At 39.5% G+C, this 57,671-nt stretch carries 56 protein-coding genes (2 of these 56 cut by a window edge); 41 read left to right on the top strand and 15 right to left on the bottom strand.

The genetic code is table 11. The features are described 5' to 3' along the window. From D8991_RS08825 to D8991_RS08790, 8 genes are all read left to right on the top strand, one after another. Positions 1-40, top strand: the 3' end of a protein-coding gene (locus tag D8991_RS08825) for a glycosyltransferase family 4 protein (RefSeq protein ID WP_120489849.1). The gene continues 1,070 nt to the left of window position 1, outside the view; 40 of the gene's 1,110 nt are visible here — the last part of the coding sequence; its start codon lies off the left edge, out of view; the stop codon is at positions 38-40. Positions 41-77: 37 nt separating this feature from the next. Continuing rightward, the gene (locus D8991_RS08820) at positions 78-923 is read left to right on the top strand and encodes a polysaccharide biosynthesis/export family protein (RefSeq protein ID WP_120489848.1); all 846 of its coding nucleotides are present in this window, start codon (positions 78-80) and stop codon (positions 921-923) included. Positions 924-929: 6 nt separating this feature from the next. Beyond that, complete coding sequence (locus tag D8991_RS08815) at positions 930-3,422, top strand: exopolysaccharide transport family protein (protein ID WP_120489847.1); 2,493 nt, start codon at positions 930-932, stop codon at positions 3,420-3,422. A 157-nt stretch (positions 3,423-3,579) separates the two neighbouring features. Continuing rightward, a complete protein-coding gene (gene porG / locus D8991_RS08810; RefSeq protein WP_245957223.1) occupies positions 3,580-4,485 on the top strand; it encodes a type IX secretion system protein PorG in 906 nt (301 codons plus the stop codon). Positions 4,486-4,512: 27 nt separating this feature from the next. After that, positions 4,513-5,265 carry an isoprenyl transferase gene (locus D8991_RS08805; protein ID WP_120489846.1) on the top strand — a complete coding sequence of 251 codons (753 nt, stop codon included), beginning with the start codon at positions 4,513-4,515 and terminating at the stop codon, positions 5,263-5,265. Between the two features lie 81 nt (positions 5,266-5,346). Next, positions 5,347-7,908 carry a BamA/OMP85 family outer membrane protein gene (locus tag D8991_RS08800; RefSeq protein ID WP_120489845.1) on the top strand — a complete coding sequence of 854 codons (2,562 nt, stop codon included), beginning with the start codon at positions 5,347-5,349 and terminating at the stop codon, positions 7,906-7,908. A 15-nt stretch (positions 7,909-7,923) separates the two neighbouring features. Next, positions 7,924-8,490 carry an OmpH family outer membrane protein gene (locus tag D8991_RS08795; protein WP_120489844.1) on the top strand — a complete coding sequence of 189 codons (567 nt, stop codon included), beginning with the start codon at positions 7,924-7,926 and terminating at the stop codon, positions 8,488-8,490. Positions 8,491-8,521: 31 nt separating this feature from the next. Next, positions 8,522-9,022 (top strand): OmpH family outer membrane protein, encoded by a 501-nt coding sequence (locus tag D8991_RS08790; RefSeq protein ID WP_120489843.1) that lies wholly within the window; start codon positions 8,522-8,524, stop codon positions 9,020-9,022. A gap of 101 nt (positions 9,023-9,123) precedes the next feature. Here D8991_RS08790 and uvrB read toward each other — a convergent pair whose 3' ends face one another. Beyond that, positions 9,124-11,121, bottom strand: a complete 1,998-nt coding sequence (gene uvrB, locus D8991_RS08785; protein WP_120489842.1) for an excinuclease ABC subunit UvrB — start codon at positions 11,119-11,121, stop codon at positions 9,124-9,126. A gap of 66 nt (positions 11,122-11,187) precedes the next feature. On the opposite strand from uvrB, the gene D8991_RS08780 reads away from it, so the two are divergent. After that, positions 11,188-11,502 carry a thioredoxin family protein gene (locus tag D8991_RS08780; RefSeq protein ID WP_120489859.1) on the top strand — a complete coding sequence of 105 codons (315 nt, stop codon included), beginning with the start codon at positions 11,188-11,190 and terminating at the stop codon, positions 11,500-11,502. A 215-nt stretch (positions 11,503-11,717) separates the two neighbouring features. Beyond that, positions 11,718-12,404, top strand: coding sequence for a C40 family peptidase (locus D8991_RS08775; protein WP_120489841.1), 687 nt, complete (start codon positions 11,718-11,720; stop codon positions 12,402-12,404). Positions 12,405-12,459: 55 nt separating this feature from the next. Here the strand turns inward: D8991_RS08775 and D8991_RS08770 are convergent, their stop codons facing one another. The 5 genes from D8991_RS08770 to D8991_RS08750 all read right to left on the bottom strand — a co-directional run bounded on the left by D8991_RS08770 (position 12,460) and on the right by D8991_RS08750 (position 16,230). Then, positions 12,460-13,212 (bottom strand): amidohydrolase, encoded by a 753-nt coding sequence (locus tag D8991_RS08770; RefSeq protein ID WP_120489840.1) that lies wholly within the window; start codon positions 13,210-13,212, stop codon positions 12,460-12,462. A 122-nt stretch (positions 13,213-13,334) separates the two neighbouring features. Then, entirely contained in the window at positions 13,335-13,802 is a 468-nt protein-coding gene (locus D8991_RS08765; RefSeq protein ID WP_120489839.1) for a DinB family protein, read from the bottom strand. 249 nt (positions 13,803-14,051) lie between these two features. Further along, positions 14,052-14,681 (bottom strand): outer membrane beta-barrel protein, encoded by a 630-nt coding sequence (locus D8991_RS08760; RefSeq protein ID WP_120489838.1) that lies wholly within the window; start codon positions 14,679-14,681, stop codon positions 14,052-14,054. Continuing rightward, entirely contained in the window at positions 14,665-15,474 is an 810-nt protein-coding gene (locus D8991_RS08755; protein ID WP_120489837.1) for an ABC transporter ATP-binding protein, read from the bottom strand. The genes D8991_RS08760 and D8991_RS08755 overlap by 17 nt, the downstream gene beginning before the upstream one ends. 3 nt (positions 15,475-15,477) lie before the next feature. Beyond that, positions 15,478-16,230 (bottom strand): MlaE family ABC transporter permease, encoded by a 753-nt coding sequence (locus D8991_RS08750; RefSeq protein ID WP_120489836.1) that lies wholly within the window; start codon positions 16,228-16,230, stop codon positions 15,478-15,480. 123 nt (positions 16,231-16,353) lie between these two features. On the opposite strand from D8991_RS08750, the gene D8991_RS08745 reads away from it, so the two are divergent. The 6 genes from D8991_RS08745 to D8991_RS08720 all read left to right on the top strand — a co-directional run bounded on the left by D8991_RS08745 (position 16,354) and on the right by D8991_RS08720 (position 23,617). Further along, complete coding sequence (locus tag D8991_RS08745; protein WP_120489835.1) at positions 16,354-16,956, top strand: DUF502 domain-containing protein; 603 nt, start codon at positions 16,354-16,356, stop codon at positions 16,954-16,956. Positions 16,957-17,001: 45 nt separating this feature from the next. Continuing rightward, positions 17,002-17,484, top strand: coding sequence for an acetyl-CoA carboxylase biotin carboxyl carrier protein (gene accB, locus D8991_RS08740; RefSeq protein ID WP_120489834.1), 483 nt, complete (start codon positions 17,002-17,004; stop codon positions 17,482-17,484). 77 nt (positions 17,485-17,561) lie between these two features. Then, positions 17,562-18,917 (top strand): acetyl-CoA carboxylase biotin carboxylase subunit, encoded by a 1,356-nt coding sequence (gene accC / locus D8991_RS08735; protein ID WP_120489833.1) that lies wholly within the window; start codon positions 17,562-17,564, stop codon positions 18,915-18,917. Positions 18,918-18,934: 17 nt separating this feature from the next. Then, the gene (rocD, locus tag D8991_RS08730; RefSeq protein WP_120489832.1) at positions 18,935-20,173 is read left to right on the top strand and encodes an ornithine--oxo-acid transaminase; all 1,239 of its coding nucleotides are present in this window, start codon (positions 18,935-18,937) and stop codon (positions 20,171-20,173) included. Between the two features lie 77 nt (positions 20,174-20,250). Continuing rightward, entirely contained in the window at positions 20,251-21,501 is a 1,251-nt protein-coding gene (locus tag D8991_RS08725) for a BaiN/RdsA family NAD(P)/FAD-dependent oxidoreductase (RefSeq protein WP_120489831.1), read from the top strand. Positions 21,502-22,018: 517 nt separating this feature from the next. Then, positions 22,019-23,617 carry a leucine-rich repeat protein gene (locus D8991_RS08720; protein WP_120489830.1) on the top strand — a complete coding sequence of 533 codons (1,599 nt, stop codon included), beginning with the start codon at positions 22,019-22,021 and terminating at the stop codon, positions 23,615-23,617. A gap of 81 nt (positions 23,618-23,698) precedes the next feature. On the opposite strand, the gene tsf is transcribed toward D8991_RS08720, so the two are convergent. Then, positions 23,699-24,661, bottom strand: a complete 963-nt coding sequence (tsf, locus tag D8991_RS08715; protein ID WP_120489829.1) for a translation elongation factor Ts — start codon at positions 24,659-24,661, stop codon at positions 23,699-23,701. A gap of 212 nt (positions 24,662-24,873) precedes the next feature. On the opposite strand from tsf, the gene D8991_RS08710 reads away from it, so the two are divergent. Both D8991_RS08710 and tsaB read left to right on the top strand, forming a co-directional pair. Beyond that, positions 24,874-25,380, top strand: a complete 507-nt coding sequence (locus tag D8991_RS08710) for a DUF6759 domain-containing protein (protein ID WP_120489828.1) — start codon at positions 24,874-24,876, stop codon at positions 25,378-25,380. A gap of 12 nt (positions 25,381-25,392) precedes the next feature. Beyond that, a complete protein-coding gene (gene tsaB, locus D8991_RS08705) occupies positions 25,393-26,076 on the top strand; it encodes a tRNA (adenosine(37)-N6)-threonylcarbamoyltransferase complex dimerization subunit type 1 TsaB (RefSeq protein WP_120489827.1) in 684 nt (227 codons plus the stop codon). Here the strand turns inward: tsaB and D8991_RS08700 are convergent. Further along, complete coding sequence (locus D8991_RS08700) at positions 26,073-26,510, bottom strand: exosortase F system-associated membrane protein (protein ID WP_120489826.1); 438 nt, start codon at positions 26,508-26,510, stop codon at positions 26,073-26,075. The genes tsaB and D8991_RS08700 overlap by 4 nt on opposite strands. Then, entirely contained in the window at positions 26,497-27,033 is a 537-nt protein-coding gene (gene xrtF / locus D8991_RS08695) for an exosortase family protein XrtF (RefSeq protein ID WP_120489825.1), read from the bottom strand. The genes D8991_RS08700 and xrtF overlap by 14 nt, the downstream gene beginning before the upstream one ends. Before the next feature lie 441 nt (positions 27,034-27,474). Here xrtF and D8991_RS08690 point away from each other — a divergent pair, with 441 nt between their 5' ends. The 14 genes from D8991_RS08690 (at position 27,475) to gdhA (ending at position 40,130) form a co-directional block, all read left to right on the top strand. Next, a complete protein-coding gene (locus D8991_RS08690) occupies positions 27,475-29,532 on the top strand; it encodes a S9 family peptidase (RefSeq protein ID WP_120489824.1) in 2,058 nt (685 codons plus the stop codon). Between the two features lie 15 nt (positions 29,533-29,547). Further along, a complete protein-coding gene (locus tag D8991_RS08685; RefSeq protein WP_120489858.1) occupies positions 29,548-29,928 on the top strand; it encodes a hypothetical protein in 381 nt (126 codons plus the stop codon). Positions 29,929-30,003: 75 nt separating this feature from the next. Next, complete coding sequence (locus tag D8991_RS08680) at positions 30,004-31,680, top strand: LysM peptidoglycan-binding domain-containing protein (RefSeq protein WP_120489823.1); 1,677 nt, start codon at positions 30,004-30,006, stop codon at positions 31,678-31,680. A gap of 41 nt (positions 31,681-31,721) precedes the next feature. Then, on the top strand, positions 31,722-32,597 hold the full coding sequence (gene fabD, locus D8991_RS08675) for an ACP S-malonyltransferase (RefSeq protein WP_120489822.1): 876 nt from the start codon (positions 31,722-31,724) through the stop codon (positions 32,595-32,597). Beyond that, positions 32,597-33,505, top strand: a complete 909-nt coding sequence (locus tag D8991_RS08670; protein WP_120489821.1) for a GYDIA family GHMP kinase — start codon at positions 32,597-32,599, stop codon at positions 33,503-33,505. Before fabD ends, D8991_RS08670 begins: the two co-directional genes overlap by 1 nt. A 165-nt stretch (positions 33,506-33,670) precedes the next feature. Beyond that, on the top strand, positions 33,671-33,997 hold the full coding sequence (locus tag D8991_RS08665) for a hypothetical protein (RefSeq protein ID WP_120489820.1): 327 nt from the start codon (positions 33,671-33,673) through the stop codon (positions 33,995-33,997). Positions 33,998-34,008: 11 nt separating this feature from the next. Beyond that, a complete protein-coding gene (locus D8991_RS08660) occupies positions 34,009-34,209 on the top strand; it encodes a hypothetical protein (RefSeq protein WP_162926767.1) in 201 nt (66 codons plus the stop codon). Between the two features lie 296 nt (positions 34,210-34,505). After that, positions 34,506-34,847 (top strand): hypothetical protein, encoded by a 342-nt coding sequence (locus tag D8991_RS08655; protein ID WP_162926766.1) that lies wholly within the window; start codon positions 34,506-34,508, stop codon positions 34,845-34,847. Between the two features lie 109 nt (positions 34,848-34,956). Further along, on the top strand, positions 34,957-35,325 hold the full coding sequence (locus D8991_RS08650) for a hypothetical protein (protein WP_120489817.1): 369 nt from the start codon (positions 34,957-34,959) through the stop codon (positions 35,323-35,325). A gap of 9 nt (positions 35,326-35,334) precedes the next feature. Further along, positions 35,335-36,321, top strand: a complete 987-nt coding sequence (locus tag D8991_RS08645) for an aminoglycoside phosphotransferase family protein (protein ID WP_120489816.1) — start codon at positions 35,335-35,337, stop codon at positions 36,319-36,321. Positions 36,322-36,323: 2 nt separating this feature from the next. After that, on the top strand, positions 36,324-36,728 hold the full coding sequence (locus tag D8991_RS08640; protein WP_120489815.1) for a RapZ C-terminal domain-containing protein: 405 nt from the start codon (positions 36,324-36,326) through the stop codon (positions 36,726-36,728). An 11-nt stretch (positions 36,729-36,739) separates the two neighbouring features. After that, positions 36,740-37,453: a nucleotidyltransferase family protein gene (locus tag D8991_RS08635; RefSeq protein WP_120489814.1), complete on the top strand. Its 714-nt coding sequence runs from the start codon at positions 36,740-36,742 to the stop codon at positions 37,451-37,453. Positions 37,454-37,466: 13 nt separating this feature from the next. Further along, a complete protein-coding gene (dprA, locus tag D8991_RS08630) occupies positions 37,467-38,582 on the top strand; it encodes a DNA-processing protein DprA (protein WP_120489813.1) in 1,116 nt (371 codons plus the stop codon). 189 nt (positions 38,583-38,771) lie between these two features. Continuing rightward, positions 38,772-40,130: an NADP-specific glutamate dehydrogenase gene (gene gdhA, locus D8991_RS08625; RefSeq protein ID WP_120489812.1), complete on the top strand. Its 1,359-nt coding sequence runs from the start codon at positions 38,772-38,774 to the stop codon at positions 40,128-40,130. A 170-nt stretch (positions 40,131-40,300) separates the two neighbouring features. On the opposite strand, the gene D8991_RS08620 is transcribed toward gdhA, so the two are convergent. Further along, on the bottom strand, positions 40,301-42,442 hold the full coding sequence (locus D8991_RS08620; RefSeq protein WP_120489811.1) for a S46 family peptidase: 2,142 nt from the start codon (positions 42,440-42,442) through the stop codon (positions 40,301-40,303). Between the two features lie 154 nt (positions 42,443-42,596). Here D8991_RS08620 and D8991_RS08615 point away from each other — a divergent pair, with 154 nt between their 5' ends. Then, positions 42,597-42,731, top strand: a complete 135-nt coding sequence (locus D8991_RS08615; RefSeq protein ID WP_120489810.1) for a DUF4469 domain-containing protein — start codon at positions 42,597-42,599, stop codon at positions 42,729-42,731. Positions 42,732-42,984: 253 nt separating this feature from the next. Here D8991_RS08615 and D8991_RS08610 read toward each other — a convergent pair whose 3' ends face one another. Continuing rightward, positions 42,985-45,186 carry a glutamine synthetase III family protein gene (locus D8991_RS08610; RefSeq protein WP_120489809.1) on the bottom strand — a complete coding sequence of 734 codons (2,202 nt, stop codon included), beginning with the start codon at positions 45,184-45,186 and terminating at the stop codon, positions 42,985-42,987. A gap of 166 nt (positions 45,187-45,352) precedes the next feature. Here D8991_RS08610 and D8991_RS08605 point away from each other — a divergent pair, with 166 nt between their 5' ends. The 3 genes from D8991_RS08605 to D8991_RS08595 are packed head-to-tail and all read left to right on the top strand — an operon-like array spanning position 45,353 to position 47,336. Then, positions 45,353-46,033 carry a LysE family translocator gene (locus D8991_RS08605; protein ID WP_120489808.1) on the top strand — a complete coding sequence of 227 codons (681 nt, stop codon included), beginning with the start codon at positions 45,353-45,355 and terminating at the stop codon, positions 46,031-46,033. A gap of 10 nt (positions 46,034-46,043) precedes the next feature. Beyond that, positions 46,044-46,952: a S66 peptidase family protein gene (locus tag D8991_RS08600; RefSeq protein ID WP_120489807.1), complete on the top strand. Its 909-nt coding sequence runs from the start codon at positions 46,044-46,046 to the stop codon at positions 46,950-46,952. Between the two features lie 15 nt (positions 46,953-46,967). Next, positions 46,968-47,336 carry a YraN family protein gene (locus D8991_RS08595; RefSeq protein ID WP_120489806.1) on the top strand — a complete coding sequence of 123 codons (369 nt, stop codon included), beginning with the start codon at positions 46,968-46,970 and terminating at the stop codon, positions 47,334-47,336. 2 nt (positions 47,337-47,338) lie between these two features. Here D8991_RS08595 and D8991_RS08590 read toward each other — a convergent pair whose 3' ends face one another. Further along, the gene (locus tag D8991_RS08590; protein ID WP_120489805.1) at positions 47,339-48,034 is read right to left on the bottom strand and encodes a CDP-alcohol phosphatidyltransferase family protein; all 696 of its coding nucleotides are present in this window, start codon (positions 48,032-48,034) and stop codon (positions 47,339-47,341) included. Between the two features lie 130 nt (positions 48,035-48,164). On the opposite strand from D8991_RS08590, the gene D8991_RS08585 reads away from it, so the two are divergent. Then, entirely contained in the window at positions 48,165-50,096 is a 1,932-nt protein-coding gene (locus D8991_RS08585) for an LTA synthase family protein (protein WP_120489804.1), read from the top strand. 122 nt (positions 50,097-50,218) lie between these two features. Then, on the top strand, positions 50,219-52,012 hold the full coding sequence (locus D8991_RS08580) for a DUF885 domain-containing protein (protein WP_120489803.1): 1,794 nt from the start codon (positions 50,219-50,221) through the stop codon (positions 52,010-52,012). 47 nt (positions 52,013-52,059) lie between these two features. On the opposite strand, the gene D8991_RS08575 is transcribed toward D8991_RS08580, so the two are convergent. Next, the gene (locus tag D8991_RS08575) at positions 52,060-52,446 is read right to left on the bottom strand and encodes a CCC motif membrane protein (protein ID WP_221407582.1); all 387 of its coding nucleotides are present in this window, start codon (positions 52,444-52,446) and stop codon (positions 52,060-52,062) included. A gap of 29 nt (positions 52,447-52,475) precedes the next feature. After that, a complete protein-coding gene (locus D8991_RS08570; RefSeq protein ID WP_120489802.1) occupies positions 52,476-52,754 on the bottom strand; it encodes a DUF2752 domain-containing protein in 279 nt (92 codons plus the stop codon). A gap of 207 nt (positions 52,755-52,961) precedes the next feature. On the opposite strand from D8991_RS08570, the gene D8991_RS08565 reads away from it, so the two are divergent. Together D8991_RS08565 and D8991_RS08560 are read left to right on the top strand one after the other, a co-directional pair. Continuing rightward, positions 52,962-53,378: a CBS domain-containing protein gene (locus D8991_RS08565; RefSeq protein ID WP_120489801.1), complete on the top strand. Its 417-nt coding sequence runs from the start codon at positions 52,962-52,964 to the stop codon at positions 53,376-53,378. 93 nt (positions 53,379-53,471) lie between these two features. After that, positions 53,472-54,077: a fumarylacetoacetate hydrolase family protein gene (locus tag D8991_RS08560; RefSeq protein ID WP_120489800.1), complete on the top strand. Its 606-nt coding sequence runs from the start codon at positions 53,472-53,474 to the stop codon at positions 54,075-54,077. Positions 54,078-54,153: 76 nt separating this feature from the next. Here D8991_RS08560 and D8991_RS08555 read toward each other — a convergent pair whose 3' ends face one another. Further along, the gene (locus D8991_RS08555; RefSeq protein ID WP_162926765.1) at positions 54,154-54,855 is read right to left on the bottom strand and encodes a DUF6261 family protein; all 702 of its coding nucleotides are present in this window, start codon (positions 54,853-54,855) and stop codon (positions 54,154-54,156) included. 719 nt (positions 54,856-55,574) lie between these two features. Here D8991_RS08555 and D8991_RS08550 point away from each other — a divergent pair. Continuing rightward, a protein-coding gene (locus D8991_RS08550; RefSeq protein WP_120489798.1) for an outer membrane beta-barrel family protein crosses the window boundary here: on the top strand, positions 55,575-57,671 show its 5' portion. Its footprint extends 261 nt past the window's final position; the window shows 2,097 of its 2,358 coding nt (coding positions 1-2,097); its start codon is at positions 55,575-55,577; its stop codon lies beyond the right edge, outside the window.

Raw genomic sequence — 57,671 nt, 5'->3', positions numbered from 1 at the left:
GGCTTATATACCTGTATGGCTTTTGAAATTAAAGAAATGATAAAATAATTATATTTTTGCAAAATAAATTTTAACTGATGAATATAAAACATCTACTATTTTACACTTTTATACTCACTGTACTTACTTCTTGTATAACGACTAAGGATATAAAATATCTTCAGCCTAATGAAAATTTGGTAATCAATGAAGAAGGTCTTGTTCCGTACAATATACAGGAGTATAGAGTTACTAAAAATGATATTTTTAATCTCAATATTGTCACCACCTCAAAGGGAGATGCAGCACAGTTTTATTCTATGTTTAATACTTCGGGAGGGATAAATTCTGGGAATAGTGTAAATCAGGTTTATAACAATAATAACGCAAATGATAATGTTAGATTTTACTTTAATGGGATAAAAGTAGATTCTAATGGTGAGATTTATATACTTGGTATAGGCTATTTAAAGGCTGAAGGAAGAACCATTGAAGATATTAGAAATGAAATTCAGCAAAAGGTAAATGAAAACTTTTTAAAAGATAAGACGGATGTTCGTTTAAATCTTGATGGGATAACTTATTATGTATTAGGAGATATTGAGACAGTAGGTGTTTCAGGTAAAAAGACAGCTTATACACAAACACTTAGTATTACAGAAGCGCTTTCTCTTGATGGAGGGCTTAATAGAACGGTGGATAAAAAGGATGTCATTATCCATAGAAGGTATCCTGAAGGAATTAAAATTGTTAAACTGGATCTTACACGAGAGGATGTTATGAACTCTCCATACTACTGGATTCAAAATGGAGATATGATATATCTCAATACTCGTAAGAAAAGCCTTAATGGCTTTGGTAAAGACCCTCTTAATACTTTGACGACTGGTGTTACTTTGCTTACTACAGCATTATCTGTTTATTTATTAATTTCCAGACTTTAAGATTGTATGATTCCTAATAAAGAAACGAATAAGAAAGGAAATAATGAAAATGCCAGCCAGGAGAGTATAGCTTCTTTTTCCTTATTTGATGCTGGTCTTTTCATTCAGAAACTTATTAGAAATTGGTATTGGTTTGTTTTTATGTTTGGGGTAGGTTATGTTATTGCCTATGTATATAGCCGATACTTTACTCAGAGGATATATGAGTCTAATCTATCGCTGAGTATGTCCAGTAATGCAACCAGCTATTTTACACCAAATCAGTCTATCAACTTTATTTGGGATCAGCGCTCAAATAGTGATGGCTTGTTCTTAAAGAAGATGATTCTTTCCCGCTCACACAATGAGTATTTGGTAAAGAAATTAGATTTGTTTGTTAATTATTCTACCAAAGGGGTGATTAAGGAAACCTATTTAGACAAGTATGATTCTCCTGTCTTTATAGAAATTGATAGAGACTATCCTCAGCAGCTTGATTATCCAATTACTCTTTTGCCAAAGGGGAATGATCAGTATGAAGTAACTTTTCCAGAGGAAGGCTTTAGCAATTATCTCTATAATTATAAGAATGAGACTTTTGTTTCTGTACCAGAATATCCTGTTCCCCAAAATAAATTAATCAAAGTAGGTCAGTGGTATACAGCTCCGAACTTTAAGTTTAAGTTGGTAAAGAATCCTGTAACACCAGCCATCGGTGTAGATAATATCATTATTAAGCTAAGCTCGGTTAATGCAGCGGTACAATCTATCATTGCGACTACTTCTGTAAAGTTTGATGAAGAGCTAAACAGTGTTGTTATTATTTCAAAGAGAGGATATAATTTAAATGGGACAGTTCAGTTTCTCAATACTACAGTAGAAGAGCTTATAAAGAAGAGGCTGGAAGATAGAAATACGGTAGACCAAAATACCGTAAAGTATCTTACAGTGAATTTAGAGCGTGTTAAGAAACAATTAGACTCTGCGGCTACTAAACTCAATGATATTAGACTGAAAGAAGGTATTTTTAATCTTGAAGAAGGAGATACAAGAATTTGGGGTAGCATTACAGACCTTGAAAAGAAAAAAGTAGATATTCAGGATAAAATAAAAACACTTAATAATATTAAGAGAACCTTGATGTCTTCTAGTCTTGATAATCTGATAAGCCTTAGGTCTGCGGGAATAGATGATAGTTCGTTTTCTACCACAGTAAGTGAGCTAAAACTCCTCTACATTAAAAAGAGGGAGATGGAGTCTATATATACTCCACAATCTGAGGCTATGAAAGAGATTAATCGCCAGATTAATGATATAAAGCTCGGTTCTCAGGCTAATCTCCAAAGTTATTACGATGATTTTTATAAGGAGCTGAATGAAATTAATCAGAAAATAAGTCAGGCAGAAAATTCTTTGGTCAATCTTCCAGAAGGGCAGAGGCGCTATTTTGATGTTAAAAGGGGATATGATATTATAGAAAATACTTATAGTCTTCTCCTTACAAAGCAGGCAGAGAGCAAGATGAGAGTAGCTACAAATCGTTCAGATTTAAATATAATAGACCCAGCTAAAAACCTGGATCAAGGTCCAGTAGCTCCTAATATTTCCAATATCAAGAATATCATTATTGGGGTATTGCTCCTTATTCCTCTTCTTATCATTGTACTTAGAACATTGTTAGACAATAGAGTTATTAATATAAAAGAAGTGCTCAGAGTTACCAAAATTCCATTGCTTGGTGTTATTGGTAAGAGTTCTCACGAGAATAATCTTACGGTATTGGAACAGCCTAAATCTTCTGTTTCCGAGGCATTCCGAGGACTAAGAGCCAATTTAAGATTCCTTGTAGGTGAAGATGGCAGAGCTAAAGTAATATTGGTAACATCTTCTATTAGCGGAGAGGGTAAGACTTATACGGCTATTAATATAGCATCTGTACTGGGGCTTAGTGGAAAAAAGACTATTTTGCTCGGTATGGATTTAAGGAAGCCGAAAATATTTGGTGATTTTAAGATCGATAATCGCTATGGGCTTTCCAATTACCTCACGGGAGAAGTGGGTATGGGAGATATTATCAATAAAACTGAGATTTCGTCTTTAGATGTTATTACTTCTGGACCTATTCCGCCCAATCCTTCCGAGCTATTGATGAGCCAGAAGAATATTGATTTCATTCAAGGATTAAGGGAGCATTATGATTTTATTATTATAGACTCTCCACCTGTTGGTCTTGTGGCAGATTCATTCGAATTAATGAAATATACCGATGCTAATATCTATGTTGTTCGTCACGAATATACAGAGAAGTATATGCTCAAAATGATTACTGAAAAGTATGCGAAACACGAAATACAACATCTTGGTTTGGTATATAATGATTACCAAGTGAAGCAGGGCTATGGGTATGGTTACGGCTATGGGTATGGTTACGGCTATGGCTATTTTGATGAAGATGCAAATTATAAAGAGCCTACTCTTATTAGGCTGAGAAATAAGATAAAATCAATACTACGGAAGTAGATTGTAAAAAAGTCCTTTAAAATTTCTAAAGGACTTTTTTATTAAACAGTATTTCTATTATTAGTTGAGAGAAATAGAACTCGGTTTTAGAATAAAAATCAGCAAAAGGCGTTTAGATTTAAATTTATGGGTTTTTATTGGCTTTTAACTAAGTATTATGAATTTCACTAAGGTAAAAATGTTTTATATTTGCACAAACTTTGGAAAAGTGTCTATCAGACCGATGTTTAGTAAAATAGTACTTGTTGTAATGGCAACTTTTTTTAGCTTTCTCTCTTTCGGGCAGCGCCACGAAATCGGTTTGAAATTGGGGCTAAGTACTGTGGTAGGAGATATTGGGCAGGATAATTATCAGTTAAATGCACCTGTATTCAGTAAAATTTCCAGTTATGGAGTCCCTTTCCATATAGAAGCAATGTATAGGATGAACTTTAACCCTTATCAAACACTAAGAATAGATGCAGGGTATTTTCAGGTTCAGTTTGATGATGAATATGCAGATGAAGCCTACCGAAACAAACGCAGAAAAGGCAATTCTAATAATGGAGGAAATCTTGATGTGGTTTTTGAATACAACTTTTTCCCGGTAAATAATGAGCAAAGCTCTATGCTGAGCCCTTATATCTTTGGTGGTATAGGAGGGCTTGTTACCAATACTCCTTATCTTAGGATTAAGGATAAATCTCAAGGAGCAGCAGCAGCTTCGCCAGATTTTGAAATCTATGAAACCAGAAAAGGAAAATTCATAATGTCTATACCTTTTGGTGTAGGGATTAAATATAAGTTTCACTATAACTGGGCTGCTTCTGCAGAAGTGAAATTCCGACCAACTTTCTCAGATGGAATAGATTATAGTACTTTAAGCAGAAAAGATGTAGGCACAGTTTTTAATAATGAACTGAGAAAAAAAAATCCTAAGGTTTATGATGAAGCTATTGATAAGGAAGTAGAAAAATATATGAAAGACAGAAATATAGGAAATACAAATTCTAATGACTGGTTAAATAGCGTAATGATAGGGCTTAGCTACTCCTTTGGCAGACCGCCGTGCTATTGTGATTAATGGATAATGTTTCAATGAAGTACAGGAATGAAATCATATAAAGAAATTATAAACCCTGAAAAACTCCCACAGCATGTTGCTATTATTATGGATGGTAATGGCCGATGGGCAAAGTCCCGTGGCGAAGAGCGTACTTATGGTCATCGCAATGCGATAGATGCTGTGAGGAATGCTATTAATGCTTGTAATGAAGTTAATATCCCTTATCTTACACTCTATACTTTTTCATCCGAAAACTGGAATCGTCCAGATGATGAGGTCAGTACTTTGATGAGCCTTCTCTCAGAGACCCTTCTTACCGAGGCAGATGAAATTTTTACAAAAGGGCTTAGAATGCATATGATAGGAGATATTTCCCGGCTTCCAGAATTAGTGAGAGAGCAGCTTTTAAATGTGATAGACCTTACTAAGAATAATACAAAAGGCAATCTTATTCTCGCGCTTAACTATGGCTCCCAAAGGGAAATTTTAAAAGCAGTAAAAGAGATTTCGCAGGAAGTAAAAGACGGTCAGCTACAAATAGAAGATATAACAGAAGCCGTTTTTGAGAAGCATCTTTATACAAAAGATTTTCCACCAGTAGATTTAATGATACGAACCAGTGGAGAAGTTAGGATAAGTAATTTCTTGCTTTGGCAGTTGGCTTATGCAGAACTTCAATTTTTGGATGTCTTATGGCCAGATTTTTCCAAAGAAGATTTTTTTAAATGTATTGTAGACTACCAGAAAACAGAGAGACGATACGGAAAAACAAGTGAGCAGATAGCTCTTAGTAATTAATATTTAAATTGATAGAAAATTTATAATTTAAAGAGAAAGCTGAAAAGTCTAAGACCAACAGCAGACAGCAAATAATAAATAATGAAACTGAAATTCATACCGATTGTAATGTTTGTAGCTACCGCTCATTTCTATGGGCAGGTTACTCAGCAGCAAAAAGATACTCAAACAGCAGAGACCTCTGCATATACTGATAATCAGAGAGAGGTTTATTACCTGAAAGATATTGTAATTGATGGAGTGAAAAAGTATTCTCCAGCTCAAATCTTGCGTTTTACAGGTCTTAACAAAAACGAACAGATAGAAATTCCTGGGTTAAAAATCAGCAATGCAATAAAAAAACTTTGGGATACAGATAATTTCTCAGAGGTAGAGGTTTATGTTCTCAGTGTAGAAGGCGATCAGGTTATTCTTCGTTTCAATCTTCAGGATTTAAAAGAGCTGGGAGAGGTAGATGTTATAGGGAAAGGTATTGGTAAATCCAAAAAGGAGAAAATTATTAAGGATAATGATTTAAAGCCAGGAAAGAAAGTTACCAATAACTTGATTTCAACCCTTAAAACAAAAATTCCACAGGAATATATTAATAAAGGCTTTGCCGATGCAAGCGTAAGGATTACAGACAAACCTAATGCTGCTAATGAAAGTATGGTAGATTGGACGATAGAAGTAGATAAAGGCAAGCGTATAAAAGTAGCTAAAATAACTTTTGAAGGTAATCAAGCGATTTCTTCTAAAAAATTGAGAAAAAAGGGCTTTAAAAATACCAAACAAAAGAGATTCGGTATTGGTGGAATCTTCAAACCATCCAAGTTTATAAAAGATAAGTACGAGGAAGATAAAAAGTCTTTAATCTCCTATTATCAGTCTCTTGGGTATAGAGATGCGAGGATTATTTCAGACTCTGTATGGAGAATGCCAAAGAAAGATTATCAAATCAATATCAAACTTAATGAAGGTAAGAAGTACTATATCGGAGATATCAGCTTCTTAGGAAATACAACCTATTCTACTGAGGTTCTTCAAAAGATTTTAGGTTATAAAAAAGGAGATATATACGATGCTGTAGGCTTTAATAAAAAAGTAGGTGAAGATGGCGGTAAGGAAGACGACTCTGATTTAAAGTCGCTTTATCTTAATAATGGTTTTCTTTTCTCAAATGTAACTCCAGTCGAGAAATCCGTTTCTGGAGATTCCATCAATTTAGAAATAAGAATTAATGAAGGTGAAAAAGCCAGTTGGAATAAAGTCTCCTGGTCAGGAAATACCGTTACTCACGACCATGTAGTGCTCCGCTCTCTTTATACTCGTCCAGGGGATTTATTCTCAAAGTCTGATATTAAAAGAACCTATTATACTTTGGCTGGTAGTCAGTTCTTCGACCCTCAGCAGCTCAATCAGCAAGTAACCCCTAATCCGCAAAGCAATACTGTGGATATTCACTGGACGCTTGCAGAGAAAGCCTCTTCACAGATTCAGCTTCAGGCGGGCTATGGTGGCAGCACCTTTATTGGAACTTTGGGGCTTACCTTTAATAACTTCTCACTGAGAAATTTCTTGAGATTAAAGAAATTTAATCCCGTTCCTCAAGGTGATGGTCAGGTATTCTCTGTTACAGCTCAGGTAGGGCAGTTCTTCCAGAATTATGCGATTTCTTTTGTAGAGCCTTGGCTCTTTGGTAAGCGCCCTTCGGCTTTATCGTTTGGTACCAACTATTCCCGTGTAAAGGCTTATGTGGATAATTATGGTACCGTAGGAAATCTTAATATATTCTCTGCAAGTACAGGGCTTAATAGACAGCTCAACTGGCCAGACAACTGGTTCTCTCTCTATACGGGCATCCAGTATCAGAGGTATCAGTTTGATAACTACCCTTTCCAGTTTGGTTCTACTACCGAGAATTATGGCTCTGCTAATAACTTCTCATTCAATATTGGGCTCAGTAGAAATTCCGCAGGACTTGACCCTATATTCCCTACCCAGGGTTCTAATATAGAGGCGAGTGTTAAATTCACCCCACCATATTCTTTGTTTAGCAATAAAGATTATGATAAGATGACGCCTACCGAGAAATACAACTGGATGGAGTTCTATAAAGTAAAATTAAAAGCAGAAACATATAATACCGTAGTAGGAAAACTCGTTTTAAGAAGTACTGCTGAAATGGGCTTTATGGATGGATATACAAAAAAACTCGGTGCTCCACCATTTGAGAGATTCTATATGGGAGGTACAGGGCTTTTCAATGGACGATATGACGGCCGCGAGCTCATCCCGCTTAGAGGTTATGAAAACGCTTCTACTACAGGCTATGCGATGGGTACCAGAGGTTCTACCGATATCACTCCTTATGGTGGGGGTACTATCTATAATAGATTTGCTCTGGAGCTCCGCTACCCTATCTCTCTTAACCAAACGGCAAAAATATATGCGCTTTCCTTCTTAGAAGGAGGTAATGTATGGAATACTTGGGGGCAGTATAACCCTTTCCAATTAAAGCGTTCCGTAGGCTTTGGTATTCGCGTATATATGGGCATATTTGGGCTTATCGGTTTTGATTTTGCTTATGGTTTTGATAAACCCCTCGGAGGTACTCAGCCAGCAGGATGGCAAACCCACTTCCTAATGGGACAAACATTGTAATTAAATAAATTATATATGAAAAATTTGAGATTCTTATTAATTTTTGCTTTTTTTGCATCTACATTGGCTTTCGGGCAGAAGATAGGCGTCGTAGATACTAACTATATCTTGAGCAAAATGCCACAGTATAAGGAAGCAGAAGGGCGTCTGAACAGCTTAATTCAGTCTTGGGAAAATGAGCTTCAAACCTTACAGAAGGAATATGATGACAAGAAAGCGGCTTTTGAAAATGAAAAAATATTACTCGTAGGAGAGCATCTAAAAGAACGAGAGAAAGAAGTTCAAGAGCTTGAAAGTAAAGTAAAAGATTTTATAAAAACAAGATTTGGAACCAATGGCGAAATGAGCAGTATGCGCTCTAAATTTACTCAACCTTTCCAGGATCAGATTTGGAATGCCATAAAGATGGTGGTAGAGAAAAACAATTTAGGCGTGGTTTTGGATAAGAGTAATAACATCAGTGTTCTTTATCTTGACAAGAGGTATGATTATACCGATAAAGTTTTGGATGTCCTCTTGAAGAGAAATGCAAAGCCTGAGAAAGCAAAAAAGGAAACAAAAACAACGATTAAGAAAAAGTAATTAATTTAAAATTTTAATACATTATTATATTATGAAACAACTAAGCGTATTATTCTCTGCAGTAGCTCTATTCATCGCTTCATCTGCAGTAAAAGCCCAGAAAGTAGCACATCTCGATGTAAATGCTGTTCTTAGCCTGATGCCAGAAAAGAAAAAAGCAGATGAGAAATTAGAGGCTTTTTCTAAAGCTAAAGGTGCAGAAATCGAAAAGCAAGCTCAGGCTTGGCAGGCAGAAGTTGCGAAATATCAGCAAGGGGCTGCTAAGCTGACCGAAGCTCAGAGAAAAGCAAAAGAAGAAGAGCTTACGAAAAAGCAACAAAACATCCAAGGGATGCAACAAGCTGCTCAAAAGGATTTAGCTGAAAAATCAGAAGCAGAATATGCTCCGATTGAAAAGAAATTCCAAGAAGCAGTAAACAAAGTTGCAAAAGCAAACGGATGGGATTATATTCTCGATGGAAACTCTTCTCTTTTCATCTATAAAGCAGGACCAGATGCTACTGCGGCAGTGAAAAAGGAACTTGGACTTTAATTCATTTTGAAAATATATTTAATTAAGTACCACTATCGGAAGATAGTGGTTTTTTTATGAATGGGAGATTTATCTTTTTTTGTGTTGAGAAAGGAGATTTATTAAACCGACTGCCTAAGAGCTTCTATCTCGTCGCGGATTTGTGCAGCAGTGATGAAGTCAAGATTTTTAGCTGCGGTTTCCATTTCTTTTTGCTTTTTAGCTATGATTTTTTCTACTTCCTCTGGGCTGAAATTATTTTTAGTTTCAATTGCTTTTTTCAGAATTTGTTTTTGGGTATAGGCTTCGCTTGGGAAATCTTTGGTACGCCCTACGAGTGCTTCCGAAATCTTTTTGTTGAGCTGCTTTGGCACTATATTGTGCTCTTCGTTATATTTCTGTTGTTTTTCTCTGCGGTAGTTGGTTTCATCTATAGTAATGCGCATAGAGTCTGTGATCCTGTCTGCATACATAATCGCTTTACCATGAATATTTCTCGCAGCACGCCCTACGGTTTGTATCATTGAGCGGCGAGAGCGGAGGAACCCTTCTTTATCGGCATCCAATATGGCGACGAGGGATACTTCAGGGAGGTCAAGTCCTTCGCGGAGGAGGTTTACCCCCACTAAAACATCAAAGAGCCCAAGTCTGAGATCTTGCATAATTTGTATCCGCTCCAGAGTTTCCACATCAGAGTGAATGTATCTAGTTCTAATGCCTACTTTGGTGAAGTATTTCGTGAGTTCCTCTGCCATTTTCTTAGTAAGTGTAGTTACCAGCACCCGCTCATCTTCTTCGGCTCTTTTCTGTATTTCTTCTATGAGGTCATCTATTTGATTATGGGTAGGCCTTACTTCTATAACTGGGTCTAGCAAGCCTGTGGGGCGGATGATTTGCTCAATATACTCACCCTCTGTTTTGTTGAGCTCATAGTCAGCAGGAGTGGCAGAAACATAAACCACCTGATTTTGCATAGCTTCAAACTCATCAAATTTTAATGGGCGATTATCCAGTGCGGCGGGCAATCGGAAACCATATTCTACAAGAGATTCTTTTCTGCTTCTGTCTCCTCCATACATTGCGTGTACTTGGGGTATGGTTACATGGCTTTCGTCGATGACCATCAGATAATCATCAGGGAAATAATCAAGCAGACAGAAGGGACGGGAGTTGGGCTCGCGGCGGTCAAAGTATCGGGAGTAGTTTTCTATACCTGAGCAGTATCCTAGTTCTTTGATCATCTCTAAGTCGAGCTCGGTTCGCTCTTTCAGCCTCTTGGCTTCTAAGGGTTTTTCTATACTGCTGAAGAAATCTACTTGTTTTACGAGGTCATCTTGAATATTTCTGACCGCCTCAGCTATGGTTTCCTTTGATGATACGAATAGATTGGCGGGATAGATTCTGATTTGATCAAAATGAGAAGTTACATTCCCCGATGCAGGGTCAAAGGTTTGGATTTTCTCTATTTCATCTCCGAAGAACTGTACCCTTACAGCATTGTCTGCATAGGCAGGGAAGATATCTACCACATCTCCCTTTATACGAAAGGTACCTCTTTGAAATTCATTTACTGATCTTGAATAAAGAGCATCAACAAGTCGATGTAAAAGATGAGTTCGCGTAATTTTATCTCCGAGGGATATTTCTACCAGTGACTTATGAAATTCTGTAGGGTTCCCAATGCCATAAATACAAGATACAGATGCCACGATGAGAACATCTCTTCTACCAGAGAGGAGGCTTGCCGTAGCGGAGAGTCTTAGTTTCTCTACTTCTTCATTTATACTTAAGTCTTTCTCTATATAGGTGCCTGTGGAAGCGATATACGCCTCTGGCTGATAATAATCATAATAGGAAACGAAGTATTCCACTGCATTCTCAGGGAAAAACTCCTTAAACTCCATAAAGAGCTGTGCTGCGAGGGTTTTATTATGAGCCAGAACAAGGGTAGGCTTTTGTATGTTCTGAACCAGATTGGCGATGGTAAAGGTTTTCCCAGAGCCCGTAACTCCGAGTAGGGTTTGGTATTTCTCGCCTCTTTCTATGCCTTCGGTGAGTTTTTTTATGGCTTGAGGCTGGTCGCCCGTTGGTTGATATTCGGATTTTAAATGGAATTTCATAGCTGCAAAATTAGTCTTTTTTATGCTGAGAAATCCTTTTTTATCTTTGTGAAAAGTTTTAGGAAAATGTCTCAGAAATTTCAAGAATTAATAGAATCTGACCGCCCAGTACTTATAGATTTCTTTGCTAGTTGGTGCCAGCCGTGCAAGGTGCAGTCGTCCGTCCTCAATTCTGTAAAAGAACTCGTAGGTGCAGCAGCGAGGATTGTAAAGATAGATATTGACCAGTATCCTAATATCGCTAATGAAAACGGTGTGCGTTCTGTGCCTACGCTTATGCTCTATAAGAAAGGCGAGCTCCTGTGGAGAGGCAGCGGAGTATATGATGTAAATACCCTAACTAATCTTATACATCAATATTCTGATGATGATAATGAATAGCAAGAGCTGTTAAAAAATATTAAAGGATTTTAATTATTTGTATCGCTATATAGGGGATTATAAGGGTGATTTTTTTAACAACCTCAGTGTTCGCGTTAAAATTTGTTAAAAATCCTTTGTCGGAAACCAATATTTCTATGTCTGAGAGGTGCTTTGGCTAAATTTGTCCCATTATTTAATTAAAAAAGCACTCAAAACCCAAAATAAAAATTAGAATGAAAAAGAGTTTTTTAGTATATATAGTAGCATTGGTATCTGTATTAACTTTGGAGTCGTGTGTATCTAATTATGTAGTATCTACTCCTATCCCTTACAAACAAAACACTAAACTTGCTACTATCCCTAACAAGAGTTTAAATTTTGCTAAACAATCTCTTAATAACAGAAACTCCCTTGATGCTGTTCTTGCAGGTATTGATAAGGTAGAAAAATCCTTTGAAGAATCTAAACTTCAGGAATACAATACTAAAATAAACGCTCTCTTAGCCGAAGCAGAATCTTACCTTGGTACGCCTTACAGATTTGGAGGGATGAGCAGAAGAGGAATAGACTGCTCTGGTTTCGTTCTTTCTGTTTTTGGTGCTGCTATGGGAATTCACCTTCCGAGAATCGCCGCTTCACAGGCGGGAGAGGGAGAGAGTGTAAACAAAGACGAACTCAAAAAAGGAGACCTCGTGTTCTTCTCTCAAGGAAGAAGGATTTCACATGTAGGTATCGTTCATAATGTATCTGAAGAGGGGGTGGTAACTTTCATCCACGCATCTTCATCCAAAGGAGTGTCTTATGCTACCCTAAGCGATAAGTATTGGAGCCCAAGATTCAGATTTGCAAAGAGGATAGTAGATGAGAACAATGTTTTTGATATTACTCATCCTGCAACTGATACCTATGCACAGAATTAATCAATTGCTTTCATATAGTTTTTAAGATCTGCTTCCTTAGGAGGCAGATTTTTATTTATATGAGAATCTGGAAATCATCAGCATCATTTAGAAAACCGTACTTTTCTCTAAATGCTTTGAGCTTTTGCAGGTCAATTTCAGCGATGACTTGGCTTCCTTCTTTCCGAGACACAATACTCCCATCGGCAAAGAAACAGTTTGAGCTCTCTTCGTAGTAGAGGTTGTTACCATCGGTTCCAATTCTATTGAGCCCAAAGACATACGAAAGGTTTTCTATTGCTCGTGCTTTTAGAAGGGAGTGCCACGCATTTATTCTTGCCTGTGGCCAGTTGGCTACATAGAGGATTACATCATAGTCTCCCTTATTTCGCGAGAATACAGGAAATCTCAAATCATAGCACACCAAGAGCAGAAATCTCACACCGAGATATTCTACAATCATTCTGTCTTTCCCTTTAGAGTAGATTTTATCCTCACCCGAATAGCTGAATAAATGCCTCTTATCATAGAACGAATACTCCCCATTAGGATAGATGAAATAAAATCGGTTATAAAACAGTCCTCTTTCAGCTACTGAAACACTCCCTGCTATGGCGATATTTCGTGCTTTGGCAAGGGATTGCATCCAGTGGAGGGTTTCGTTTTTATTATCAGCTATATCTTCTACCTGCATACAAAAGCCTGTGGAGAACATCTCGGGGAGCAGGACTAAATCTGTCTCAATACCCTTAAGTTCTCTCTCTATCTTTCGGAAATTTGCCTCTGGCTCTTTCCAGATAATATCCATAGTAAGCCCTGTTATTCTCATTTTTTTTCCTTGTTGATGATAGCAAATATAGCCTTTTAAATCAGCCTCAATAAAATATCCACTCCCTCACATCTTTCAAGAAGACCAAGAGAGCAGATATTAATACTTTTCCTAAGAACTGTTTATTTTATAAAGTAGCTGAGGGCGATTACGGTACCTAGATGACTTCCTTCGTGTGATACATTAAATTCAATAGCGTCTTCTGCATTGTGAAGCGGAAAATTAATACCCGTTACATAATCGGTATAGCCCTTAAAAAGTCCATTTTTATAATCTACCTCCATTTTTTCCTGCGTACTTATCATCAGCTCCTTGATGAGTTCTATCTCTTCCAAGCTCGGGATACTTTCATCGGGAGCTGTACCCTTGCGGTATTTTGTGATAAAATCCTCGTCCACATACATTGGAAGTCCACTATTGAAATAGCAATACAATTGCTGGGTAACGATGATATGCCCCGCATTCCAAAGCAAATTGTTCTTAAACCCCGCCGGGATGAGGGCCAATTGCTCAGGGCTATACTTACTGAAAAACTGCAAATGTCGTTCTCTTAAGCATCTGTGCAGTTTAAAAATAGAATCGTTTAGCATTTTTTTAGTTTTTAATGGTTAAATACCTAATTTTTTCTTCAATTCTTCTAAAAGATAAGCTTTTAGTTTGGAACTTCTTAGTTTTTTTCAGATACTACAAATATAGAAATTTTATCACCTTCTTTCTTTGGAAAAGTTGGAATAAAATAACAGAGTAAAAGAATAAACAGAGATGATATCTTTTTCAGAAAGGTGAAAAACAAATATTGGGGGCTTTGCCCCCAATATTCCTATTAAATTTATTATAAATTAAAATTTATACCCTACACCTACCATAAACAGGCTTGGGCGAGCATCGTATTGTACTTCGTATTCTTGTCCGCTCACAACATGTTTATCAATAAAGTTTCTCTGATCGTTAGAGAAAGCTCCCTCGTAGCGAGCATTGATGATAAAGTCGCTCAACTGTACCTGTGCACCAAATTGATAACCTACGGTAAAGTCTTTGGTAGCATGCTCTTTGAAGTTTTGGTAAGACTCTTTCGTACTGAGGTTATAGCTTGCTACAGGTCCTAAAAAGAGACTCGCAGTATCTCCCAACAGTTTATAACCTACAAGTACTGGGACATCTATACGGTTGCTTTTCGCTTTTAGAGAAGTCTTCGTATTTTCGTCTGTAAATTCATTCTTGAAAGACGTGAAATAGAGCTCTGGCATTACATAAAATGCTCCAGGAAGATCTACTTTCGCTGAAACGCCGACATTGTAGCCTACAGAGTTAGAGCCTTTCTTATCGTAGGCTTTAAGCCCTGCATCTTTTAGAGATTTCCAAGAACCAGAGCTTGTTGGGAAGAGCAAGTGTGCTTTTCCTGCAAATGATACCTGCGCACTGACTAATGCTGATAGTCCTATGAGTGCTGTGCTAATTAATTTTGTCATCTTTTTTAGTTTTAATGTTTTCTAATGTCTTGTTGTTTTTTATCAAATAATCTCGTAGTTCTTTGAAGATATCAGAAGAATAAACGAAATCTATCAGGTGTTTATTGTCTGCATTGATGAGAATGTCCTTGTTTCCTTCCCATTCCTTCACTCCAAGACGGAGATATACAATTTTCTCGCCAATCGTCATCACCGAGTTCATATCGTGGGTATTGATAATGGTTGTAGTGTTATATTCCTTTGTGATTTCAGAGAGTAAATCATCAATTACCTTTGAGGTATAAGGGTCTAATCCAGAATTGGGTTCATCACAAAAGAGATACTTGGGATTATTCACAATGGCACGGGCTATTGCTACCCTTTTTTGCATCCCTCCAGATATTTCTGCTGGGAATTTTTTTCCAGCATTCACCAGCTGTACCTGCCCCATTACTTCCTTCACTCGCTTTTTCTTTTCTGTAAAAGTAAGATTGGTAAACATATCGAGTGGGAACATAATATTGTCCCGAACCGTCAGCGAGTCAAACAGCGCACTCCCCTGAAATACCGTCCCAATCTCTGAGCGGAGAATCTGCTTCTGCTTAGGCGTCATTTTAGAAATATCCCTACCATCAAACAAGATAGTCCCACTCGTGGGCTCATAGACATTGAGCAGGGACTTTAAAAAAACCGTCTTCCCCGAGCCACTTTGCCCAATAATAAGATTGATTTTACCTGTATCAAATGTAGTAGAAACGCCTTTCAGGATTTCCGCGCTATCAAAACTCTTCCTTAAATCTTGTACTTCAATCATTGCTTAGCTTAAAATCATTTGTGTTAATAACAGCTCTGAAATAATGATGAAAACCATCGTCCAAACCACTGCCTGAGTACTTGCTCTACCTACCTCAAGCGAGCCACCTTTTACCGTATAGCCAAAATAGGCAGGCACCGTAGCGATAATAAAGGCAAACACTACCGTTTTAATAAAAGCATAATAAGTAAATAGGTTTGGCATATACATTTGTATCCCTGTGATGTACTCGGCATCCGTCCAGTTGCCTGTAAGCACGCCAGCGATATAACCACCGCCTATACCCACTACAATACTTATCGCAATAAGCACAGGATTAAAGATAATACTCGCAATAATCTTCGGGAGGATTAAGTAATTGGATGAATTTACCCCCATAATATCCAAAGCGTCTATCTGCTCCGAAACCCTCATTGTACCAATACTTGAAGCAATGTATGAACCCACTTTACCCGCCAAAACAAGACTGATAATCGTGGGAGAGAATTCTAAAATAAGCACTGCCTTAGTTGCATAGCCCACAAATGCCGGTGGGATGGGAAATGGAGATGCATCAAAATTGTTAAACATCTGAATGGCTACTACTGCCCCTACGAATATGGAAGTAAATACGACCAAACCGAATGAATTTACACCAAGGTCGTTGATTTCCCGCATTAGGACTTTTGCAAAAACTGCCCTTTTCTGTGGTACTTTTAGGCTCTTGCCCATTACGATGAGGTACTCACCCAAGGCGGTTAGGAATTTTCTAATCATTCCGCGAAGGTAATATATTTTTTTTTATCCGCTTCAGAATATTTAATCTATAAACTTTTGTTTCTATATTAAGAAATAGTAGTAATTTTGCCCGTCTCTATTAGACATAGGAAGTAAAAGCCAATGGATAAAAAAAATCGCCTTGAACGCCTGTTTAACCTCTTTCTGAAATCATTCTTTCAGGGCTTGCTTCTTATTGCACCTTTGGGGCTTACCATCTTTGTGGTTTTATATATAGTAACTTCCGTAGATGGGCTTATTCCCTCCATCGGAGAGCGATTTCCAGGACTTGTTTTTTTCATTACGATTATAATAACCGCCATTTTGGGTTATCTGGTGAATAGATTTGTCTTAGGGCAGTTTATTTTTAATTGGATAGACCAGCTTTTAGAGAGAACGCCAGGTGTAAAGCATATTTATACCCCAACAAAAGATGTAATGTCTTCTTTTGTGGGAGATAAGAAAAAGTTTAAAGATCCTGTTTGGGTAAAGACCAGCGAAAACCCCGAAATCTGGAGGATAGGTTTCCTTACTCAGAAAGATATGCCCATAATGGGTAAGGAAGGGCTTGTAGCGGTATATCTTCCGCATTCTTATGCCATCTCGGGCTGGGTTATCATTACCGAAATTGCAAATGTAAAACCTGTAGAGGGTATGGATGCCGCTTCTGCAATGAAATTTGCCGTAAGTGGCGGTGTAGCGGGCTTTGGAGGTGCTAATCATTAGAATTATTTTATTTTTATATATTTGAAAACTTAAACAATCATATTTATGGACATTAAAGACATACAGAATCTCATTAAGTTTGTATCTAAGGCAGAAGTTTCTGAGGTAAAGTACAAAACAAAAGATTTTGAAATCACCATTAAAACCCCTCTTGCAGGAAGTGAAGTGAATTATATTCCACAGGCACCCGTTTATCAATCTCAGATAGCCCCTGTTGTGCCAGCAGCTCCTGTTCAGGCAGCTGTACCAGTAGCAGAGCAAGCATCTTCTGAATCTGATGATAGCAATTACATCACCATCAAAGCTCCTATGATTGGTACTTTTTACAGAAGACCAGCACCAGATAAAGAGGTTTTTGTGGGAGTAGGAGATGAGGTTTCTGTTGGTAAAGTTGTCTGTGTAATTGAGGCAATGAAGCTCTTTAACCAAATAGAATCTGAGGTAAGCGGTAAAATTGTAAAAGTATTGGTAGATGATGCTACACCAGTAGAATACGACCAACCATTATTCTTAGTAGATCCGTCTTAACTCATTATTCAATGATTAAATAAGGCTTTTATCACTGTAAAAGCCTTTCATCTTTTTATTAATTAAAAAAAACAATTATGTTTAAAAAGATATTAATTGCCAATCGTGGCGAGATTGCAATGCGTATTTTGCGTACTTGTAAGGAAATGGGGGTGAAGACCGTAGCGGTATATTCTACTGCTGATAAAGACAGCCTTCACGTGAGATTTGCAGATGAAGCGGTTTGTATAGGTCCGCCAGCGAGTAAGGATTCTTACCTTAGGATTCCCAATATTATGTCTGCTGCTGAGATTACAAATGCAGATGCCATTCATCCGGGCTATGGGTTCTTATCCGAGAATGCTAATTTCTCCCGAATCTGCCAGAAGAATGGTATAAAGTTCATTGGTGCTACTCCAGAGCAGATAGAGAAAATGGGCGATAAAGCCAGTGCAAAAGCAACGATGAAAGCTGCAGGAGTGCCTTGTGTACCCGGCTCTGATGGACTTATAGATTCTTATGAAACCGCAGTGAAAATAGCAGAAAAGATAGGTTATCCTGTAATGATTAAAGCTACTGCTGGTGGTGGTGGTAAAGGGATGAGAGCCGTTTGGAAGAGAGAAGAGCTTAAAGATTTATGGGATTCTGCAGTGCAGGAAGCAGTTGCTGCGTTTGGCAATGGCGGTATGTATATGGAAAAACTCATCGAAGAGCCAAGGCATATAGAAATACAAATTGCGGGAGACCAGTATGGTAAGGCTTGTCACCTTTCCGAAAGAGATTGCTCTATCCAAAGGAGAAATCAAAAGCTGGTAGAGGAGACTCCTTCTCCATTTATGACCGATGACCTCCGCAAGAAAATGGGCGAAGCAGCAGTAAAAGCCGCTGAGTTTATCGGCTATGAAGGGGTAGGTACTATTGAGTTTCTTGTAGATAAAGACAGGAATTTCTACTTTATGGAAATGAATACCAGAATCCAAGTAGAGCATCCTATTACTGAGCAAGTGGTAGACTATGACTTGATTCAAGAGCAGATTTTACTTGCAGCAGGAGAGAAGATTTCAGGGAAAAATTACCTTCCTAAGATGCACGCTATAGAGTGCAGAATCAATGCAGAAGATCCTTATAATGATTTCCGACCAAGCCCAGGAAAAATAACCAACCTCAACATACCTGGCGGGCACGGAGTGCGTGTAGATACTCATGTATATGCAGGTTATACCATTCCTTCCAATTATGATTCTATGATTGCCAAGCTCATCGTTACGGCGCAAACCCGAGAAGAGGCTATTGCCAAGATGAGACGAGCTTTGGAGGAGTTTTATATCGAAGGAGTGAAAACCACTATCCCGTTCCACAGACAATTAATGGATAATGAGGACTTCATAGCAGGTAATTATACCACCAAGTTTATGGAATCTTTCGTTATGGATAAGGCTTATGAAAATCATTAATTCTAAATAATAAGATAATGTCAGAAAATAAAAATACACAGTACTATATTGATTTGGAAAACCAGTACGGAGCGCACAATTACCACCCGCTACCTGTAGTTTTGGAGCGTGGCGAAGGCGTTTATGTATGGGATGTAGAAGGCAAGAGATATTATGACTTCCTTTCTGCTTACTCGGCGGTAAATCAAGGACACTCCAATCCTAAGATTGTAAAGGCACTTACTGAGCAGGCACAGAAGCTCTCGCTTACTTCCAGAGCGTTTTATAATTCTAAACTCGGGGAATATGAGAAAAAGATTACCAACATCTTCGGTTTTGATAAGGTTCTCCCGATGAATTCTGGTGCAGAGGCAGTAGAAACCGCTGTGAAATTAGCCAGAAAATGGAGTTATGAGGTAAAAGGCATTTCTGAAAACACTGCCAAGATTATCGTTTGTGAAAACAACTTCCACGGGAGAACTACAACTATTGTTTCTTTCTCTAATGACCCTGATGCCAACAGAAATTATGGACCTTTCACACCAGGCTTTTTAAAAGTTCCGTATAATGATATAGAAGCATTAGAAAAAGTCCTTGCAGACGGTTCAGATGTAGCCGCATTCTTAATTGAGCCGATACAGGGAGAAGCTGGAGTATTCGTTCCCGATGAAGGCTACTTGAAAAAGGCATACGACCTCTGTAAAAAGAATAATGTCCTCTTTATTGCAGATGAGGTTCAGACGGGGATTGCAAGAACGGGTAAGATGCTCGCTTGCGACCACGAGAGCGTGAAGCCCGATATTTTAGTTCTCGGTAAGGCACTTTCTGGTGGTATGTACCCTGTTTCTGCGGTATTAGCAAATGATGAGGTGATGAAGGTCATCAAGCCCGGTCAGCACGGTTCTACTTTCGGAGGGAATCCATTGGCTTGTGCTGTAGCTTGTGCTGCACTTGATGTCATTATTGAAGATAAACTCGCGGAGAATGCACAAAAAATGGGAGAGCTTTTCCGTGCGGAGATGCAGAAAATCATCGCTGAGACTGATTTAGTAACTGCCGTAAGAGGTAAAGGCTTGCTCAATGCAATTCTTATCAATGATACTCCTGAAAGCTCCACAGCTTGGGACATCTGCCTTGCGTTGAAGGAAAATGGCTTGCTGGCAAAACCTACTCACGGGAATATCATCCGCCTTGCGCCACCATTGGTAATGAGCGAGGAGCAGTTGATGGACTGTGTAGGTATCATTAGAAAAACCCTTTTAGAGTTTAAAAAATAACAACTTTTCAATACTAAATCCTGCATCAAGACTTGTTTTGATGTAGGATTTTAGTTTATATATACTTATAAAATGATATGTCTAAAAAGCAGGTTTTCATTATCGGAGGTGGAGCAGCAGGCTTTTTCTGTGCGGCGAATCTCAGCAGAGATTTGTATCATATTACCATTTTAGAGCAGAATGCAGAGGTTTTGCAGAAAGTTAAAATCTCAGGAGGAGGCAGGTGCAACCTTACCCACGCTTGTTTTGACCCAAGGGAGCTCGTACAGTTCTACCCAAGGGGGAGTAAGGAACTTCTCAGCGTATTCAGTAAGTTTCAGCCGGCGGATACTATGGCGTGGTTTTCCGAGCGTGGGCTGGAGCTCAAAGTGGAAGCGGACAACCGCGTATTCCCAGTAACCGATTCCTCACAAAACGTAATAGACCTCCTCACCAAAGAGGCAAAGAAAAATAGCGTAGAGATAAGAACCAAAACCACCGTAAAAGACATACAATTTAAAGACGATAAATATCAAATCTCTACCAATAATGGGAGCTTTACCGCAGATAAACTCATCTACACCACTGGGAGCTCTCCCAAGTCTTTTAAGATAATACAAAACCTCGGGCATAAAATCATTAGCCCCGTGCCTTCGCTTTTTACTTTTAATATTAAAGACCCATTGCTGCAAGAGTTGGCAGGCACGAGTTTTACTAATGCCACAGTGAGCATCCCCAGCCTTGGCGCAGAGGAGAGTGGCGCCCTTCTCATTACGCATTGGGGGCTCTCAGCACCTGCGATTTTAAAACTCTCAGCTTGGGAAGCGAGGAGATTAGCAACACTCAATTACCAGTTTGAAATAGAGGTTAATTTCATCTCAATAGGCTGGGAGCAAGCAGTGGAAGATTTCATTAGCTTTAAAAACCAGAATCCCAAACGCTCTCTCCAGCAGTCTAAAATCTTTGATGTAACCAACAGATTCTGGCAGAGAATCCTTAGCATATCTCAGGTAGATGCCAGCAAGCAGATGGCGAATGTTTCTAAGAAAGAGATGGAGCGGATACTCGAAAACCTGTGCAGAAAAAGACTGAAAGTAGAGGGTAAATCTACCTTTAAAGACGAATTTGTAACCTGTGGAGGAGTAGATTTAAAGGAAATTAACTTTAAGGATATGTCCTCCAAAATCCTGCCCAACCTTTTTATTGCAGGTGAGGTACTCAACATAGACGCCCTCACAGGAGGCTTTAACTTCCAAGCCTGCTGGAGCGAAGCCTATCTAATAACCCACTCGTTAGCACAAGGAGCACCCACAGCGTGGGAGCCCCTTAGCAGGGGAGGCACTCGTTAGCACGAGGGGCTCTTACCATAAACAAACCACCCACAGCTAGCAGCTAAAAGCCAGTTGCCAGTTGCCAGTTGCCAAAAATTGCTGTAAGCAATTTTTTTATTATCTTTGAGAGCATAAAAAAACACTTAAAAAATTACTATGATGATTAAGATATATAGAGCATCTACCCCTCCCAAAATTCTTGCATAAACCCCTCAAAAATCAGCTATTATAGGTATAATGGGCGGATTTCATCTATGGATGGAGTTCGCCCGTTTTTGTGTGGTTTGGAGGGTAGCTTTCTAACAAAGGATAAGGGGGCATCGATCTAAATGATAGGGTTAGAGACCCCGCCGTTGCGGTTAAAAAAGCCCGATGACCTGGTTAGGAACCAGGAAAACGCGGTTAATAACCTAAAAGTTGATAAAAAAAACGGGATTTTTTTATTAAAACAACAATTGGCGGTTGGCTTCTAGCGATTAGCTTCTGGCTAATAGCTAATGGCCAGAAGCCAAAAGCTAATTAAATTTTTTAAATAATGAAAAAGTACATTTTATTAGTGATGTCAGCGATAGTGCTGGCGGTAGCAGTAACAAACTGCTCAAGGAATGATGATGCCCTCCACCAACAGGAGCAACTAAAGCCTCAACCCCAACCTGTGCCACCGAAAGATTATGAGCTGAGCGCAGATGGTAAGACCTTAGTACAGTGGAAAAATAAAGAGACCGCAGAGATTGATTTTAGCAAAGACCCCATCCTAAGCAAAGTAACTACAATAGCTGATCAAGTTTTTAGGGGGCACCTAAATTTACAGAAGGTAGCCCTCCCTACGAGCTTAACCAGCATTGGTAAAGAAGCTTTTGATGGATGCAGAAGTCTGAAAAGTGTACGCCTGCCAGAGAGTATTACAAAAATCGAGTACGGTACTTTTTATGGATGTGAAGCACTTACAACGATTAATCTCAATAAGGTAAAGACAATTGAGGATTTTGCTTTTAGTGGTTGTATTGCATTAGCAAATGTAGAGTTTTCCAGTATTGAGACTCTGGGAAGTTATTCTTTTCAAAAAACAGCCATTACCTCAATAGAATTTCCTAGCAGTATAGAGACTATTGGGAATGAAGCTTTTCTTCTGTGCCCAAAACTGGTAAGGGTAATCGTAAATAAAGCCGAGCCCCCTACACTAAAGATGAGCTTTGATGGTTGCCTACTTTTGAACAATATCCTCGTGCCTGCTGCTTCTGTACAGAAATACAAAGAAGCCGATGGCTGGGGTAGATATGAAGTTAAAATAAAAGCAAAACCATCTTTTACCCCAGATCATTTTGTAGGGATATGGACAGCAGAAGATGATAAAACGATTACTCTGCCTGTGTCTGAAGAAGGTAAATTTTCTTATTCGTATGAAAAGGTAGGAGACCCAAGTATTAGCGGTTCTGGAAAGGGTCATGGTGAAACAGTAATTAGTGTAAGTAGTGCTGGAGATTATTTTATCTCCATAAAACCAGAGGGTGAGTTTCGTTTTCATTATGGAATTCCTCTCTTAAATGACATGCAAGAACAGTTCAAAGAGCTTATGCAATGGGGCAAGGTGAATTGGTCTTCGAATTTAGGAGATATGTTTAACGGCTGTAGAAACCTCACCATAACCGCTACGGATATTCCCGATTTTTCTCAGGTTAAGTTTATGACTAGTATGTTTGAGGACTGTGCTCAAATTACCACCATACCCAATATAAATAAATGGAACACAAGTAATGTTAAAAGTATGACAGCTATGTTTGAAAGAGCCACTCAATTTAACCAAGATATCTCTGGCTGGAATGTAAGTAATGTTGAAAGTATGCACTTTATGTTTGAAGAAGCTAAAGCCTTTAACCAAAACTTAGGCACTTGGGTAATAACAGGAGAAGCAGACCTTGAGAATATCTTTACAAAATCAGGAATGTCTTGCGAGAGCTATAGCAAAACCCTAAAAGGCTGGGCAGAGAACCCCCAAACAGGTAAAGAAGTAAAACTTATCTCTGATAGAACCTATGGCATAGGCGCAGATACTTATAGAAACAAACTTATTAATCATAAGAAATGGAAAATCTCAGGAGATAAATATGACTCTTCCTGTAATCCAGGACTCTAAAAGTGGGCTACTCGCTCGTAGCACCACTAAAAAAAACTCAAACCTTAGGTTTGAGTTTTTTTTAATTAATATTTTAAGCTACTAAAGCGCCACTCTAATGAAAGCAGTGATTTCTGCACCTGCGTTTTTCACATACTCAGCTACTTTTAGGTCTCCATCTTTGATGTAGTTCTGGTCAAGAAGTGCTTTTTCTTGGTCAAGGGAAGTATTATCAGAGATGAATCTTTGGATTTTACCAGGGATGATTTTATCCCAGATTTGCTCAGGTTTGCCTTCTGCTTTTAGTTCAGCTTTTGCATTTTCTTCAGCTTGTTTTAGAACCTCATCGGTAATCTGTGCGTAGGAAACAAATTGAGGTACATTTTTTAATGGTCTGCCAAGACGAACCAATTCTTCGTTATCTTTTACAATAGCCGCGATTCTTGCATCGGTTTCTGCTGCTACGAACTCAGGGGAGAAATCTTTGTAAGAAAGCACTTCTGGGCTCATAGATGCTACTTGCATAGATACATTTCTTGCTACTTCAGCAGCGTTATCTACTTTTGAAGAAAGCGCTGTAATGGCTGCGATTTTATTTCCTGCGTGGATGTATGCACCGAGGAATGCTCCTTCAATCTTTTGGAAAGCACCGATTTCTATTTTCTCACCGATAACGCCAGTTTGCTCGATAAGTTTCTCTGCAACGGTGATTCCGTGGAAGTCAGACGCAAGGAAGTCTTCCTTAGTAGAGAAAGAAAGTGCTTTTTCTGCCAATTCAGAAGCGAGATTGATGAAGCCTTCGCCTTTTGCTACGAAGTCGGTCTCACAGTTTAGGGAGATAATAGCTCCTACGGTGTTGTCAGCATTTACTTTTGCGATTACTGCGCCTTCGGCAGATTCTCTATCGGCTCTGTTGGCTGCGATTTTCTGTCCTTTTTTTCTTAGGATTTCAATAGCTTTATCAAAGTCTCCTTCTGCTTCAATAAGCGCTTTTTTACAATCCATCATACCTGCACCTGTGGTATTTCTCAGTTTAGCTACATCAGCTGCTACGGGTGTATACATAATTTTTTGATATTTTATTATTAATTAAACTTAAAAGGGAAGATAAATCCCGTTTTTAGAGGCGCAAATATAATGATTTTTTTCAGTTGGAGAAAAATAGCAGAGGCTTACTTTTTAGCTATATACTATTAAAGAAGATAGCATTAGTCTTTTCATCAACTATAAATACTTTAACTAGCATTCTTGCGTTTGTAATCCATCAATCTTATCCTATGAAGAGAAAAATATTTTCATTAGTACTGTTTTCTATGGTAATGATCTGCTTTGGGCAGGTGAGTTCTGCACAGATAGAGCATTCCACCGATATAAAGCAAATAGCAGAGTACATAAAGCAAAACCCAAACGACCCTAAAGTTCCAGCACTCAAAAGGAAAATCGCCCAGCTGATGAATGAAGGTACATCCGAAAGCAATACGAGCAAAGAGCAGAAGGCTACCTCCTCAAAAGATAAGAGCAAGAAGGTAGAGATGCTCAATCACTTGTTTAATAATGACCCAAAGCGTAAGGATGCCGCACTGATGATATACAATAAATCTAACTGCCCTCTGTTGCTGAAAATTGCAGGTAAAAAAAACTTCTCTCTCCAAGTTCCTGCGATGGGCGAAAATTATATCCTGCTCAAAAAGGGGAGGTATAAGCTCTCCACCTCTGTATGTGGGGCGAATTATATCGAGGTAAAAAACATCCAGAAGGATATGCAGATAACCCTCAATAACTAATATATTTGCCAGATGAAAATTCTGCATATAGAGACTTCATCTAAAAACTGTTCTGTAGCGATATCTAATGACGAGCACCTCCTTTGCCTCTGCGAGGAGACCTCTGAAAACTATAAACAATCCGAAAATCTCCACACTTTCGTACAATGGGCTTTGGAGGGTGCAGAAATCTCCCTCCAAGACCTTGATGCCATCAGTCTTGGTATGGGTCCAGGCTCTTACACGGGCTTGCGCATCGGTGCTTCGGCGGCAAAAGGCTTCTGCTTTGGGCTCAATCTCCCGCTTATCGCCATCAATTCGCTCTATTCTATGGTGGAGCCGTTTATCAATTCGGGGTTTGACCACATCATCCCCCTCATCGATGCGAGGCGAATGGAAGTCTATACCGCAACCTTTAATGGTAAAACAGGCGAGATGATAATCCCCACCGAAAGCAAAATTTTAGATGAGAGCTCCTTTCAGGAATATAAAGGTGACAAAGTACTCTTTATAGGAGATGGAGCTACAAAAACCCAGCCTCTTATTCATTTTCCTGCTGGGTTTAGAGCAGAGGTCTATCCTTCGGCGAAGTATATGATTCATCAATCCGTAAAGAAATTCAATACCCATCAGTTTGAGGATGTAGCCTACTTTGAGCCTTTTTACCTCAAAGAATTTCAAGGGGTGAAGCTGGCAGATTCGAAGAAGAAGCATTAATCCTCAGCTTGAGAAATATTCTTCCTGTAATAAAACATTGGGATAATCAGCAGTACGATGAGCGGCTGGATAACGAACCGCCTCATATAAAACGAGAACAGATGCCCCACCTCAAACGCTGTAGAGATGCAGTAGAGGTAGAGCGGAAAGGTAATCACAAAGACTAAAACAATTAGAATGGCTGCTTGTATCGCCCAATCTTTCCTCCTAAACAGGAAATAAATCATCACAACGGAAAATAAAAGGTTTAGCCCGAATCTGAATAGATGGCTAAGGATAAGCCTGCCCCACTCAAATCTCGGGAAAGTCTCCGGCTTACTCACTCCACTGAAATAATCCAAAAACGGGTCGTAGAATATCTTTGCTTCCAAAACCCTAACGAAGATAAGCCCCAGTATGCAGGCAATTACAATAAGCCAATTAATGATTTTCATCTCTCTTCAATACAAAAAACTTAATCCAAACCAGCCAAAGCACTACTACCGTCCCATAAATTATCGCTGGGAAGAAGTAATCGTGGGCAATTTTAAAATCCTCTGCCGATAGCTCTATCGCTACGATGTTTATCGCCGCTATCCTCAATATATTCATCAGATGGAGGATAAGCACCCCCACCCCCGCAAATACAAAGGTCTTCCCACCCTTGTAGAATGCAAAGATAAACGCCAGAAAAAGGATGATAACCGAGATTGCATTGCACCCTTCCACCATCCGCGAGGTATAGACATTCCCGATCTGGAAGAGCGTACCGCTGTATTGCTCACTATCCACCAGCGTAGTTTTGTACCCGCATTGAGTTTGTATAAAGGAGGGTTGCTCGGCTATCCACCGCGTTATAGGGTCGGTTATCTGTCCCTCATAAGCGTTCAGGTAAGTTTGATACACAAAGACCAATACAATATAAATTCCCAAAAACCTTATCAAAATAAAAAGTGCGGGCTTAAAATCTTTCAGCATAATCTAATTTTAATTCTAGGAAAACGATTTCCTGCTGCAAATATACAAAACCCCGTAGCCCACTGGCGATTTCATTTTTGCTTCCCAACAGGTAAATTGTCTGCCTTTCGAAGGACTCAGGGCACCCTGACGGGGTAAGTGCCTGCCTTGCTAAAGGCTCGGGGTGTCCTGATAGGGTAATTAAGTACCTGCCACGCTGTGGCTAAGTCCGTCAGCTGGAAGCTGTGCCTGCCTTGCTAAAGGCTTCCGGTACCGGGACAGGGTAAGTGCTCCTCGTGCTAATGAGTGCCTCGCCGGCTACGGTGCCCCTTAGCAGGGGAGGCATTTAAAAATAATTGCTCCCCACGCTAGTGGGTAATTGCTCCTCGTGCTAATGAGTGCCTCGCCGGCTATGGCGCTCGTTAGCAGTTTTATTATCTTTGCCTCCTTAAAAAAGATAAAATGCAGATTCCAAAAGCGAAGAAAATAGATAAAATACTCGAGAAGTTTGGAGATAAGAGGAATGACCCCTATTTCTGGCTTAATGAGAGGGAAAACCCAGAGGTGAGGGCTTATTTAGAAGAAGAAAATAAATACTGCGAAGCGGTAATGAAAGATACAGAGCCCTTGCAGCAGGAGCTTTTTGAGGAAATGAAAGCTCGGTATAAGAAAGATGATGAATCATTGCCGTATTTCTTTAATGGATATTGGTATATCATCAAATATAAGGATGGGAAGGAGTATCCGCTCTTTTATAGAAGGTATAAAACGCTGGAGGCAGAAGATGAACTGATGCTGGATGTAAATGCACTGGCAGAAGGAGAGGCTTTTTTTGAGGTGAGGAGTGTTGCGGTGAGTATGGATAACAGAATTGCGTGCTTCTCATCGGATAATATCGGTAGGCGCATCTATACCCTTAACTTTAAAGACTTGCAGATGGGCGAGATACTCCCCGATAAAATCCTCAATACAACGGGAAAGGCGGTTTGGGCAAATGATGGTGAGCATATTTTCTATATAAGGAAAGACGAGAGCCTAAGGGCATTTCAGGTATACAGACATAGGCTGGGTACGGCGTCTGAAGATGATGTGCTCATCTACCACGAGGAGGATGAGACCTTTGATGTCAATGTCTATAAAACGAAATCCTTAGCCTATATTTTTATTTCCAGTTCCAGTACTTTGTCGGATGAGCACAGGTTCATCCCCGCTGATGATATTAATGCCGAGTGGAAAATTCTACAGCCTCGAGAGGAGGATTTAGAGTATGCAGTGGAGCATTATGAGGATGAATTTTATATCATTACCAATGCAGATGGAGCTACGAACTTCAAAATCGTGAAAACGAAAGTGAGCCATTGTGAGAAGGAGTATTGGCAGGATTTTATCCCCCATCGAGAGGCTGTGCTCCTCGAGGGCTTTGAAATTTTTAAGGATTATTTCGTGATAGAAGAGCGGGAGAAAGGCCTGCTGCAAATCAAGATAAGGGATAATGCTTCTGGTGTGGAGCATCAGCTTCCGTTTACAGACCCTACTTATACGGCGTATATCGGGCTGAATTTGGAGTTTGATACCCCTCTGCTGAGGTTTGGCTATACCTCACTCACCACACCGAGCTCTACTTACGAATATAATATGAAGGAACGAACGACTAAGCTCCTCAAACAGCAGGAAGTTCTGGGAGGTAAGTTTGCTCCTGAGAATTATGTATCAGAGAGGCTATGGGCGAAGTCCAGAGATGGGAAAGCCCTCATCCCTATATCATTGGTGTATCATAAAGATACGCCAAAGTCAGCAGAGACTCCCCTGCTGCTCTATGGATATGGGAGCTACGGGCATACCGTAGATGCGAGCTTTTCCAGCCTTAGGCTTTCGCTCTTAGACAGGGGCTTTATTTATGCTATTGCGCACATCCGTGGGGGAGAGTATCTGGGAAGAGACTGGTACGAGGACGGGAAGATGCTCCATAAAAAAAATACCTTCTACGACTTTATAGATGCTGCACAATACTTGGTAAGCGAGAGCTATACCTCACCCAAACACCTCTATGCTATGGGAGGGAGCGCGGGCGGACTGCTCGTAGGTGCGGTGGCAAATATTGCCCCTGAGGTTTTCAATGGGATAATTGCCCAAGTGCCTTTCGTAGATGTGGTAACCACAATGCTGGACGACTCTATCCCCCTTACCACTGGGGAATATGACGAGTGGGGCAACCCGAATATTGAGGAATACTATCATTATATGAAATCCTACTCCCCATACGATAATGTGGAGGCAAAGGATTATCCGAATATGCTCATCACAACAGGCTTTCACGACTCTCAGGTGCAGTACTGGGAACCGGCAAAGTGGGTGGCAAAGCTCCGAGACCTTAAAACCGATGCCAATATCCTTATCTTTAAAACCGATATGGACTCTGGGCACGGCGGTGCGAGTGGCAGGTTCGAGAGCTTAAAAGAAGATGCATTAGAATATGCCTTTATACTGAAATGTGAAGCTAATCATAAGAATAAACTTTAAATGAAGACGAATAAAATGATGACAGAAGCAGAACTCTGGAAAGAAGTAGAGCATTTTTTCCAAATAAATTTTGATACAGAAAAGAATGTCCCTATAGAGACCATCCTCTTCCTTATAGGAATACAGGAGCTGGGCAGCGGTAAGCAAGAATATACCAAAGATGATAAGATTAATATGATTCATATTGCCGTGTGCAGGCTCTTACAGCCCTTTGGGTATTATAAATTTTCACATTATGATGACGATGGCTACCCTCACTTTGATGAGCTGGAAGCCTTGCCAGAGCTAAAACCCAACGAACAAACCCTCCTGATGAAGAAAGCTGTAATACAATACTTCATAGATGAAGCCCTATTCCCTACAGAGGTTTTAGAAAAGGTAGGTGCAGGACTTTAATTCTTTTATTTCGGAGGATGGATAATTGTACAGACAATTTTAAAACTCTACATTTGTAACATTATAAACTAAAAGATGAAAAGAATATTTGTATTGGCAGGTCTTATGAGCTTTTCTGCATTATTTGCACAGAAGAAACATACTGTGGAAAAAGGAGACACCGCATATAATATCTCTAAAAGGTATGGGATGTCCCTCGATGAGTTCTACCGCCTTAATCCGAAAGTGAAAGAAGGAGTCCTCAATATAGGAGATGTACTCGTAGTAAAAGGTAAAGAAAAGAAAGAAGCTCTACCCGCTAAATCTGGAAAGCTGGGGACAATTATTCTACAGCCGAAGCAAACCCTCTATGGGCTTACAAGGCAGTACCACATTACTGAAGCAGAAATCCGAAAACTCAATCCCAACCTGATGATGCAGATTGGTGAAGAGATTAGCCTGCCGATAGAGAATATAGAAAAATATGCAGATAAAAAAGCCTTTACTACAACAGCTCCAAAGCAAACGCCAGAAATAGAAAAGCCGAGAACCGAGAAGCCAGAGCCTACACCCGCAGGTAATGGAGACGAATATGTTACTCACACTGTACAAAGCGGAGATACGGTCTTTGGTATTATTAATAAATACAGCATTAGTCTTGACCAATTGCTGGAGCTCAATCCACAAATTGCAGACGGACTGAAAGCTGGTGCTACAATTAAGATTAGGAAGCTGGAACCAGCTTATGTAAAGAAGGCATCAGGTACTCTGAATATCGTATTGATGATGCCTTTCGGTTTTGATTCCAATGATACAAAGTATCGTGCGAGCTTTACAGACTTCCTCTCAGGAGCGAGGCTAGCAATGGAAAGGCAAGCGAGAAAGGGGCTGAAGATGGATGTTAAAATCATAGACACAGGCAGTGAGAAGAGTTTTAAAAACTCATTGTCTCAGATTAATCAGGATAATACAGACTTAATCATCGGGCCTTTCTTTAAGTCAAATATTATAGAGGTGATGGACTTCCTTGGAGATAAAAAAATCCCTGTGGTAGCACCGCTTGCAAACTCCGAAGAGCTCTACGATTACAGCAACTTAGTCATTATGGAGACTGCCGATAATATCTACTCAGACAGAATAGCCAAAGAAGTAGTGCAGGCATATAATAATGAGAAAATATACATCGTCTCAGGGGCGGATAAATCTGTGGCAAACCTCTTAAAGCAGAGTATAGAGAAATCCCTCAAAAAAGCACAGATTAAAATCATAACTTCTGCCGATGAGATAAGCCTTGATAAGAATATGATGACAGGGCAGAAAGCACCAGTCATCGCGATTTTTGCTTCCAACAGTTCTAAAACAGAAGAGGGGAATGCTTTCACCAATAAAGTAATTGCCCTTACAAAAGAGACCGAAGGTATAAAGGCATTCAGCCTGTACCACAGCCCAAGCTTTGATAAGAAAGTAAACGAGCTCTCTCAGGCGAGTTTGGTTTATCTTGTAGACAGGAAAATCAATACTGATGGAGATTTTGAGAAGCAAGTATTAGCAGATTATAGAGAGAAGTATTGCAAAACACCGAGCAGGTTTGCTATCATCGGTTTTGATGTGGTGAATGACATCCTTTCACGGGAAAATAGCAGAGGAGAGCTCTTCAAGCAAATGGGAAAAACCCAAACTCAGCTCGCTACTAAATTTGAGTATGTGAGAACTAAGCCCAACGGTGCGTATATAAACACAGGATACCGAGTGGTAAGGCTTATTCCACAATAGAAAACAATAGACTAAAGAATTGAATAATTAAACAGAGACAAATGAAAGCATTAGTATTCCCTGGACAAGGGGCACAGTTTGTAGGAATGGGGAAGGCGTTGTACGAATCCAATTCGGAGATTAAATCATTAATGGATTCCGCAAATGAGATACTGGGGTTTGACATATTAAATATAATGTTTAACGGTACAGATGAAGACTTAAAGCAGACAAGCGTTACTCAGCCTGCTATTTTCATTCATTCCGTAGCCAAAGCAAAATCTATGGACATCACCGATGCTAAAATGGTAGCGGGGCACTCTCTCGGGGAGTTTTCAGCGCTTGTCGTAAGTGGCGTACTCTCGTTTGAGGACGGTCTAAGGCTCGTTTCCGAGAGAGCAAAAGCGATGCAGGAGGCTTGCAATGCCAGTGCAGGAGCGATGGCAGCCATCCTCGGTTTGTCAGATGAAAAAGTAGAGGAGATTTGTAGCAGTGTAGAACGAGTGGTGGTACCTGCGAACTACAACTGCCCTGGTCAGCTCGTAATCTCTGGAGAAACCAAAGCCGTAGAAGAGGCTTGCGCAAAGATGAAGGAAGCAGGAGCCAAAAGAGCATTGCTATTGCCTGTAAATGGTGCTTTCCACTCGCCACTGATGCAGCCCGCACAGGAGAGACTGGCAAAAGCCATTAATACAACTGAGTTTAAGAATGCACGGATACCTGTTTATCAAAATGTAACGACAACAGCCGTAACCGATGCAGAGGAAATTAAAAAGAACCTCATCGCACAGCTTACAGGCTCTGTGAAATGGACGCAGTCGGTACAGAATATGATAAAAGACGGTGCTTCCAGCTTTGTAGAGATAGGTCCAGGTAAGGCTCTACAAGGGATGATTAAGAAAATAGACGCATCAGTAGAAGTGAGTTCCGTAGACTAATGGTATTTGAAACTTTTTCAGCAGGTAAATTGCTCATTAGCTCGGAGTATGTGGTCTTAGACGGTGCTTTGGCGCTGGCTCTGCCCACAGTCTGGGGACAGGAGTTAGCTTGTGATGAAAAGGAAGACGGCAAGTCTATACTGCATTGGGAGGCCTACCACCAGAATAAGCACTGGCTAAGCATTAGGATAGATTATAAAAGCTGGAAAATCCTTGAAACCAATATCCCTGCTTCTGCTGAGTTTATTGTTAGAACCTTAAAGAATATCCAGAAGCTATCGCCCAAAAAGTTGCAGGGCGATAGCTCTTATTTTATTAAAACCCACCTGCAATTCCCTGCCGATTATGGCTTGGGGAGCAGTTCTACCCTGATGAATAACCTTGCCCGCTGGTCGGGTATTGATGCCTTTGAGCTGAATGCCCTTTCTCTCGGTGGTTCGGGTTATGATATTGCAGTGGCGCAGGAAAATTCCCCAATTCTTTACCAGTTAGAGGCTGGGAAGAGGAGCATTCGCCGAGTAGATTTCAATCCTGAGTTTAGAGATGAACTGCTTTTTGTGCATCTCAATCAGAAGCAGGATTCTCGGGAAGGCATAGCGATGTACAGGCAGAAAGAGAAAACCACAGCGCTAATAGATTTCTTTTCTCAACTTACAGAGGAGCTGCTAAAAACTACCGATATAGACCGATTTTCCGAGCTAATATCCCAGCACGAAGCGCGGCTATCGGCATTTCTTGGGATAGCTACCGCAAAGCAAAAGCTCTTTGCCAACTACCCCTGTTTTATAAAGAGCCTCGGAGCTTGGGGGGGCGATTTTGTACTCACAAGGAAAACTGAAAATTATCAAGAGTACTTTCAAGAGCGGGGCTTTTCTACCTTTTTTAGCTGGGAGGAGATTATTCAATAGCCTATCCATATAACGATTTTTCACCGCCTATTCTGGGCGGTTTTTTTATTTCTCTTCGCTGAGTTTTTGATGTGATAAATATCATTGTTTTGCTGTTATATAAAATATCTTTAATTAATAAATAATATTATCTTTGAGGGGTTAAATACTTAAAAATCATTAAAAATGAAAAGAATTTTATTAATAATCTTAGCAAGCATACTGCTTACAGGCTGCGAAGAAAGAGATAGAGACAAGGGAGTAAACCCTGACATTCTCCCCGAAGCCACAAAAAAAGGCGCCAATACCGCTGGCTGTAAAGTAGATGGTAAAGTCTGGGTGGTGAGTAGGAACTATATCCCTAAAATAGGGGGCGGAGGGACTTATGTAGAAAAAAATGGAGGCTATGAAATTGTAAGATTAAATGTAAGGAAAGTATTTGATGAAGGAAGCCAGCTCTATATAAAAATCTATACTGATAGTGTAAAGATTAATAAAAATATATATTTATAGAAAATGATAGTATGGCTTTTAGTAATCGAGCTATGTATATTCCTGAATTTTTTGGTGAAGGTTATCTTGCAACAAAGGGTCATATGATAATAACCTATTTGGATAGAGATAAAAAAGTAGTGTCTGGTACTTTTGAGTTTGAAGCAAAAAATAGAGAAGGACAAATTATAAAAATCACCGAAGGGCGATTTGATAAAAGATATAATTATTAAAACCTAAATATTATGAGAAATTTATTTTTATTCGCAGGCTTAGCTTTTACAGCTTATCTGTCAGGGCAAGCCTTTTCAAAGAGAGGGCACACACTGCCACAAGAATTCTCTATACACGAAAATCCCCTTAGAATATAAACTGTCTCTTTACTTTTTTTTCATAATGCTTCTTTATTGCCTTATTCAATCTAATTTGCAAATTCCAATAAATACTATTATTTGATTTTGGTATTATGGATTTGGCTAATAACCAAATATTTTTAGCTTTAGAGCGTTTATATGGGAAAACATTAAAGATGAAAAAGATTTTATTGGCAACACTGCTAGGCATATCGCTTGTGGGTTGCAACACCGAAAGAGAGAATAGAGATAATGATAAAACCTATGAAGCTACAGGGGTTTATCATTCACAGTTTATGTGTTTTGAGGGTATTATTATGCTAGATAGAAACCCTCCGTTTCAGCCCAATGGAGACCTTAGGCTAAGCCCTACCAATCTGTCTGATAAGTACAGAAAAGATCAGCAGAAATTGAAAATAAAATATAAATTTACAAATAGTGAAGTGAGTTGTGTTTCTTCTCCTTTTGGAGAAATAAAAACGAGGAGAATAAAAATCATCACTGTAAAGAAAATATAAAAGACAGTATCTTTCGTAAATAATCTCCAGAAGCCAGGCTAATAGCTTCCTACTGCCAACCGCAAATTTTCATTATATTTGTACGGTATTAACTTTAAATTATATCAAAATGAACACTAAGGTATTCGCTATGGTAGCTGTGGGGCTACTCAGCACGGTAAGTTGCACTAAAAATGAAAAGCAACAGGAAGAGAATATGGGTAAAACCGAAATCGTTGACGGAAACCTACAAACACAAGTAGTCTATAAAAGTGAAAAAGGTGAGGAACTGAAAGTAACCTATTTCGCAGATGGCGATGTGGCAGGAGCAAAAGTACAGCTCGGTACGGCACCAGAGAGAGTTCTTAAGGCTTCGTTTGAAGGGCATTCCCACGCTCCAACATTTACCGATGGTAAAGTGAGCTGGACGGTAAGAAACGAAAATACCTCTGGAGTTTATACCGACGAGAAAGGCGAGGAAGTCATTTATAGCCGATAAACTCAGCCTATGCCTTACGATGCAAAACGCTTTTTTGAAGACTTTGCCAGTGGAGAGGTCGGCTTCCTCGCGCTGCCCCAAAGTGGCTCTGCTCGCAGGAACTATATAGGCTCTACCTCGCAGCAGAAGTACATCATCACACAAAACCCTGATATTCCAGAGAACGAAGCCTTCTTCTATTTTACGGAGCTCTTTGCGAGCTTGGGGCTTAATACACCACAGATATTCAAAATCTCGGAAGACAGAACCCTCTACATCCAGCAGTTTTTGGGAGTGCATACCCTTTCGGATATTATTAATGAAGAGCAGGAAAGCGAGAGCGTACGGGCACTGGTAAAGAAATCCCTCGAGAGGCTCTTCCTCCTCCAAACGAAGACGCAGGGCAGGGTAGATTATGCCAGAACTTTTGAGTACGAAAGCTATGACAGAATCCCGATTACCCACGATTTGTTTTACTTCAAATTTATGTTTGCCGATATTCTGGAGGCACATTATCACAAATCAAAACTGATAAAGGAGTTTAATAGACTGGCGGAAAAGATAGAGGCTTTGTCTCCAAAAGGGCTAATGATTCGCGACTTCCAGGCGAGGAATATTATGGTAGATGAAAATGATGAGGTATTCTTTATAGACTATCAAAGTGCGATGTACGGCCCACTGATGTATGATGTAGTCTCCTTCCTCTACCAAGTGAAAGCTAATTTCTCAGATGAATTTAAGAGAGAAATGATAGAATATTATCTCTCTTTCTGGCAGGAAGAGCAGTCTCAGCTTAGAGATTCTGTGGGGTTGCTATCGCTTATCCGTTCGCTACAGGTACTCGGAGCGTATGGTTTCAGAGGTTTGGTACAGAAGAAAGCGCATTTCATCAATAGTATAGGCAGAGGGCTTTCAAACCTCTATAAAATCTCGGAAGACTGGCAAGGGATGAAAGACTTTCCAGAGCTTAAATCGGTGATTAATCAAATCTCAACAAAAGAAATTAAACTCATATAAGAATGTTACATATAGATATACATAGCTTCTCATACAAGAAAGGCGGAATCCCAAAAGATGAAACCGGGAATGGCGGTGGGTATTGCTTTGACTGCCGAGGAATCCTCAACCCAGGCAGGATAGACCAGTACAAAGAGCAGACTGGGAGAGATACAGAAGTGCAGGAATACCTCGAAACCCAAACGAAAATGCCCGAATTTTTGGAGTATATTAAGCACCTTGTTTCCATTACCATTGAGGACTATCTGAGCAGAGGGTTTGAGCATCTTCAAATCAATTTTGGCTGTACCGGAGGGCAGCACCGCTCGGTGTATTCTGCAGAGAAAATCACTGATTTTATAAAGGAGAATTATCCTCAGGCATCGGTAAAACTTACCCACGACGAACAGCCTCAGCTCAATAATTAATCCCCCGAAATATGAAGGCGCTTATTTTTGCAGCTGGCAAAGGCACACGGCTAAGACCATTTACAGACCATCACCCAAAGGCTCTGGCAAAAGTAAATGGCATTCCGCTTTTGGAGAGGAATATTAAGTTCTTGCAAGGCTTCGGGATTAATGATTTTGTAATTAATATCCATCACTTTGGAGGGCAGATTATAGAATTCTTGCAGGCGAATCATCATTTTAATGCCAATATTCAAATCTCTGATGAGAGGGAAGAGCTATTAGAAACAGGGGGTGGACTGATATTCGCTAAGAAATTCCTCGAGCAGGAGCAAAACTTCCTTATTATGAATGCAGATATCCTTACCGATTTGGATATTTCAGCACTGATAGATGCTCATATCGGGAGTGGAAGCCTTGCCACTCTTGCCGTTTCTGAGAGAAATAGCTCTCGGAAGCTCTTGTTTAATGCTCAAATGCTCCTTAAAGGTTGGCGGAATACCCAGACAGGAGAGGAGAGACTGGCAGATGAGGGAGAGGCATTAGAAGAGTTGGCATTTAGTGGGATACATTGTGTGAGCGGTGAGATATTTGCTAAAATCACTCGAAGAGGGAAGTTCTCTATAATGGAGGAATATTTAGATTTAATGCACACTGAGCGTATCCAAGCGTATAAACACAATGCCTGTATAGTAGATGTAGGGCGCCCAGAGTCCATAATAGAAGCAGAGAAGTATTTTCAATAAATTGTGACAGATTATGTTTTCGGAAGAGCATCTTTATTCCATCGCCCTACGCTCCTGTAAAAATATAGGAGATGCTAATTTCCGAAAGCTCATAAATGCTTTTGGAAGTGCTTCCTCCGTGTGGAATGCAGATAAAAGACAGCTTACAAAAGTCTATGGTATTTCTCAGGGAATGATTTCCGAGATAGGCTCATCCGAGCATTTAGACTTTGCAAAGAGGGAATTAGACTTCTGTGAGAAGAATAATATTCAGATTCTACTTCGGCACAGTGGTGAGCTCCCTTTTTTCTTAGATGATTGTATAGATGCTCCTGCGATCCTCTATAAAAAAGGAGCTATCAATGAGAGTCTTATACCTGTGAGCATCGTTGGTACCCGCAATATGACGGCTTATGGTAAGGACTTTATAAGATACTTCCTGTCTATCACCAAAGAGATGAACCTCCTTACAGTGAGCGGACTTGCCTATGGTGTAGATTCAGAAGTGCATCAGCAGTCTGTGGAGAATGATGTACCTACTGTTGCAGTGCTTGCACACGGTCTCCACACTCTTTACCCATCTAAGAATAAGCGCTTGTCTGAGCAGATATTAGAGCGAGGCGGTGCTTTAATTACAGAATTTAATTCTTCCCATAAACCCGACAGGGAGCATTTCATCCAGAGGAATAGAATTATAGCGGGTATTTCCAGAAACTTAATCGTAGTAGAAACTGCTTTTGGTGGGGGCTCTATCAGTACGGCGACTTTTGCCAATGGCTATAACAGGGAAGTCTATGCTTTGCCAGGTCGTATCACAGATAAGTACAGTCAAGGCTGTAATCATCTTATTTATCAGAATAAGGCGGGGACTATTTCCAGTGTTAAAACTCTTATTGATAATCTCGGTTTGAAAGTCCCATCAGAAGCCGAAAGCACAGGTGAACTCTTCCCTCAGAAATCGGTTAAGGCACAACTCTCAGGAATGCAGAAAACACTCTATGATATTATAGAGAGCCACCCTAAAATCAATTTGGATGACCTTGCTGAGAAATCCGATTTACAGACCTATGAAATCCTCCCTGTTTTACTTGAACTCGAAATCTTGGGGCATATTAAGTCTTTTTCGGGAAGGCAATTTGCGGTTTCTTAGTTTTTTTACCTTTATAAAAATGTATCAAAATAAGTATTGTTTAGAATAAAATTCACTTAAATCATCTTAATTTTGGATTAAAAAAATATATAGAGGTATATTGATGATTTTTCGTTAAAGTATAAAATATCTCTTGCAAGAATAAAAAAAAAAATTAATTTTGTTAGCAATAATATTTACCAAAAAATTATGGAACAGTACAATGTAGAACAAACAATTCAGGACTTCGTTGCAAAGATAGAAGCAAGGAATCCAAATGAGCCAGAATTCTTACAAGCAGTAAAAGAAGTAGCCGTTACCGTAATCCCTTTCATCTTATCTAAAAAGGAATACAACGGGATGAAACTCCTCGAAAGAATGGCGGAGCCAGAGAGAGTGATTATTTTTAGAGTTCCTTGGGTAGATGATAAAGGCGAAATTCAAGTAAATAGAGGTTTCAGAATCCAGATGAACTCAGCTATTGGTCCTTATAAAGGAGGGTTAAGATTCCACCCGACTGTAAACCTTTCAGTATTGAAATTCTTAGCTTTTGAGCAGGTATTTAAAAACTCACTTACTACGCTCCCTATGGGTGGTGGTAAAGGTGGGGCAGACTTTGACCCTAACGGAAAATCCGATATGGAGATTATGAGATTCTGCCAGGCGTTTATGACTGAGCTTTGCAAGCATATTGGTCCAGAGACGGATGTACCTGCTGGTGATATCGGTGTAGGAGCAAGAGAAATCGGTTATCTGTTTGGTCAGTACAAGAAAATCAGAAATGAATTTACAGGTGTTCTTACAGGTAAAGGTTTAGCTTATGGTGGTTCATTAATCCGCCCAGAAGCTACAGGTTTCGGTGTAGTATACTTTGCTGAGCAAATGCTTAAAACTATCGGACAAGACCTTAAAGGTAAAGTTGCTACGGTTTCAGGTTTCGGAAATGTGGCTTGGGGAGTAGTGAAAAAACTTGACCAATTGGGTGCTAAGGTAGTTACTATCTCTGGTCCTGATGGATATATCTATGATAAAGATGGTATCTCAGGAGAGAAAATTGATTACCTATTAGAGTTTAGAGCTTCTGGAAATAACAGAGCAGAGGACTATGCTAAGAAATTCCCTTCAGCAGAGTTCCACGCAGGCAAACGCCCTTGGGAAGTGAAGTGCGACATTGCATTCCCTTGTGCTACTCAAAATGAGCTCCACTTGGAAGATGCTAAGAAATTAGTAGATAATGGAGTGATTTGCGTAACCGAAGCTGCAAATATGCCTTCTACTTTGGATGCGATTAACCACTTCTTAAGTAATAAGATTTTATTCTCTCCAGGTAAGGCATCCAACGCAGGTGGCGTAGCTACTTCTGGTCTTGAAATGACGCAGAACTCTATCCGTCTCAACTGGTCTTCCGAAGAGGTAGATGCTAAACTTAAAGAGATTATGGTAGGTATTCACAAGGCTTGCCGTGATTATGGAAAAGAAGAAGACGGCTATGTAAACTATGTGAAAGGTGCTAATATTGCTGGCTTTGTAAAAGTAGCAGAAGCGATGCTCGCACAAGGTGTAGTATAATTTACTTTTTGTATCATCATAATAATTTTGAGAGGTGGTCTGTTCATTACAGACCACCTTTTTTATTGATGATAAAAGACTTTTTGAGAAGAAGCCTCAAGCAGTATAAATAAAAAAATCCTCTCTTTAAATAGAGAGGATTTTTTATTGAATCTGAAACTCTAAGGGAGTTACTTCACTATTTTCATTTCTTTGATGAGATGCCCAGCTCCACCATAAACATCGATTACCCAGAGTACGAATCGGGAGTCAACATTAATGGTTCTCTGCAGTGCAGGGTCAAAGATAATATCCCCGCTAAGCGCTTCTGAGTTTCCGTCAAATGCAAGACCGATGAGGTTACCATCCGCATCCAGAATTGGGGAACCAGAGTTGCCTCCTGTAATGTCGTTATCAGACAGGAAGTTCAAGTGCAGTTGGTTTGTCTTTTTATCGGCATAGTCACCAAATTTCTTGCTTGCCATCAGGTCGAGGAACCTCTGAGGGAGGTCAAACTCCTCATCACCTTTTTTGTACTTGGCAAGGATTCCTCTTTGGTCTGTGTAGAAGTTGTCTTTCTCGGAGATGCCGTTGTACTGTCTATCGGTGCGCTGAGGAAGTGTTGTAACTTTACCATAAGTAAGCCTCATCGTAGAGTTAGCATCTGGATAGAATGCTTTTTTAGGTTCTGACTTGATGAGCCCATTGAGGAATACCCGTGTATTTTCTTGGAAGAACTCATCTATCTTCTCATATTTTGCAGCGAGTTCTTTACTGTCTTCCACATATCCATCGGCTAATTTCAGTAGTGGGTCTGAGTATAGCTTTATCTTATCAGGATTGTTAAGGAAATGCTCCGCAGACTTCTTATTGGCAAATACAGATGAGTATGCAAGGTTAGAGAGTTTGTTGATATCTAATGCCTTTAGCGTAGGCGAAGCCACATCTGCTGCTACTCTTTTTCGGTAGAGGTCTACCATTTGTACGAGCATATCGCCTTCCAGTTCTACATTAAATTTCTCATAAATCTTATTGATGCTCTCCTGTACTTTAGCTTTCATTGCTGATTTGCCTGCGTTATCCTGGTCTACATAGGTTTTGAACAGGCTTCCTAAGCTATAGGCTACAGAGATATACTTCGCATTTCTTTGGAGTTGCATAGCGTAGTTTCTCTCTACATTTCTGTTGGATGACTGCTTGTAGTAGCCTTCAATATCTTTCAGTACGCCACCATATACAGCATCATTTGCTGGTTGGAGAGCCCATTGGAGGTACTTTTGTTCTACGGCTTTTTTCCCGCTGATGGTTTTATTGCTCAGTACAGCATCTATTGTTCCCTGTCGGTTTTTCCAGTAATTGGCTACGGAAGCATACTGAGAAGCATAGTTAAGACTCGTTGCGTGGTCTTTGTCCATATACTTTTTCATTACATCCATAGCTGTTTTAGAGGCTTCAACCCAAGCTGGATAGTCTCTGAACACAAGCTGCTCTATACCATAGGAGGTGAGGTATCTATTGGTTCTCCCCGGGTAGCCCATAATCATTGTATAGCTGCCTTTATCATACCCTTTTATAGACACTGGGAGGGAGTGTTTTGGGGTGATGGGCTTATTGGTATGAGCATATTCTGCTGGGTTGCCATTTGCATCTGCATATACTCGGAATACGGAGAAGTCAGCCGTATGTCTTGGCCATTCCCAGTTGTCTGTATCACCACCGAATTTGCCTAATGAGGCAGGAGGAGTACCTACGAGTCTTACATCTTTAAAGTCTTGATAGATGAAGTAGTAGAATTCATTTCCATTAAAGAAGTCTTTCACCACTACGGTATATTTACCATTTTCGGAGTTCTCCTGCTGTATTGCCTTGTATTCGGCATCAATAATCTCTTTTCTCTCTTTTGCAGAAAGCCCAGTTTGTAGCTTGGCATTTATGCGCTGGGTAGCATCACCCATTCTTACCAGAAACCTTACGGAAAGCCCTGGCGCAGGGATTTCTTCGCTGTAGTTCTTTGCCCAGAAGCCGTTGTTTAGGTAGTCTTTATCTGGTGTAGAGAGCGCTGCAATATTCCCATAACCGCAGTGATGGTTGGTAAATAGCAGTCCTTGGCTGGATACAATCTCCGCAGTACAGCCTCCGCCGAACTGCACGATGGCGTCCTTCAAACTGGAATTGTTTACCGAGTAGATTTCCTCAGGTGTGAGGTGCAGCCCTTGCTTCTGCATATCCACTCCATTCAGTCTTTTGATAAGCATAAGGAGCCACATTCCCTCATCGGCTTTTATCTGTAAAAAGCTAAGGAGAAAAGTAGCTAATAAAAAGATTCTTTTCATAATGATGAATAATTTATTTTGCCCGCTAAAATAGGAATTTTAAGTGATATGAGTACATTTAGCTACTGGCTATTGGCTTTTAGCCCACTGCGTGGGGAGCACTTATTTAATTATATCCGTTTAAAGGTGTGCCATCTTCTTTTTTACTTGAAAATTGGTACTTATCCCAACGAGCCTCCCCGCAGGCAACTATGAACTGAGCATAACTACTCAGTTTAGCAGTGGTAAAAATGTCTTCCTTAAAGAGCCTCGCACAGATATTTTAGACACTACAATAGTCCTCTCCTAATTCATTGTAGGAAAGTACTACTTTCAATAGCCACCCTATCACGAGAGTGATAGGGTGGCTATCATTATAGTGATAGAGTGGCTATCCTTACCATGATAGACTGTCTATCCTTCCCCGATACAGGAAGCCACCCTTCCCCGATACAGGAAGCCACCCTTCTTAGCAATAGGCTTTAGGCAGTAAGCAGTAGGCGGTGCGTGGATAGTTTGTAATAAGTCCATCGGCTGGTAGCCGTGCCTGCCTTGCGAAAGGCTTAGCGGGTAAAGAGGAGTTCGCGGTATTTGGTCATTGGCCAGAGTTCGTCATCTACCATCATTTCAAGGGAGTCGGAGGCGTGGCGAATGGTATCAAACAGCGGTTTTACACGGTTGCAATAGGCTTCTGCTTGCTTCTGTCTGTTGGTGATGGACTTTGCGGTTTTCTTCTCTGCGAGGAGGAGGTCTACTGTTCGCTTGATGACGGAGATGTTCTCTGAGATTTGGGTGATGAGGTTGAGCTGCTCAGCAGCGAGAACCTTAAACTCCTGGTCTCCGAAGATTTCTTTGAGTCCTTTGGCATTTTCTATCAGTCGGTTTTGGTAGTTGAGTGTCGCAGGGATAATGTGGTTTCTGGCGATGTCTGCCAGCACACCCGCCTCTATATCTACCACGGTGGAGTATTTCCCGAGCTTTATTTCGTTTCGTGCTTCAAACTCTCTTTGGGTATAGATTCCGAGCTCTTCGTAGAGGGAGGCATTCTTCTCATTGAGCTCTGCTTTTAGGGCTTCGGGAGTAGTTTTGAAGTTATTGAGCCCTCGTTTCTCGGCCTCTTTTGCCCAGCTGTCGGAGTATCCATCGCCTTCAAAGATGATTTTCTTACAGTCCTTGATGTATTCCCGGAGTATATTGAAGATGGCTTCATCTTTTTTAAGGTTTTTGTGCTCTATTAGGAGGTCTACTTCGGTTTTAAAGGTGCGAAGCTGCTTAGCTACGATACTGTTCATCACAATCATAGGAGCTCCACAGTTTGCCGATGAGCCTACGGCGCGGATTTCAAACTTGTTGCCCGTAAATGCAAAAGGCGAGGTACGGTTTCTATCGGTATTATCAAGGAGTATTTCGGGGATTTTCCCTACTACATTTAGTTTGAGCTCTGTTTTTTCTTCGGGGGAGAGTTTGCCGTCGGTTACCTTTTCCAGTTCGTCGAGAACGGAGTAGAGCTGGCTACCGATAAATGCAGAGATAATAGCAGGTGGTGCTTCATTTGCTCCGAGGCGATAGTCATTACTTGCCGAAGCGATACTTGCCCTCAGTAGGTCGGCATATTCATTTACGGCTTTTAGTGTGTTGATGAAAAACGAGAGGAACTGCAAGTTCTTCTTTGGGTTTTTACCTGGGCTCAGGAGGTTTTCGCCAGTGTCTGTGGAGAGCGACCAGTTGTTGTGCTTGCCACTGCCATTAACCCCTGCAAAGGGTTTTTCGTGGAAGAGGATATGGAAATGATGCTTGTGTGCTATCCGCGCCATTACATCCATCAGCAGGGAGTTGTGGTCTACGGCTACATTGGCTTCCTCAAACATCGGTGCGAGCTCGAACTGGTTGGGGGCAACCTCATTGTGGCGGGTAGTACAGGGGATTCCGAGCTTCATACATTCTATTTCCAGTTCTTTCATAAAGTTCATCACCCGAGTAGGTATAGAGCCGAAGTAGTGGTCATCCAGCTGCTGACCCTTTGCAGGAGAATGCCCAAGTAAGGTTTTACCTGTGATAACGAGGTCGGGTCTGGACTGGTACAATGCTGAATCTACAAGAAAGTACTCCTGCTCCCATCCGAGGGTAGGCGTTACTTTGGTTACATTCTTATCAAAATAAGCTTTGCAGACTTCTGTTGCGGCTTCATCTACTGCGTTTATCGCTCTCAGCAGGGGTGTTTTATAGTCTAAAGTCTCCCCAGTGTAGGAGATAAATATAGATGGAATACAGAGGGTAGTCCCCATAATAAACGCTGGTGATGACGGGTCCCAAGCGGTATATCCCCTTGCCTCAAAGGTGTTTCTTATACCTCCATTGGGGAATGATGATGCATCTGGTTCCTGCTGTATCAGCATACTCCCGCTGAATTTCTCTATGGCTCTCCCGCTTCCTATGGGGGTGAAGAAGGAGTCGTGCTTTTCGGCAGTGCTTCCCGTTAGCGGCTGGAACCAGTGTGTGTAGTGGGTTGCGCCTTTGCTCATTGCCCAGTCCTTCATCGCAGAGGCTACTTGGTCGGCAATGTGGCGAGGTATTTTAGCTCCTTTCTTGGTGGTATCCATTATGAAGTTGAACGCTTCGCTGGTAAGGTATTCTCTCATTGTATCTTCGGAGAATACATTCTGGCAAAAGAGAGCGGAGAGCTTTTGCGGTATTTCTACAGCATTATCCTTTCTGAAATCTTTAAAAGGAAGGGTCTCGAGGGCTTTAAATCTAAGTTTTGACATTTTTACTATTTATTTAATGGGGTCAAAGGTAATAAAAGTTAATAAATGTTTAATGACTCCCCTGAAAATTTAGGGGTAGTATTATTGGTGGTTTGTATTTTAGGAGGAGTGAGACTGCTATTTAAAAATTCACTACTTTTGGCGCCTAATATTAAATAGGAGTCCGATGTTTGAACTCATATTTTCGGCTGTTGTAATGGGCATTATGCTCAGCTTGATTTTTATAGGTCCTATCTTTTTCCTACTGATAGAAACCAGCTTTTCAAGGGGAGCACGCCACGCATTGGCTTTAGACTTAGGGGTAATCTTTGCAGATATACTGTGCATTGTAGCAGCATATTTTGCCAGTGGTAACCTCGTTACTCTTATCGGTAAGCACCCTGAATTTTACAGGATAACTGCTTTTATCGTCTTTATATATGGTGTTTATATGATGGTCTCCCGTACCAAAATGCATATACCAGGCGAAGCGAAGATGGTCAATAAAAACTATCTGACTACATTCTTTAACGGTTTCCTGTTTAATATCCTCAATATAGGCGTTGTGCTCTTCTGGCTTATTACCGTAATCTCTGTACGAAACAGCTACCCCGATACCGAGAACTTCATACTCTATATCGCCATTGTTATTGCAGTTTATCTCTCAATAGACCTTATAAAAATCTTCCTTGCGAAGATGTTTCACCATAAACTTACAGAAAAGGTTGCTAACAGCATAAGGAAGGGCGTTGGGGTTATCCTGATTTTATTTAGCATTATCATCTTTTTGCAGAGTTTTAAGAAGTTTAATCAGTTTGATAAGCAGCTGGAAGAAGCAGAAAAGACCGAGATGAGGTATAGAAATTAAACACACCACAATGAATCTAAAAAAAGGAGATAAAATAGCCATCGTCTCACCCGCAGGAGCAGTAAAAAGACAGCAAATAGAGACTGCTCTGGCAGAGATAGAATCTCAGGGCTATGAACCTGTATTGGGGAGATATGCTCTCGGAGAATATCAGCTGGGCTATGGCTATTCTGGGACGGAAGAAGAGCGCATTGCTGACCTCAACTGGGCGCTCAACTCAGAAGATATATCTGCCGTGTGGGCTACAAGAGGGGGCTATGGCTGCCAGCATCTTTTGAAGCATCTCTCCTTTGAGGGCTTTACCCAAAAGCCTAAATGGTACATCGGATATAGTGATAATACCGTAATACAAAGCCTTATTTTAAAGCACGGATACCCATCCATACACGGTCAGACCCTTAAAACCTCATCTTTTGGAGTAATAGAAGAAGGCTACTCTCAAATCTTTGATATTTTAAAGGGAAACTTCCCTGAGTACAGCATAAATCACCATCCATTTAATCATCCCAAAGACTTCAAAGGGCAGTTGGTAGGAGGCAATTTAGCCCTTATATACGCCCTTATCGGTACGCCCTATTCTTTTAGCTTTAAAGATAAAGTACTCTTTATAGAAGACATCGGTGAGAGTTTCTATTCTCTCGACAGGATGCTAATGTCCCTCGAGCTTGCAGGGGTATTTGATGAGATAAAAGCCCTTATCATCGGGGGGATGACCAATATGGGAAACACCGATGACAATCCTCAATACGAGCACAGCTTTGATGATTTGGCCTATGAGATTATCGCACACAGAATCCAGAAATATGATTTCCCTACGGTCTATGCTTTCCCCAATGGGCATATTTATGATAACCGTCCTCTCGTTATCGGTAGGGAAGTTGAGGTAAGTTTTGGTGATAAGGTAAAAATTGCATTCTAAATTAATCCCCCAATTATGGCAGAGCATAATGATTTCGGAAAAGAGGCTGAAAACCTTGCAGCAGCTTTTTTGCAGGGCAAAGGCTATGAAATCCTCGCTCGGAATTATTATTTTCAAAAGGCAGAAATAGACATTATTGCCAAGTTTGAGGATAAAATCATCATCGTAGAAGTAAAAGCCCGAAATTTTAAGGCATTGGTACAGCCCTATGAGGCGGTAGATAAAGCCAAAAGGCAGAGATTAGTCCTCGCGGCGAATGCCTTTATGGAAGAGCACGATTATACAGAGGAAGTCCGCTTTGATATTATCTCCGTTACCGCAGATAATGCGGGAGAAATACGCCTCCGCCATATAGAAAGCGCCTTTGATGCCACTGATGTATAGCTTTATTTCAGCTGCCTTTGGAAAAGGATAGAGATAAGGATATAATACACAATCACCATAGGAATCCCCCTAATACCAAAGATACTCACGATAATATTTGCACCTATAAACAGCGCAACTATGGGGTAATTATCCGCAGGTTTTATCGTTTTAAACTTCATCGCAATCATTTTTATCGGGCTGATGAGCAGCCAGGAGGAGAGCACCGTAATCCCTATGAGGATTTGGGTGTTTTCTGTCAGGAAACCGTATGCTCCAGTATATCGGTAGGCGAAATACAGCCCAAAAATCATTATCGTATTGCTCGGGGTGTTCAGCCCTTTGAAGTAATACTTCTGCTCATCATCAATATTAAAAATCGCAAGCCGCAGGCAGGAGAAAAGCGTAATCAGAAGCCCAAAATACTTCACATATTGGCAAGGGCAGGAGAGGTCGCTCAGCATCTGATACATCGTAAGACCAGGAACCAGCCCAAAGCTCACCATATCGGCAAGGGAATCGAGCTGCACACCCAGAGCCGAGTTAGACTTTGTAGCCCGAGCGATAAAACCATCAAAAAAATCCAAAACCAATGATATCACAATGCACAGCGCCGTTGTTTGGTAATCTCCACTCAGGAGATGAATCGCGCCGATGCACCCCGCAAGGAGATTCCCGAGTGTAAAAGCATTGGCGATGTTTTTCGTAATAAAATCCATTGGAAGTATTTTTAAATGCGGGCAAATATAATGAATCTTGCAGAATGCTATTGGTTTGCTGTGCTGAGGTAAGTGCTTAATAATTGTATTTTATCGTACTTTTGGCAGCGAAATAATTATTCTATTACTGATGAAAGAGTTTCGGTTGAGAGAAGTAGGCGCTTTGCTGTACAGATTAGGCTTGGCGTATGGGTTTTATCAAATTGCCCGCTTGCTTTTTTGGTTGTTCAATAAGAATTTGGTCAAGATAAATAGCGTAGAAGACTATCTGAATGCTGCGTATTACGGAACTGCCTTTGATACTACGGCGATTCTCTATGTAAATGCCCTTTTTATCCTCCTGAGTTTAATTCCGCTGGTGATTAATACCCGAAAAGGCTATCAACAAATGCTTTTCTGGGTCTATTTTCTGATGAATGGGCTGGCTTATTCTATGAATTTTGGGGATTTTGTGTATTTCAAGTTTAGCCAGAGCCGCCTTACCTCTGCGGTGCTCGATGTAGCAGGGCACGAGAGCAATCTCTGGAAGGTTTTTGCGGTTTCTGTGGTACAGAACCCCTTAGTCGTCCTCTCCTATATCCTGCTGATGAGCCTCTGGATAATCCTCTACAAAAAAGTAGAGGTAAAAAGCGAGAAACCTAAGAAGCTCATCCCGTATTTTGTGATTTCTGTGGTAGAATTATGCCTTGCGGCGGTGCTCACTGTGGGAGGCATACGGGGAGATTTCAAGCACAGCACCAGACCGATTAATTTAGTGGATGCCAACAGGCATATCAGCAATCCATCGCACGCAAATGTAGTGCTCAATAGTGTTTTTTCATTTTTCAGAACGATAAATACCAACGGTTTTAAGGAAGTTCATTTCGTAGATGAGAAGTTTATAGACCAAAACATCCGTCCATTTAAACTATATGAGCGCACGCCACCCAAAGAACGCCCCAATATCGTTATCTTTATTGTAGAGAGCTTGGGAAGAGAGTATTCTGGTGCATTTAATGAGGATAAAAACATCAAAGATTTCGTTTCCTATACGCCGTTTTTGGATAGCTTGGCACAGGAGAGTCTTATTTTTACCAATGCGTTTGCTAATGGTAGGCAATCGATACACGGTATGAGCAGTATTTTGGCAGGTATCCCTGCACTTACCGATGCTTTTACGAGCTCTCCGTATTCTAATCAGAATATTCAGTCAATCGTTTCGGTTTGTAATGATTTGCGCTACGATACTTCCTTTTATCACGGTGCGCCGAACGGTTCTATGGGCTTTCTGGGCTTTGGAAATATCTTGGGATTTAAACATTATTTTGGAAAAACCGAATATAATAACGATGAAGACTTTGATGGGATGTGGGCAATATGGGACGAGCCCTTTTTGCAGTATTTTGCTAAGAATACGGGCAAGTCTCAACCCTTTATGGCGACTGTATTTACCGCTTCTTCTCATCATCCGTTTAAAATTCCCGAAAAGTATAATGGGAAATTTAAAAAAGGCTTTATAGAAATGCACGAGCCTATCCAGTATTTGGATTATTCACTTAAAAAATACTTTGAAACTGCAAAGAAACAGGCTTGGTATCATAATACCATCTTCGTTATTACAGGAGATCATACCAACCAAATCTATTACAAAGACTATGAAAAGGTGATGAACAGGTATGCGCTGCCACTTTTATTCTTTTCTCCCAACCCAGAATATGGTCTGAAAGGTATAGACCGAGATTTTGCTCAGCAGATGGATATTTACCCTACACTTGCAGACCTTATCGCCTATAACAAACCCATCCGAAGCTGGGGCAGAAGCCTTGTAGCAAGCCATAGAGAGCCTTATCTTATCGTGAATTCGGATAGTGTGCAGGAAAATTTCATTATCGGGGATTATATCTACCGATTTGATGGGAAAGAAATTACAGGCATCTATGAAAATACAGATTTAAACCTCGATAAAAACCTGCTCGGCAAGGTTAATTCCCCAGAAGTAGAAAGAGGGATGCTCCTCTGCAAAGGCTGGTACCAAGATTATATGGATAGAGTAATCCACCGCAAGTTAGGCGAGAAAAAATAGCCTTCTACTTAGTAAGAAAGAGGCTGTATCTCTCTTTTCTATTAGCCCACAAAAGCCTCCATAGGTTTGGTTGGTTCTATTCTTTTGGGTTAATTTCGCGACCGAATTAATATTTAGCTTTTATGAATATCAGAAATCTTTATTTAGCTTTGGGATTGGTAGTTTTTGCCCTCTTTTTTTCGTGTAAGAAAAAAGATATGCCCCTTACAAAGGAGACGCCAATAGATTTAGACACCATAGCTGCGCATTATTATGAGGAATATTTGAAATTATACCCGCTAGAAGCTACAATGCAGGGAGATGAAAGGTATAACGACCAGCTTCCAATAAATATAGACAAGGATTTTATCAATGGAGAGATTGCTTTTTATACAAAAGTGCAGGAACAACTCAAAAGGGTAGATTACGAAAGCCTTTCTGATGATAAAAAAGTAGTATATGATGTTCTGGAAACCACTTTAAAGGACAAGATGGAGCGCTACATCTACAAACCAGAGTATATCCCTTTCACACAATTTGAAGGCTTGCCTCTACTCTTCCCCGTATTGGGTAGTGGGCAGGGCATCCAGCCTTTTAATACAGAAAAAGACTATGATAATTGGCTTAAAAGAATGAGCCAGTTCCCAATATGGATAGATGCAGCGATAAATAATTTTGATGAAGGGATAAAAAACGAAGTAGTTTTGCCTAAAAAGCTAGTGATAAAGATGATTCCACAGCTCAGAGCAGAGGAAATTACCAGTCTTTCATTTGAAAAAAATATCTTTTATAAGCCTTTGCAGAATTTCCCTAAGTCTTTTGACGCCAAAACAAAGCAAAAATATACCGAGCTCTACAAACAAACGGTAGAAGAAAAGATAATCCCAGCCTATCAGAAGATGGCAGATTACTTAGAGACGGTTTATTATCCAGAGGCAAGGGATACCGACGGCTATAATGCCCTCCCAAACGGTGAGGAAGCCTATAAATACTATGTAAAAAGCTGGACTACTGCGGATATCCCCATAAATGAAATCCATAAAATGGGTGTGCAGGAAGTTGCAAAGATTCGTGCCGAGATGGAAGCTATTAAAAAAGAAGTAGGATACTCTGGTAGCTTGGAGAGCTTCCTCCTTGCAGTGAAAGAAGAGGAAAAAGCAATGCCTTATCAATCCTCCCAAGAAGTGATAGGAGCTTTTAATGCCATTTTAAAGAAAATCAGCCCGAAACTTAAAACAATGTTTAGCGTAACGCCTAAAACTCGGTTTGAAATTCGCCAAACAGAGAAGTTTAGAGAGCTTTCTGCAAGTGCGGAGTATATTCAGGGCTCGGCAGATGGCTCCCGACCAGGGATTTTCTACATTCCGCTACCAGAACCGAGCAAATTTAATGTAACGAGCGGTATGGAGTCTCTGTTTTTGCACGAAGCCATCCCTGGACATCATTACCAGGTGTCTTTACAGCAAGAAAATGAGTCCTTACCTAAATTTATGCGCTTTGGATGGTATGGTGCCTATGGCGAAGGCTGGGCATTGTACTGCGAATCGCTTGGAAAGGATTTAGGATTATATAAAGACCCGTATCAAAGGCTGGGTGCGCTTAATGATCAGATGCTCCGTGCGGTGAGATTGGTTATTGACACGGGCTTGCACACAGGAAAGCTTACAAGAGAGGGCGCTATAAAGTACTTCCTTCGGAATATTGCCTACGATGAAGCGGCTGCCACTGCCGAAGTAGAGCGATATATGGCATTGCCTGGTCAGGCACTGAGCTATAAGATAGGTCAAGCAAAGATTATTGAGCTTCGCACGAAATATGAAAAGGAATTGGGTAAGAAGTTTAGCCTTCCAGAGTTTCATAGAGAGCTTTTGAGCCAAGGTTGCTTGCCTCTCACTGTTTTAGAAAGGAAAATGCAGCTCTGGGCAGAGAAACAATAAAAGAAAAAAGACTACCGATGTGGGTAGTCTTTTATTTTTTAGATGAATTAATCAAATAGTTCTTCAATAGCAGCATTTATAGCATTTGGGTCTTGCAAATTGCTAAAGCCTACAAAGGAAATAACCACTATGGCATAGACTAAGTAGATAGAGCTTAGGATAATCCCGATAATACAGAGGGTTCTCCCTGTGCTTAAGTTGCTATAATTGGAGTATAAAGACGGATTTTCTCTGTAGAGTTTCCTGTCTTTACCTGCGAGTACTAAACCAATAGCCCCTAAAATTACCCCTATAAATCCATAACAGCAACAAGTAATAATAGAACCTATCCCTAGCACAAGTACACTCGTAGCATTGGGCAATTTTTCCTTTTCAAAGGTTGAAAATTGATTTTCATTCGCTTGAGGAGTGTTTTGTAAATTTTGTGTATCCATTCTATGTATATTTTAAATTATTTATTCTTTTAATGATGCTTTATAAAGTAAGAAATCACCATAATAATCGCATTGATAATCGCTAATCCTACGATAATATTCCCATAATTTCGTTTTTTATCTATAAAATTGATAATGATAAAGCCAAAAAACAGCAGCACAGTATAAATTGCAGGAAACATTTGGAATGCCTCTGCAAATTTACCTTCAAAAATCAGGGATATAGCCCGTTGCGTACCACAGCCGAAGCACTCTATACCGAAGAGTTTTTTATTTAGGCAGGGGAGCATATAATCATCTAGTGCCATTATTTATATTATTTCGTAGCAATATTAATTAAATTTTAATAAATGCACAATTTTTATTATACCTAAGCTAAAAGCCATTAAAGGTACAATAAATAAATTTAATATTGAATGCTATTTATCATACCGAAAGACTTTCTAAAAGTCGTATCTTTACAATGTAAAAAGAAAGAATAAGAATCATTAACCAATTAAATAAATTTTTATACAATGAAACAAAGAGTTCCAGTATCACAGATTATGACTAAGGAGTTAGTAACCCTTAACACGACCCAATCTCTTTACGATGCGGAGAGATTATTCAAAGAGTATAACATTCGCCACATTCCTGTGGTAGAGGGAGACAGAATTCTTGGGGTATTAAGCTATTCTGATCTGCTGAGAATCAGTTTTGCTGATGTTACAGAGGGAGAGGAGGATGTATCATCAGTGGTTTATGATATGTATACAATTCCTCAGATTATGGCAAAAGCACCTATTACAGTTCAGGCAAGCACAAATGTGAAGGAAGTAGCAGAAATCTTAGCTACACAAAGTTTCCACTCTATTCCAGTTCTCGATGGTGAGAAGCTCGTAGGAATTGTTACAACCACAGATTTAATAAAATATCTGTTGGAGCAGTACTAATTTGCTAAATGTATTTTTAAGAATCTGTACCAGAGCTTTTCTGGTGCAGATTTTTTATTTTAAGCTATATTTGTAGCTTTAATACTTAATGATATGAAGCTAATCTGCATCGGGAGGAATTATATAGAGCATATTAATGAGCTTGGGAATGCTCAGGAGAGCAATCCTGTGGTTTTTATTAAGCCTGATACTGCCGTATTAAAAGGTTCAGATTTCTATATTCCTGAATTTTCAAATGCTGTAGATTATGAGGTGGAGCTTCTTCTAAAAATCTCAAAAGGAGGTAAGTATATTCAAAAAGAAAATGCCTATAAGCATTATGAACAAATCGGTATCGGGATAGATTTTACTGCTCGAGATGTGCAAAATTCATTAAAAGAGCGCGGACTTCCCTGGGAAATAGCCAAAAGCTTTGATGGCGCTGCTGCAATAGGCAATTTCTTCCCCAAAGAAGAGTTTGACCTTACCCATCTAAACTTTTCTCTGAAAAAAAATAATATTCTTGTGCAGCAGGGCAATACCCAGCAAATGATTTTTAGCTTTGATGAAATCATTTCTTATATTTCTCAATACTTTACTCTCCGTGTAGGTGATATTATTTTTACAGGTACTCCCGCAGGAGTAGGAAAAGTAGAGGAGAACGACTCCCTACAAGCCTATATAGAGGATATTAAAGCATTAGATATTAGGATTTTTTAAGCAAAAAATATAAAAAGTGGGTCAGAGACCCTTTTATTAAAAAAATAAAAAAGGGGACAAAGTCCCCTCCCCAAACCTAACGATTGCCTCTTCTTTTTATAGTTGTTTTTGCTTGTTTTACTTCGGTGAGGATTTCATCCATCAGCCTTTTATACTTATCTGCGCCATTAATCAGGGCTTGTGCCTCTATAAGTTTGATAAGTTGGGTAAAACATTCTTGCATCTTCTTACGAACTACTTGTGATACGCCTACTTTCAGGGTAGATTTCTCAACCGTACGGCTATTAAAGAGCTTTTCAAACTCGATATTCTCTGCTTTAAGGCTATTAACCCAAACCATTGCGGAGATTTTCTTTAAGTCGGCAACACTTTCTGCAAGCTGAAGGTCTTGCAACATCTGAGTAATCACTCCCGTGAGCTCGCGCTGAGGAAGCCCTGATACCTTTTTGCCAAACTTTTTTATTACGAGAGTCAATCGCTCTGCGGCTTGTACTTTTTCGTTCTCAGGATACTTTGTATAGAGCTTAATATGAGTATAGAGGCAGCTGAGTAAGCGTATCCTTGTCTTGTTGCGAGTATTCAATTCCTTTGTAAAGGCAGAGTTTATTTGCAGTTTCAGGACATTGTCCATCTCATTCATTGCAGGAAGGAATTTAGTCTCTACAAAGTCTTTTAGTTTAAGTTCTTCCAAGTCTTCTTTTTGTAAATGCGCAGCTACATTTGTAATAAACTGGAAGAAATCAATCATCTTTAATCTGCGTAAATCTGTGTTAATCATACTAATAAATTTTGATGGGTTAAAATTAAAAACAATTTATAATATAATCTAATTTATTTTTTGTAAAAATAGTATTTTATTGATTATGAGAATAAAAAATTTTCATTAATAGCTTATTTTTTTATAAATAAAAGGGGATGGAACCCTATTAATTGCTTAATAATAATTAGAATATCTTGATAGAATGTTGTTTTATTTTATCTATAATTGATATAGAAAAAATTAAATATGAATTTATTTAATAATAATTATAAAAAAGGAAATAAATATATTTATTTTTAATTGTTTGTTTTTTAAAGCATTATCATAAAATATATAGATTGCTCTATTTATTAAATCAGAAGAAAGAATATCATAAATAAGAGATGCTTTAGTTTTTTATTATTTTTTATTTTGACTGCTTAAATATATATTAGCCACATAATTACTGCAGTATTCCTGTATAGCCTTATGTGGGAGTATAAAAAATGGACAAGGAATGTTTAACTATGTAATTATATTTTTATAGTAAAGATTTTAACATGGTTTACTATATTATTTCAACTCTCATTCCCTATCCTTATTTGGTTTAAAAGATTTAGGAATTACATTATATTGTTAGGAGTTGTCCTGCATTTAGGAATATTTTTTATGATGAAAATAGATAATTTTTCATTTGTAATGATTTCTTGTTATACAATATTTTTAGATAATAAATTTTACAACAAAACCTTTAAACTATGAAAAAAATAATATTCATTCTGCTCCTGTTTATTTATTCATTAGTGCTCTCTCAGAGAGTTAATTATGGAGGAAGTCTCCAAAGTGCAGAAACAAAATACCATAGCATTGAGCTAAAAGGCATAGAAGGGGTAGAGGAGCGCTACCGGGAAGAAATTAAAGGAAATAAATTCCTATTTAAAGATATTCTGATAGGTAAGTATATAAGAACCTTGCGCTCAGATAAGAATACTGTGGTAGATACTCTAATTTTAGAAAAAGAAATCCTTGATGACAGGTTGCTTATCTCTAAATCTATTGAAGGAGTGGTTATTAGTGCTCCAAAGAATAAGTTTATTCAGATGAAAAACGGTATTATTAAGGTCAATGTACAGAATAATCCCATACTTTCTTCCGGAAATGTATTTGAGTCTATCAGTAAATTGCCGGGAGTTAGCTATGATGCTATAAATGATAGATTTAAACTCAATGGAAATACAGGTATCAGGGTAGAGATAGATGGAGAATCTCTCCTGTTAAGCGGTAATGAGCTGATGATTTACCTTAAAAACCTGCAAGCAGCCGAAGTGGAGAGCATAGAAATAAACTCCTCTCCATCAGCTAAGTATGATGCAGGCTCTGGAGCAGGAATTATCAATATAAAAACTAAAAAATTTAAGAAAGAAGGGGTCTCTGTCATCGCGAATACCAATGCTACAAAAGGCAGATACTTTAAACAAAGCACAGGAGCAAAAGCCCAGTATAATATTCATAATAAGAGTTTTGTGCTGAGGTATCTCAACTCCTATGGAGGAGATTTTGAGCAGGCAAATAGCCTGAAAGGCATTAGCAATAGCCTCTCTTCTGAGCAGGAAACCTATGCAAAAATCAATAATGCCAACCATAGTATAGGAGGTACTTTTGAGAACAGATTCTCTCATTCTAAGCTTACACTCAATACTAAACTTACATTCTATAATGAGGATATTCAGCAGAATACAGACTTGATATTCAAGAATAACAGCCTCCCGTATTCTGAAATTATCTCTCGGCAGATGAGTGATAACAGCCTCAGAACCTTTGATGCAGGTATAAGATATGCGTATGACTTTAAGAAATCCAGTTTAGTCCTGCGAGGGAATTATATTCGCTATAATACAAAGAATAATGCCCTCCTAAGCTCAAAGGAAGTGCAAAATATTCAGCATTTTAAGGATTTGGAAAACCGAGCTCCTAATACAGTAAATGCAGCAGTAATTCAAGTAGATTATACAAATAAAATAGACTCCACTTCTACCATAGAATCAGGTTTAAAGTATATTTTCCAAGACATTAATAATAAAAATCTATTCTATAAAAGGGAAATTAACGGCTGGGAATATGACGAACCTAAATCTAATGCCTATACTTATAATGAACATATCGCAAGTGCATATCTCCAATACTATAAATCTTTTAAGAGAATAGATATCATATTAGGCTCGAGGGCAGAATTTTCACCTGTTTATGGCTATTCTTCTGAAAATGATTATCATCTTAAGAGAGAAGAGCTTAATATCTTCCCATTTATTAATTTTTCTTATGCAAATCAGTCTAAAAATCATCACATAAGCCTATCGTATAACAAAAAAATCAATAGACCTAATTTTAAAAACCTAATGCCATTCGTCTATTATATAGACCCTTATACGAAAATTCTCGGAAATGCAGAGCTGAAATCAAATATCACTCATCAGCTTACCTTACAGTACCTCTATAAACAAAAATATATATTTAATATTATCTATTCACAGAACAGAGATGCTATCTATCAGACTCATATTCACAATAAAGCTACACTTTCCTCTATGCTTACACCTGTTAATATAGATAAAATTCACTCCATTATATTTAATGCCAATCTGTCATTTAATATGCTAAAATGGTGGAGTCTTAATGCTAATATAAACCTCTTCCGAGATAGCATAAAGTCTAATGATAATGCCCAAAATATAAATACACAGAGCTGGGCACACCAATGGGCGATTACCAATAGATTCTCACTCCCTGCAAAGATAAATTTAACCTCTGGTTTTGATTTTATTTCCGACTTTATACAAGGTCCCTATAAGACAACT

The sequence above is a fragment of the Bergeyella cardium genome, from assembly GCF_003614945.1.
Lineage (GTDB): Bacteria > Bacteroidota > Bacteroidia > Flavobacteriales > Weeksellaceae > Bergeyella_A > Bergeyella_A cardium.
Note: the sequence above shows the minus strand (reverse complement) of the source record. Positions and strands in the feature narration are given on the sequence as shown.

Excerpts from the sequence above, each read along its gene's own strand:
- D8991_RS08620 (WP_120489811.1), bottom strand. The coding sequence starts at position 42,442 with ATGAAAAGAATCTTTTTATTAGCTACTTTTCTCCTTAGCTTTTTACAG.
- fabD (WP_120489822.1), top strand. The coding sequence starts at position 31,722 with ATGAAAGCATTAGTATTCCCTGGACAAGGGGCACAGTTTGTAGGAATG.
- D8991_RS08585 (WP_120489804.1), top strand. The coding sequence starts at position 48,165 with ATGAAAGAGTTTCGGTTGAGAGAAGTAGGCGCTTTGCTGTACAGATTA.
- D8991_RS08815 (WP_120489847.1), top strand. The coding sequence starts at position 930 with ATGATTCCTAATAAAGAAACGAATAAGAAAGGAAATAATGAAAATGCC.
- D8991_RS08720 (WP_120489830.1), top strand. The coding sequence starts at position 22,019 with ATGAAAAAGTACATTTTATTAGTGATGTCAGCGATAGTGCTGGCGGTA.
- D8991_RS08660 (WP_162926767.1), top strand. The coding sequence starts at position 34,009 with ATGGCTTTTAGTAATCGAGCTATGTATATTCCTGAATTTTTTGGTGAA.
- D8991_RS08645 (WP_120489816.1), top strand. The coding sequence starts at position 35,335 with ATGCCTTACGATGCAAAACGCTTTTTTGAAGACTTTGCCAGTGGAGAG.
- D8991_RS08640 (WP_120489815.1), top strand. The coding sequence starts at position 36,324 with ATGTTACATATAGATATACATAGCTTCTCATACAAGAAAGGCGGAATC.
- xrtF (WP_120489825.1), bottom strand. The coding sequence starts at position 27,033 with ATGCTGAAAGATTTTAAGCCCGCACTTTTTATTTTGATAAGGTTTTTG.
- D8991_RS08670 (WP_120489821.1), top strand. The coding sequence starts at position 32,597 with ATGGTATTTGAAACTTTTTCAGCAGGTAAATTGCTCATTAGCTCGGAG.
- D8991_RS08605 (WP_120489808.1), top strand. The coding sequence starts at position 45,353 with ATGTTTGAACTCATATTTTCGGCTGTTGTAATGGGCATTATGCTCAGC.
- D8991_RS08650 (WP_120489817.1), top strand. The coding sequence starts at position 34,957 with ATGAACACTAAGGTATTCGCTATGGTAGCTGTGGGGCTACTCAGCACG.
- D8991_RS08580 (WP_120489803.1), top strand. The coding sequence starts at position 50,219 with ATGAATATCAGAAATCTTTATTTAGCTTTGGGATTGGTAGTTTTTGCC.
- accB (WP_120489834.1), top strand. The coding sequence starts at position 17,002 with ATGGACATTAAAGACATACAGAATCTCATTAAGTTTGTATCTAAGGCA.
- D8991_RS08575 (WP_221407582.1), bottom strand. The coding sequence starts at position 52,446 with ATGGATACACAAAATTTACAAAACACTCCTCAAGCGAATGAAAATCAA.
- D8991_RS08685 (WP_120489858.1), top strand. The coding sequence starts at position 29,548 with ATGATGACAGAAGCAGAACTCTGGAAAGAAGTAGAGCATTTTTTCCAA.
- D8991_RS08610 (WP_120489809.1), bottom strand. The coding sequence starts at position 45,186 with ATGTCAAAACTTAGATTTAAAGCCCTCGAGACCCTTCCTTTTAAAGAT.
- dprA (WP_120489813.1), top strand. The coding sequence starts at position 37,467 with ATGTTTTCGGAAGAGCATCTTTATTCCATCGCCCTACGCTCCTGTAAA.
- D8991_RS08665 (WP_120489820.1), top strand. The coding sequence starts at position 33,671 with ATGAAAAGAATTTTATTAATAATCTTAGCAAGCATACTGCTTACAGGC.
- D8991_RS08820 (WP_120489848.1), top strand. The coding sequence starts at position 78 with ATGAATATAAAACATCTACTATTTTACACTTTTATACTCACTGTACTT.
- D8991_RS08725 (WP_120489831.1), top strand. The coding sequence starts at position 20,251 with ATGTCTAAAAAGCAGGTTTTCATTATCGGAGGTGGAGCAGCAGGCTTT.
- D8991_RS08655 (WP_162926766.1), top strand. The coding sequence starts at position 34,506 with ATGAAAAAGATTTTATTGGCAACACTGCTAGGCATATCGCTTGTGGGT.
- D8991_RS08795 (WP_120489844.1), top strand. The coding sequence starts at position 7,924 with ATGAAAAATTTGAGATTCTTATTAATTTTTGCTTTTTTTGCATCTACA.
- D8991_RS08790 (WP_120489843.1), top strand. The coding sequence starts at position 8,522 with ATGAAACAACTAAGCGTATTATTCTCTGCAGTAGCTCTATTCATCGCT.
- D8991_RS08800 (WP_120489845.1), top strand. The coding sequence starts at position 5,347 with ATGAAACTGAAATTCATACCGATTGTAATGTTTGTAGCTACCGCTCAT.
- D8991_RS08700 (WP_120489826.1), bottom strand. The coding sequence starts at position 26,510 with ATGAAAATCATTAATTGGCTTATTGTAATTGCCTGCATACTGGGGCTT.
- D8991_RS08745 (WP_120489835.1), top strand. The coding sequence starts at position 16,354 with ATGGATAAAAAAAATCGCCTTGAACGCCTGTTTAACCTCTTTCTGAAA.
- gdhA (WP_120489812.1), top strand. The coding sequence starts at position 38,772 with ATGGAACAGTACAATGTAGAACAAACAATTCAGGACTTCGTTGCAAAG.
- D8991_RS08755 (WP_120489837.1), bottom strand. The coding sequence starts at position 15,474 with ATGATTGAAGTACAAGATTTAAGGAAGAGTTTTGATAGCGCGGAAATC.
- D8991_RS08595 (WP_120489806.1), top strand. The coding sequence starts at position 46,968 with ATGGCAGAGCATAATGATTTCGGAAAAGAGGCTGAAAACCTTGCAGCA.
- tsaB (WP_120489827.1), top strand. The coding sequence starts at position 25,393 with ATGAAAATTCTGCATATAGAGACTTCATCTAAAAACTGTTCTGTAGCG.
- D8991_RS08590 (WP_120489805.1), bottom strand. The coding sequence starts at position 48,034 with ATGGATTTTATTACGAAAAACATCGCCAATGCTTTTACACTCGGGAAT.
- D8991_RS08775 (WP_120489841.1), top strand. The coding sequence starts at position 11,718 with ATGAAAAAGAGTTTTTTAGTATATATAGTAGCATTGGTATCTGTATTA.
- D8991_RS08760 (WP_120489838.1), bottom strand. The coding sequence starts at position 14,681 with ATGACAAAATTAATTAGCACAGCACTCATAGGACTATCAGCATTAGTC.
- D8991_RS08750 (WP_120489836.1), bottom strand. The coding sequence starts at position 16,230 with ATGATTAGAAAATTCCTAACCGCCTTGGGTGAGTACCTCATCGTAATG.
- rocD (WP_120489832.1), top strand. The coding sequence starts at position 18,935 with ATGTCAGAAAATAAAAATACACAGTACTATATTGATTTGGAAAACCAG.
- tsf (WP_120489829.1), bottom strand. The coding sequence starts at position 24,661 with ATGTATACACCCGTAGCAGCTGATGTAGCTAAACTGAGAAATACCACA.
- D8991_RS08555 (WP_162926765.1), bottom strand. The coding sequence starts at position 54,855 with ATGATTAACACAGATTTACGCAGATTAAAGATGATTGATTTCTTCCAG.
- D8991_RS08805 (WP_120489846.1), top strand. The coding sequence starts at position 4,513 with ATGAAATCATATAAAGAAATTATAAACCCTGAAAAACTCCCACAGCAT.
- D8991_RS08765 (WP_120489839.1), bottom strand. The coding sequence starts at position 13,802 with ATGCTAAACGATTCTATTTTTAAACTGCACAGATGCTTAAGAGAACGA.
- D8991_RS08780 (WP_120489859.1), top strand. The coding sequence starts at position 11,188 with ATGTCTCAGAAATTTCAAGAATTAATAGAATCTGACCGCCCAGTACTT.
- D8991_RS08565 (WP_120489801.1), top strand. The coding sequence starts at position 52,962 with ATGAAACAAAGAGTTCCAGTATCACAGATTATGACTAAGGAGTTAGTA.
- D8991_RS08770 (WP_120489840.1), bottom strand. The coding sequence starts at position 13,212 with ATGAGAATAACAGGGCTTACTATGGATATTATCTGGAAAGAGCCAGAG.
- D8991_RS08570 (WP_120489802.1), bottom strand. The coding sequence starts at position 52,754 with ATGGCACTAGATGATTATATGCTCCCCTGCCTAAATAAAAAACTCTTC.
- D8991_RS08710 (WP_120489828.1), top strand. The coding sequence starts at position 24,874 with ATGAAGAGAAAAATATTTTCATTAGTACTGTTTTCTATGGTAATGATC.
- D8991_RS08600 (WP_120489807.1), top strand. The coding sequence starts at position 46,044 with ATGAATCTAAAAAAAGGAGATAAAATAGCCATCGTCTCACCCGCAGGA.
- D8991_RS08690 (WP_120489824.1), top strand. The coding sequence starts at position 27,475 with ATGCAGATTCCAAAAGCGAAGAAAATAGATAAAATACTCGAGAAGTTT.
- uvrB (WP_120489842.1), bottom strand. The coding sequence starts at position 11,121 with ATGAAATTCCATTTAAAATCCGAATATCAACCAACGGGCGACCAGCCT.
- D8991_RS08680 (WP_120489823.1), top strand. The coding sequence starts at position 30,004 with ATGAAAAGAATATTTGTATTGGCAGGTCTTATGAGCTTTTCTGCATTA.
- accC (WP_120489833.1), top strand. The coding sequence starts at position 17,562 with ATGTTTAAAAAGATATTAATTGCCAATCGTGGCGAGATTGCAATGCGT.
- D8991_RS08635 (WP_120489814.1), top strand. The coding sequence starts at position 36,740 with ATGAAGGCGCTTATTTTTGCAGCTGGCAAAGGCACACGGCTAAGACCA.
- porG (WP_245957223.1), top strand. The coding sequence starts at position 3,580 with ATGAATTTCACTAAGGTAAAAATGTTTTATATTTGCACAAACTTTGGA.
- D8991_RS08560 (WP_120489800.1), top strand. The coding sequence starts at position 53,472 with ATGAAGCTAATCTGCATCGGGAGGAATTATATAGAGCATATTAATGAG.